The sequence below is a fragment of the Caulobacter sp. GW821-FHT10C03 genome (assembly GCF_059415485.1).
This window is the reverse complement of sequence record NZ_JBWKNI010000007.1, coordinates 150,600-207,829: the sequence shown is the minus strand read 5'-3', so window position 1 is coordinate 207,829 and position 57,230 is coordinate 150,600. Positions and strand designations below refer to the sequence as shown.

General features: G+C 69.7%; 47 protein-coding genes (1 of these 47 only partly in view). 22 read left to right on the top strand and 25 right to left on the bottom strand.

Annotation, left to right across the window (positions count from 1 at the left end):
* Positions 1–231 precede the first annotated feature (231 nt).
* Positions 232–999 (top strand): SDR family oxidoreductase, encoded by a 768-nt coding sequence (locus AC07NG_RS11935; protein WP_492857111.1) that lies wholly within the window; start codon positions 232–234, stop codon positions 997–999.
* Positions 1,000–1,083: 84 nt separating this feature from the next.
* A complete protein-coding gene (locus tag AC07NG_RS11930) occupies positions 1,084–2,607 on the top strand; it encodes an FAD-dependent oxidoreductase (protein ID WP_492857112.1) in 1,524 nt (507 codons plus the stop codon).
* Positions 2,608–2,671: 64 nt separating this feature from the next.
* Here the strand turns inward: AC07NG_RS11930 and AC07NG_RS11925 are convergent, their stop codons facing one another.
* From AC07NG_RS11925 to AC07NG_RS11895, 7 genes are all read right to left on the bottom strand, one after another.
* Complete coding sequence (locus tag AC07NG_RS11925) at positions 2,672–3,433, bottom strand: SDR family oxidoreductase (RefSeq protein ID WP_494594237.1); 762 nt, start codon at positions 3,431–3,433, stop codon at positions 2,672–2,674.
* Positions 3,434–3,438: 5 nt separating this feature from the next.
* Positions 3,439–4,224 carry an SDR family oxidoreductase gene (locus tag AC07NG_RS11920; RefSeq protein WP_492857114.1) on the bottom strand — a complete coding sequence of 262 codons (786 nt, stop codon included), beginning with the start codon at positions 4,222–4,224 and terminating at the stop codon, positions 3,439–3,441.
* 122 nt (positions 4,225–4,346) lie between these two features.
* Complete coding sequence (locus AC07NG_RS11915; RefSeq protein ID WP_492857115.1) at positions 4,347–4,937, bottom strand: glutathione S-transferase N-terminal domain-containing protein; 591 nt, start codon at positions 4,935–4,937, stop codon at positions 4,347–4,349.
* Positions 4,938–5,046: 109 nt separating this feature from the next.
* The gene (locus AC07NG_RS11910; RefSeq protein WP_492857116.1) at positions 5,047–5,442 is read right to left on the bottom strand and encodes a response regulator transcription factor; all 396 of its coding nucleotides are present in this window, start codon (positions 5,440–5,442) and stop codon (positions 5,047–5,049) included.
* Positions 5,443–5,525: 83 nt separating this feature from the next.
* Entirely contained in the window at positions 5,526–6,281 is a 756-nt protein-coding gene (locus AC07NG_RS11905; protein WP_492857117.1) for a response regulator transcription factor, read from the bottom strand.
* The gene (locus AC07NG_RS11900; protein WP_492857118.1) at positions 6,274–6,891 is read right to left on the bottom strand and encodes an RrF2 family transcriptional regulator; all 618 of its coding nucleotides are present in this window, start codon (positions 6,889–6,891) and stop codon (positions 6,274–6,276) included. Before AC07NG_RS11900 ends, AC07NG_RS11905 begins: the two co-directional genes overlap by 8 nt.
* A 121-nt stretch (positions 6,892–7,012) precedes the next feature.
* Positions 7,013–7,420: a DUF427 domain-containing protein gene (locus AC07NG_RS11895; RefSeq protein ID WP_494594236.1), complete on the bottom strand. Its 408-nt coding sequence runs from the start codon at positions 7,418–7,420 to the stop codon at positions 7,013–7,015.
* A gap of 441 nt (positions 7,421–7,861) precedes the next feature.
* Between AC07NG_RS11895 and AC07NG_RS11890 the strand changes: the two genes are divergently transcribed.
* Positions 7,862–8,875 carry an alpha/beta hydrolase gene (locus AC07NG_RS11890; protein WP_494594235.1) on the top strand — a complete coding sequence of 338 codons (1,014 nt, stop codon included), beginning with the start codon at positions 7,862–7,864 and terminating at the stop codon, positions 8,873–8,875.
* A 262-nt stretch (positions 8,876–9,137) separates the two neighbouring features.
* Positions 9,138–11,120, top strand: a complete 1,983-nt coding sequence (locus AC07NG_RS11885) for an ATP-binding protein (protein WP_492857121.1) — start codon at positions 9,138–9,140, stop codon at positions 11,118–11,120.
* Here AC07NG_RS11885 and AC07NG_RS11880 read toward each other — a convergent pair.
* Both AC07NG_RS11880 and AC07NG_RS11875 read right to left on the bottom strand, forming a co-directional pair.
* Positions 11,117–11,644: a helix-turn-helix domain-containing protein gene (locus AC07NG_RS11880; protein WP_492857122.1), complete on the bottom strand. Its 528-nt coding sequence runs from the start codon at positions 11,642–11,644 to the stop codon at positions 11,117–11,119. The two genes, AC07NG_RS11885 and AC07NG_RS11880, sit on opposite strands and share 4 nt — an antisense overlap.
* A 180-nt stretch (positions 11,645–11,824) precedes the next feature.
* A complete protein-coding gene (locus AC07NG_RS11875) occupies positions 11,825–12,727 on the bottom strand; it encodes a LysR family transcriptional regulator (RefSeq protein ID WP_492857123.1) in 903 nt (300 codons plus the stop codon).
* A gap of 108 nt (positions 12,728–12,835) precedes the next feature.
* Between AC07NG_RS11875 and AC07NG_RS11870 the strand changes: the two genes are divergently transcribed.
* The 4 genes from AC07NG_RS11870 to AC07NG_RS11855 all read left to right on the top strand — a co-directional run bounded on the left by AC07NG_RS11870 (position 12,836) and on the right by AC07NG_RS11855 (position 15,997).
* Complete coding sequence (locus AC07NG_RS11870) at positions 12,836–13,585, top strand: SDR family NAD(P)-dependent oxidoreductase (protein WP_492857124.1); 750 nt, start codon at positions 12,836–12,838, stop codon at positions 13,583–13,585.
* Between the two features lie 26 nt (positions 13,586–13,611).
* Positions 13,612–14,076: a hypothetical protein gene (locus AC07NG_RS11865; protein WP_494594234.1), complete on the top strand. Its 465-nt coding sequence runs from the start codon at positions 13,612–13,614 to the stop codon at positions 14,074–14,076.
* Between the two features lie 96 nt (positions 14,077–14,172).
* Entirely contained in the window at positions 14,173–14,961 is a 789-nt protein-coding gene (locus AC07NG_RS11860) for an alpha/beta fold hydrolase (RefSeq protein WP_492857126.1), read from the top strand.
* Between the two features lie 145 nt (positions 14,962–15,106).
* On the top strand, positions 15,107–15,997 hold the full coding sequence (locus tag AC07NG_RS11855) for a hypothetical protein (protein ID WP_494594233.1): 891 nt from the start codon (positions 15,107–15,109) through the stop codon (positions 15,995–15,997).
* Here the strand turns inward: AC07NG_RS11855 and AC07NG_RS11850 are convergent.
* Complete coding sequence (locus tag AC07NG_RS11850) at positions 15,994–16,629, bottom strand: response regulator (protein WP_492857128.1); 636 nt, start codon at positions 16,627–16,629, stop codon at positions 15,994–15,996. The genes AC07NG_RS11855 and AC07NG_RS11850 overlap by 4 nt on opposite strands.
* The gene (locus AC07NG_RS11845; RefSeq protein ID WP_494594232.1) at positions 16,622–19,663 is read right to left on the bottom strand and encodes a sensor histidine kinase; all 3,042 of its coding nucleotides are present in this window, start codon (positions 19,661–19,663) and stop codon (positions 16,622–16,624) included. The genes AC07NG_RS11850 and AC07NG_RS11845 overlap by 8 nt, the downstream gene beginning before the upstream one ends.
* 386 nt (positions 19,664–20,049) lie before the next feature.
* Between AC07NG_RS11845 and dusA the strand changes: the two genes are divergently transcribed.
* Both dusA and AC07NG_RS11835 read left to right on the top strand, forming a co-directional pair.
* Positions 20,050–21,060 (top strand): tRNA dihydrouridine(20/20a) synthase DusA, encoded by a 1,011-nt coding sequence (dusA, locus tag AC07NG_RS11840; protein ID WP_494594231.1) that lies wholly within the window; start codon positions 20,050–20,052, stop codon positions 21,058–21,060.
* 67 nt (positions 21,061–21,127) lie between these two features.
* Positions 21,128–21,805 carry a hypothetical protein gene (locus AC07NG_RS11835; RefSeq protein WP_494594230.1) on the top strand — a complete coding sequence of 226 codons (678 nt, stop codon included), beginning with the start codon at positions 21,128–21,130 and terminating at the stop codon, positions 21,803–21,805.
* On the opposite strand, the gene ybaK is transcribed toward AC07NG_RS11835, so the two are convergent.
* Positions 21,802–22,275: a Cys-tRNA(Pro) deacylase gene (gene ybaK, locus AC07NG_RS11830; RefSeq protein WP_487290505.1), complete on the bottom strand. Its 474-nt coding sequence runs from the start codon at positions 22,273–22,275 to the stop codon at positions 21,802–21,804. The two genes, AC07NG_RS11835 and ybaK, sit on opposite strands and share 4 nt — an antisense overlap.
* A gap of 91 nt (positions 22,276–22,366) precedes the next feature.
* Here ybaK and AC07NG_RS11825 point away from each other — a divergent pair, with 91 nt between their 5' ends.
* Positions 22,367–23,512 (top strand): pyridoxal phosphate-dependent aminotransferase, encoded by a 1,146-nt coding sequence (locus AC07NG_RS11825; protein ID WP_494594229.1) that lies wholly within the window; start codon positions 22,367–22,369, stop codon positions 23,510–23,512.
* 116 nt (positions 23,513–23,628) lie between these two features.
* Complete coding sequence (locus AC07NG_RS11820; protein WP_492857141.1) at positions 23,629–26,400, top strand: exo-rhamnogalacturonan lyase family protein; 2,772 nt, start codon at positions 23,629–23,631, stop codon at positions 26,398–26,400.
* A gap of 958 nt (positions 26,401–27,358) precedes the next feature.
* On the opposite strand, the gene AC07NG_RS11815 is transcribed toward AC07NG_RS11820, so the two are convergent.
* From AC07NG_RS11815 to AC07NG_RS11770, 10 genes are all read right to left on the bottom strand, one after another.
* The gene (locus tag AC07NG_RS11815) at positions 27,359–29,401 is read right to left on the bottom strand and encodes an ATP-binding protein (RefSeq protein WP_494594228.1); all 2,043 of its coding nucleotides are present in this window, start codon (positions 29,399–29,401) and stop codon (positions 27,359–27,361) included.
* A complete protein-coding gene (locus tag AC07NG_RS11810) occupies positions 29,398–30,132 on the bottom strand; it encodes a response regulator (protein ID WP_110133148.1) in 735 nt (244 codons plus the stop codon). The genes AC07NG_RS11815 and AC07NG_RS11810 overlap by 4 nt, the downstream gene beginning before the upstream one ends.
* A 122-nt stretch (positions 30,133–30,254) precedes the next feature.
* Positions 30,255–31,247 (bottom strand): P-type DNA transfer ATPase VirB11, encoded by a 993-nt coding sequence (gene virB11 / locus AC07NG_RS11805; RefSeq protein WP_494594227.1) that lies wholly within the window; start codon positions 31,245–31,247, stop codon positions 30,255–30,257.
* Positions 31,244–32,320 carry a TrbI/VirB10 family protein gene (locus tag AC07NG_RS11800; RefSeq protein WP_494594226.1) on the bottom strand — a complete coding sequence of 359 codons (1,077 nt, stop codon included), beginning with the start codon at positions 32,318–32,320 and terminating at the stop codon, positions 31,244–31,246. The genes virB11 and AC07NG_RS11800 overlap by 4 nt, the downstream gene beginning before the upstream one ends.
* A complete protein-coding gene (locus tag AC07NG_RS11795; protein WP_494594225.1) occupies positions 32,310–33,134 on the bottom strand; it encodes a TrbG/VirB9 family P-type conjugative transfer protein in 825 nt (274 codons plus the stop codon). The genes AC07NG_RS11800 and AC07NG_RS11795 overlap by 11 nt, the downstream gene beginning before the upstream one ends.
* Positions 33,131–34,306, bottom strand: coding sequence for a type IV secretion system protein (locus AC07NG_RS11790; protein WP_494594224.1), 1,176 nt, complete (start codon positions 34,304–34,306; stop codon positions 33,131–33,133). The genes AC07NG_RS11795 and AC07NG_RS11790 overlap by 4 nt, the downstream gene beginning before the upstream one ends.
* Positions 34,303–36,768, bottom strand: a complete 2,466-nt coding sequence (locus tag AC07NG_RS11785) for a VirB4 family type IV secretion/conjugal transfer ATPase (protein ID WP_494594223.1) — start codon at positions 36,766–36,768, stop codon at positions 34,303–34,305. Before AC07NG_RS11785 ends, AC07NG_RS11790 begins: the two co-directional genes overlap by 4 nt.
* A gap of 10 nt (positions 36,769–36,778) precedes the next feature.
* Complete coding sequence (locus AC07NG_RS11780) at positions 36,779–37,063, bottom strand: VirB3 family type IV secretion system protein (RefSeq protein ID WP_110119444.1); 285 nt, start codon at positions 37,061–37,063, stop codon at positions 36,779–36,781.
* Between the two features lie 6 nt (positions 37,064–37,069).
* Positions 37,070–37,360, bottom strand: coding sequence for a TrbC/VirB2 family protein (locus AC07NG_RS11775; RefSeq protein WP_492854713.1), 291 nt, complete (start codon positions 37,358–37,360; stop codon positions 37,070–37,072).
* A complete protein-coding gene (locus AC07NG_RS11770) occupies positions 37,357–37,974 on the bottom strand; it encodes a lytic transglycosylase domain-containing protein (RefSeq protein ID WP_494594222.1) in 618 nt (205 codons plus the stop codon). Before AC07NG_RS11770 ends, AC07NG_RS11775 begins: the two co-directional genes overlap by 4 nt.
* 204 nt (positions 37,975–38,178) lie before the next feature.
* Here AC07NG_RS11770 and AC07NG_RS11765 point away from each other — a divergent pair, with 204 nt between their 5' ends.
* The 8 genes from AC07NG_RS11765 (at position 38,179) to AC07NG_RS11730 (ending at position 50,280) form a co-directional block, all read left to right on the top strand.
* A complete protein-coding gene (locus AC07NG_RS11765) occupies positions 38,179–39,114 on the top strand; it encodes an intradiol ring-cleavage dioxygenase (RefSeq protein WP_492854716.1) in 936 nt (311 codons plus the stop codon).
* 3 nt (positions 39,115–39,117) lie between these two features.
* Positions 39,118–40,581, top strand: a complete 1,464-nt coding sequence (locus AC07NG_RS11760; protein ID WP_494594221.1) for a phospholipid carrier-dependent glycosyltransferase — start codon at positions 39,118–39,120, stop codon at positions 40,579–40,581.
* Positions 40,582–40,658: 77 nt separating this feature from the next.
* Positions 40,659–41,684 (top strand): LacI family DNA-binding transcriptional regulator, encoded by a 1,026-nt coding sequence (locus AC07NG_RS11755; protein WP_494594220.1) that lies wholly within the window; start codon positions 40,659–40,661, stop codon positions 41,682–41,684.
* Between the two features lie 327 nt (positions 41,685–42,011).
* Positions 42,012–44,204, top strand: coding sequence for a TonB-dependent receptor (locus AC07NG_RS11750; RefSeq protein ID WP_492854720.1), 2,193 nt, complete (start codon positions 42,012–42,014; stop codon positions 44,202–44,204).
* Positions 44,205–44,286: 82 nt separating this feature from the next.
* Positions 44,287–46,263 (top strand): glycoside hydrolase family 3 protein, encoded by a 1,977-nt coding sequence (locus AC07NG_RS11745; RefSeq protein ID WP_492854722.1) that lies wholly within the window; start codon positions 44,287–44,289, stop codon positions 46,261–46,263.
* A 12-nt stretch (positions 46,264–46,275) separates the two neighbouring features.
* Positions 46,276–48,468, top strand: a complete 2,193-nt coding sequence (locus AC07NG_RS11740; protein WP_492854723.1) for a beta-glucosidase family protein — start codon at positions 46,276–46,278, stop codon at positions 48,466–48,468.
* Between the two features lie 14 nt (positions 48,469–48,482).
* Positions 48,483–50,054, top strand: coding sequence for a carboxylesterase/lipase family protein (locus tag AC07NG_RS11735; RefSeq protein WP_492854724.1), 1,572 nt, complete (start codon positions 48,483–48,485; stop codon positions 50,052–50,054).
* A 1-nt stretch (position 50,055) separates the two neighbouring features.
* Positions 50,056–50,280 carry a hypothetical protein gene (locus AC07NG_RS11730; RefSeq protein WP_110119434.1) on the top strand — a complete coding sequence of 75 codons (225 nt, stop codon included), beginning with the start codon at positions 50,056–50,058 and terminating at the stop codon, positions 50,278–50,280.
* Here AC07NG_RS11730 and pip read toward each other — a convergent pair.
* The 3 genes from pip to AC07NG_RS11715 all read right to left on the bottom strand — a co-directional run bounded on the left by pip (position 50,277) and on the right by AC07NG_RS11715 (position 55,733).
* A complete protein-coding gene (gene pip / locus AC07NG_RS11725; RefSeq protein ID WP_492854725.1) occupies positions 50,277–51,362 on the bottom strand; it encodes a prolyl aminopeptidase in 1,086 nt (361 codons plus the stop codon). The genes AC07NG_RS11730 and pip overlap by 4 nt on opposite strands.
* 119 nt (positions 51,363–51,481) lie before the next feature.
* Entirely contained in the window at positions 51,482–54,637 is a 3,156-nt protein-coding gene (locus tag AC07NG_RS11720) for a TonB-dependent receptor (protein ID WP_494594219.1), read from the bottom strand.
* Positions 54,638–55,136: 499 nt separating this feature from the next.
* Entirely contained in the window at positions 55,137–55,733 is a 597-nt protein-coding gene (locus tag AC07NG_RS11715) for a helix-turn-helix domain-containing protein (RefSeq protein WP_494594218.1), read from the bottom strand.
* A 246-nt stretch (positions 55,734–55,979) separates the two neighbouring features.
* Here AC07NG_RS11715 and AC07NG_RS11710 point away from each other — a divergent pair, with 246 nt between their 5' ends.
* Entirely contained in the window at positions 55,980–56,507 is a 528-nt protein-coding gene (locus AC07NG_RS11710) for an RNA polymerase sigma factor (protein ID WP_492854728.1), read from the top strand.
* On the top strand, positions 56,504–57,230 hold the 5' portion of the coding sequence (locus AC07NG_RS11705) for a FecR family protein (protein WP_494594217.1). The gene runs 311 nt beyond the window's last position; only the first 727 of its 1,038 coding nucleotides appear in the window; its start codon is at positions 56,504–56,506; the stop codon falls past the right edge of the window. The genes AC07NG_RS11710 and AC07NG_RS11705 overlap by 4 nt, the downstream gene beginning before the upstream one ends.

The window sequence follows — 57,230 nt, the reverse complement described above, 5'->3', positions numbered from 1 at the left end:
GGGCGCGCTCGCCTGGCGGCCGGGCGCCGTACGCCTTTGGTTCAGGTCCGACCCGCCCAGCGTATCGATCTGGGTGGAGCAGCCTCGCCCCCAGACGAGGCGGGCCAGCCCTTGGTCCATGTGCTGGGCCAGGCCGTACGCCGTCGCGGCCCGCGTCGCATACCCTCGTACCGATGGCGGGGGCGGGCGCTTCTCCTAGGCTGTGGCGGCTGTCTTTGGAGGAGAAGCAAGATGAAGATCGTCGTCATCGGCGGAACGGGCCTGATCGGCTCGAACGTCGTCGCCAAACTGACCCGCCTGGGTCATGAGGCCGTCGCGGCCGCGCCCAACACCGGCGTCAACACTGTCACCGGCGAAGGCCTGGCCGAAGCGCTGGACGGCGCCGAGATCGTCATCGACGTGGCCAACTCGCCGGTCTTCGAGACCGGTCCGGCCCTGGAGTTCTTCCTGGCCTCGGGCGGCAACCTGCTGGCCGCGGCGGCCAAGGCGGGGGTCAAGCACCACGTCGCCCTGTCGGTGGTCGGCGCCGAACGCCTTCAGGACAGCGGCTACTTCCGCGCCAAGATCGTGCAGGAGGCCCTTATCCGCGCCTCGTCGATCCCGTTCACCGTCCTGCGGTCCACCCAGTTCTTCCCGTTCGTGGCCGGCATCGTTCAGGCCGGAACCGTGGGCGACGAGGTTCACGTCTCGCCCGCGCCGGTGCAGCCGATCTCGGCCTTCGACGTCGCCGAGGTGCTGACCGACGTCGCCCTGGCCGCGCCGGTGAACGGTCTGCTGGAGGTGGCCGGACCGGAAGCCTTCGGCCTCGACAGGTTCGTGGCCCGCTATCTCCAGGCCAAGGGTGACACCCGCAAGATCGTGAGCGACCCCAAGGCGCTCTATTTCGGCGTCGAGCTCGACGAACGCTCGCTGGTTCCGGGGGCGAACCCGATCCTGGGATCGGCCGCGTTCGAGGACTGGCTGAAAACCAGCATCCCGGCGCCAGCGCCGGCCGCCTGATCCACCCGCCTCGTCATGACGGCGCCGGACGCAGCCCTTCGCGTCCGGCGCCGTTTTGGTTTCAGCCGCCCGCAGGAGGCCGCCATGAGCCAGTCCGACATAGATGTCTCCCGTCCCGATCTTTCCCTGGGCGTGACGGCCGAGGAAGTTCCCGAGCAGGGCGTGTTCGCCGGCCGGGTCGGCGATCAGCCGGTGATCCTGGCCCGGGTCGACGGCGAGATCGTCGCCCTCGACGGCGCCTGCACCCACTACAATGGCCCGTTGCACGAGGGCCTGCGGGTGGGCCAGACCATCAACTGCCCGCTGCATCACGCCTGTTTCGACCTGCGCACCGGCGCCGCCCTGAAGGCGCCCGCCCTGGCGCCGCTCGACCGCTGGAAGGTGGAGGTCGAGGGCGAGCGGCTCTTCGTCCGCGAAAAGCTGCCCAAGGTCGCGCCGAACCTGGCGCCCGGGCGCGACGCGTCGGCCGATCCGGCGTCGATCGTCATCGTTGGCGGCGGCGCGGCGGGCTTCGCGGCGGCCCAGCGGCTTCGCGACCTCGGCTACGCCGGCGACCTGACCCTGGTCAGCGCCGACCGCGACGCGCCCTATGATCGGCCGAACGTCTCCAAGGACTACCTGTCGGGCGACGCCGATCCCTCCTGGATGCCACTGAAGGGCGAGCGCTTCTACCTTGAACGCGGGATCGCGCTGCGGCTCGACACCCGCGTTGAAGCCGTCGACGCGGCCGAGCGCCGGGTGACGCTGCAGGGCGGGGAAACCCTCGGCTACAACCGGCTGCTGCTGGCCACAGGCGCCGAGCCCAACCGACCGCCGGGGCCGGACTTCGTGCGCGACAACGTCCACCTGTTGCGCAGCCTGGCCGACGCCGACCGCCTGACCGCCGCCCTGGGCTCGGCCCGGCGGGCGGTGGTCGTCGGCTCCAGCTTCATCGGCCTCGAGGCCGCCGCCGCTTTGCGGATCCGGGGGCTTGAGGTGCGCGTCGTCGGTCCCGACGCCACGCCGCTGGAGGCCAAGCTGGGCCCCGAACTGGGCGCGATGATCAAGGCCGTGCACGACGAGCGCGGCGTGGTCTTCCACCTCGGCCGCAAGGTGCAGGGCTTCGACGGCGCGCGCCTGACCCTCGACGACGGCGCGACGATCGAGACCGACCTGGTGGTGCTGGGCATCGGGGTGCGGCCACTGCTGGAACTGGCGCAGGCGGCGGGCCTGGCCGTCGATCGCGGCGTGGTGGTCGACGAGCGCCTGCGCACCAGCGATCCGCACGTCTTCGCCGCCGGCGACATCGCCCGCTATCCGGGCCTGGGCGGGGAGCTGGTTCGTGTCGAGCACTGGGTGGCGGCCGAGCGCCAGGGCCAGATCGCGGCGGCGACCATGCTGGGCCTGCCGTCGGAGCGCGAGCCGCCTTACTTCTGGAGCGCGCACTATGACCTGACCATCCGCTATGTCGGCCATGCCGAGCGCTGGGACAGGATCGAGGTGATCGGCTCGACGGCCGACCGCGACGCCGAGGTTCGCTACTTCGACGCAGAGCGCCTGGTCGCCGTGGCGACGGTGAATCGCGACATGGCCGCGTTGCGGGCTGGGCAGATTCTGGCCGGCGGCTGATCTTCGAGAAGATTGAAGAGAACTCGCGCGCCCAGGGGATCCGGGGCGCGCGAGCCGTCCGTTCTCAGGCCGCGGCGGTGGAGGCGCGGCGCAGCCAGAGATCGAACTCGGTATGGCCGAAGCGCGGCGTGCCGCCCGACAGCAGGGTCTCGTCGCTGAGCGGCGTTCCGAAGTAGAGCGCCCGCGGATCGGCGACGACGGCGCGGTTGTCGCTGCGCGAGGCCATGTAGCGCTTGACCAGATCGTCCAGCTGGAACGGGTCGGGGCCCGCCACCTCGATGGTTCCGTTGACCGGCGAGCGCTCGACGAGGTCGGCCAGGGCGCCGGCCACGTCGTCGGCGGCGATGAACTGCACGCGCGCCGGATTGAGGCGTACGGTCTCGCCGTCCAGGCCGTCCTCGACGATCGCGTCCAGGAATTCGAAGAACTGCGTGGAGCGCAGGATCGAGAACGGCACGGCGCCGGCCTGGACCAGCTTCTCCTGCGCCAGCTTGGCGCGGAAGTAGCCGCTGCCCTGCAGCCGCTCACAGCCGACGATCGACAGCGCCAGGTGGTGGCGGACGCCCTCGGCGGCGGCCGCGGCCAGGATGTTGCGGCTGGAGGCCTCGAAGAAGGCCATGGCCGTCGCCTCGTCGAACGCCGGGGCGTTCAGCACGTCGACGACCACGTCGGCCCCGACCATGATCTCGTCCAGCCCCTGGCCGCCCGTGACGACGTCGACGCCCGAGCCGCGCGAGGCGATCCGGACATTGTGGTTGCGGCGGCGCAGGACGTCCACCAGCCGGGAGCCGACCACGCCGGTTCCCCCTGCGACTACGACTTTCATGACATTCACCCTTGCTTGCGGCGGTTCTGGTTGGCGGGGACGGGCGCCTGCAGGCTGGCGCGCAGCCAGTCGTGAAAACGGGTCTGGGCCAGGCGCGGGGTCTCGCCGGGCAACAGCGAGGCCTCGTCGAGGCGAGCGCCGAAATAGGGAACCTCGTCGTCGACGGTGACGCGGCGAGGGTCCTCGTAGGCGGTCAGCACCTCGGTCGCCAGTTCGTGCAGGCGGAAGCGCTCGGGGCCGGCGACCTCGACCGTGCCGTTCAGGGGATCGCTTAGGGCGATGTCGGCCAGGGTCTCGGCCACGTCCTCGGCGGCGATCGGCTGCACGCGGGCGGACGAGAGCGCCACCTCGCGGGCCGAGCCGTCCTGGACGACGCCGCTGATGAACTCGAAGAACTGGGTTGAGCGCAGGATGCTGAACGGCAGGCCCGAGGCCTTGAGCAGGTCTTCCTGGCGCTTCTTGGCCCGGAAGTAGCCGCTGGCCTGCAGGCGGTCGGTCCCGACGATCGACAGGGCGACGTGGTGGCGGACGCCCGCCGCCCTGCCGGCGGCCAGGATGTTGTGTCCGGCCGTCTCGAAGAAGGCCAGGGCCGCGTCGCCGTCGAGCAACGGCGACTGGGTCACATCGACCACGACGCTCGCGCCGTCGAAGGCCACGTCCAGGCCTTGGCCGGTCACCGCGTCTACGCCGAAGGACGGCGAGGCCTCGAGGACGCGATAGTCGTCCTGGCGCAGGTTGTAGACGAGCTTCTCCCCGATCCGCCCGCTGCCGCCAACCACTACGATCTTCATCTCGAAAGCCTCCGCTTGCGGCCCGAAGGCCTGGGCGGAAAAGCTAGAAGACGGGGCGGGATGGGGTCGATTGGGGGAAAGGGCGGGGGCGACCTATACGGGCGTACAGGTCGCCCCCGATCTCAGACCTGCAGGCCTTCGCTGGCCAGGGCGGCGGCGACGGCCGGGCGGGCCTTCATGCGCTCGAAATAGGCCGCCAGCGGCGCGGGCAGGACCACGCCGTTGGGTCTGGCCCAGGTCATGATCACGAACAGGTAGGGGTCGGCCACGGTCAGGTCCGGGCCCAGGAGGTAGCCGTCTCTGAGGCTGGCGGCCAGGTACTCCAGGCGCAGGCTCGCCACGGCGCGGGCCTTGTCCTTGGCCTCTTCGGTGACGTTGGGGACGAAGAAGGCGTGGAAGCTCTTGTGCACCTCGGTCGAGATGTAGGCGAGGGCCTCCAGCAGGCGGAACCAGCCCAGCGGCCCTTCGGGGCGCAGCTGCGGCGACTGTTCGGCGATCCACGACAGGATGGCGATGTTCTCGGTGATCATCTCGCCGCTGTCGAGCACCAGGGCCGGCACGTAGCCCTTGGGATTGATGGCCGCGTAGTCGGCGCCGGTCTCGGTCGTGCGGGTGTGCAGGTCCACGCGCTCGAATTCGCAGGCGATGCCGGCCTCTGCCAGGGCGATGCGGTCGGCGAGGCTGCACGCGCCGATGGCGTAGTAGAGTTTCATGGAATGGGTCTTCCGCGGAGTTGTCTGAGGGGGACGACGCTAGGACGCGGGCCCGGTTCGGGCGATCGGGCCAGGAGGCGGGGGCGACCTATCCCAAGGTATGGCGCGTTCAGGCCCTCGGCGGCTGGTCGCGCCAGCAGCGGCCCAGGGCGGCGGCCAGATGCCGTAGCAGCACCTGATCCCTGATCGGCTTGATCAGATAGGCGACCGCGCCGGAGGCCAGGCAGCGCGAGCGGATCAGCGCTTCCGGATTGGCCGAGATGATGATGACCGGCAGGCCGGGATCTATGCAGCGCATGTGCTGCTGCAGCACCAGCCCGCTCTTGCCGGGCAGGTTGAGATCGGTGACGAGGCAGATGAAACGGCCTGGTGAATAGGCCGACAGGAAGCCGTCGGCGTCGGCGAAGGTCCGGCAGTCGTAGCCGGAAACCTCGAGGAGCTCGGCCAGCGCCTGGCGCAGCGCCTCGTCGTCGTCGATGATCGCGAAAACAGGCGCGGTGGACAAACTGTGGCCCTTACTCGGCGAACGGCGATAGCGGCTCTTATCCATCGTCCCGATCCGAGGTCGGTCCTACCTATCCAAAAGGCTTATCCGGGAAGTTCGTCCCGCAGATGCTCGGGCAGGGACTGCCAGGCGCGGACGAGGTGGGTGACGAAGGGCGCGCGCATCTTCTTCATCACACTGCTGCGATGAAGCTTCACGGTCACCTCGGTGATGCCGAGGTCGTAGGCGATCTGCTTGTTGAGCGCGCCCTGGACCACGGCCCTCATGACCTGCCGCTCGCGCGGGGTGAGGGTGACGAACAGGCTGGCGTTCTCTCGGGTCGTATGGGCGTCGCCGCGCTTGGCCAGATCGGCGGCGATGGCCTTGTTGACCGCGTCTAGCAGGGTCTGGTCGCGGGCCGGCTTGGCCAGGAAGTCGACGGCGCCGGCCTTCATGGCCTGCACGGTCATCGGGATGTCGCCATGCCCGGTGAGGAAGATGATCGAGGTGAGGATACCGTTGGCGGCCAGGTGGCTCTGGAAGTCGAGCCCGCTGAGGCCGGGCATGCGCACGTCCAGGATCATGCAGCCGGGCCGGTGCAGCACCTCGGCGTCGAGCAGTTCGCGGGTCGAACCGAAGCAGATCGACTCTATGCCCACCGACTCCAGGAGTTCGCAGATCGATAGCCGTACGGCGTCGTCGTCATCGACCACGATCACCAGCGGCACGAGGTCGCCGGTCCGGGTCTCGGCGGCCGAAAGGCTGCGCGGTTCGCCGGCGACCGTCATGCGCGACGCTGGCGACCAGGCGTTGGCGATGCGCGCGCCGTGGTCGTGCGCATACGAGACGAGCTCAGTCATCTGAAGACCTCCTGCGCGTTCCGGCCCTGATGGCCGAGATCCGTGATTGTTCTCTGTCGCGCGCCCGTGCACTGAGCCAGACGTCGATCTCCGGCATGAACTCGGGCGGAGCGGGGATGTTGGCCACGACGTCGAGGAGGCTGGTGCGGGCCAGCTCGGCGCGCATGGCCTTCTCGGCCCGGAGCATGATGGCGTGGATGCCGCAGACGCGGCGAGTGGCCCAGCGCGGGGCCTCATCCTCGAACAGCGCGCAGTTACGGCGCACTTCGCGGCAGGTGATCAGCGACTTGCGACCGTCGATGGCGTCGGCGACGTCGAGCATCGAGATGGTCTCGGGCGGTCGCGCCAGGCGATAACCGCCGTTGATGCCGCCGCTGGAGGCGACGATCCCGGCCTTCTCGAGCTTCGGCATGATCTTGGCGATCATGGCGGGCGACACGCCCTGAAGTTCGGCGAGGTCGCGGCTGCTGACCGGGGCGTCGCGGGCGACCAGCCAGGTCAGGCAATGCATGCCGTACTCGACCGCCGCGCCATAGAGCGCTCCGCCGCCCTGAGGCGGGGAGGGCGGCTTTCCGGCGGGCTTTTCGGCGTGGGGCTGGGGGCTGTTCATCGTAACGCGACCTTGGTTGGTCCGCGTTATCACGCTGCTCTCCCAAGGCGTGCAACGGCTAACCGATGCACGCCCTCTTCAGGGGGGAGAGCCGCTCCCCCCGCCCGGGCGGGGGAGCGCCCTAGTCGTCATATCCGGCTTCGAGCGTCGCCTCGGTCTCGGCGGCCGAGCCGCCGTCGACCTGGAATTCCACGTGGGCGGCCAGAAACGCGATACGGCCCGACAGCGAGTCGAAGGCCGCCTTGGGCGCTTCGTAGCTCCAGGCCACGTTCTCGACGATGTGCTGGTCCCGATAGATCGTGAAGTAGCGCGCCTCGCCCTTGTGCGGGTTGTGGGTGACCTTGTCGGTCTGGCGCAGGAAGATCATGAACACGTCGCGGCGCGGGAAGTAGTAGACCGGCCGCCGCCCGGTTTCGCGCACCGTGATCACGTCGTCGCTGTCGGCGATGTCGTGGCCTTCGAACAGGGCGCGCACACGCCGCGCCTCGCGCGTCACCGTGTAGATCTGGTCTGTTTCCCCGGTGGTCATGGCGGTGGCCTTTCTTTGCTTCTGGCGAGAAGGGGCGAGCCGGACAGGTAGGGTGCTCGCCTACCGCTTCGTTGGTCGCAGGATGAAATCGGAAAAAATCCTGCGTTCACCATCCCTGTCGCGTCCGATTGACACGGCTCGCCGTCATTGGGGCGGGGATCGGGCGGCGGTTGTAGCTATCCGCTGGACGCGCCGTTCCGCGCCCTGCGCCCGGCGACCGACGGGGTATGCTCGGAGAAGGCTTAGTTCGGCCCATGCCAAGGGATAGGCGCGGCCGCTTCCGGGCGAGGTCTCCCGCGCCAGGCGGCGGTTCGAGAGGGCGTTGGCGAACGGGCCTCCAGCCTGCAAAGCCGAGCGCCGAGCGCCAAGCCCGGCGATCAAGGCGGGACTAGTCGATCTGGAACGCGAAACACCTTCGCGGACCATCCAGAGGCAGAAGCCATGTCCAAGACCACCACTGTAGCCGCCGCGGCCCTCGTCGCGACCGCGCTGTCGGGCGCCGCCGGCGCCCAGCCGATCCTCGATCCCGCCGCCCAGGCCTTCGTGGACTCCCTGGCCGGAGGCAAGCCGATCTACACGATGACCCCGACCGAGGCGCGGGGCGCGCTGTCGGGCGCCCAGGCGATCCCGGTCGCCAAGCTTCCCGCCCGCATCGAGGACAAGGTGTTCCCGGTAGGCCCGACCGGATCTGTCCGCGTTCGCATCGTTCGCCCCGAGGGCGTGAAGGGCAAGCTGCCTGTGGTGCTGCACATTCACGGCGGCGGCTGGGTCCTGGGCGGGGTCGACACCCATGATCGCCTGACCCGCGAGATCGCCGTTGGCGCCAAGGCCGCCGTGCTGTTCGTCGACTACGACCGTTCGCCCGAGGCGCGCTATCCCGTGGCCGTCGAGCAGGCCTACGCCGCGCTCCAATACTTCATCGAGCATGCCGACCAGTTCGAGGTCGATCCGTCGCGGCTGGCCATCGTCGGCGACAGCGTCGGCGGCAACATGTCGGCCGCGCTCACCCTTATGGCCAAGGCCCGCAATGGCCCGAAGTTCGACCTGCAGGTGCTGCTCTATCCGGTCACCGACGCCAATTTCGAGACCGGGTCCTACACCACCTTCGCCGAGGGGCCGTGGCTGACCCGCAAGGCCATGCAGTGGTTCTGGGACGCCTATGCCCCTGACGCGGCCAGCCGCAAGCGTTCGACTGTCGCGCCGCTGCAGGCCAGCGTCGAAGAGCTGAAGGGCCTGCCCGAGGCGGTGGTGATCGTCGACGAGAACGACGTGCTGCGCGACGAAGGCGAGGCCTATGCCCGCAAGCTGCTGCAAGCCGGCGTGCGGGTGACCTCCACGCGCTACAACGGCACGATCCATGACTTCATGATGCTGAACGCCGTCGCCGAGACCCCGGCGACGCGGGCGGCGGTGCTCCAGACCAACACGGCGCTCTACAAGGCGCTGCACAAGTAGTCGCGGATGGCGCGGCGGACGGTCTGGAGATCGTCCGCCGCGTGGATCCCGGACCGGGTCGAGCCGCCTTCCGTGGGACCGTCGGTAAGGAATGACGCGGATTGGGGGCGCGCGGCGCCCCCGTCCGTGTGAGGGCGGCGAGTGGGCGGGGGGCTACCCTGGGCTCCATGAAGAGGTCCCACGCACGCTCCATCGTCCCATCCCGCCGGCCCTTCCTGTTGGTCATGCGCCCGGGCGAGCGCGTTTTCGAGGGAGGGCGGCGATGAGCACGGTCTTCCGCAGCCTGGCCCGTAGCGAGCGGGGCGATCTCGTCGACCTCGCCTCCGAGGCGGTGGTGGTCTGCGACCCGTCGGGCGTGGTGCGGTACTGGAACCCCGCGGCCGAGGCCCTGTACGGCTGGCCGGCCATGGCGATGGTGGGGCTGGGGCTCTCGGACCTGGCGGCCGATCCGCTGCTGCACGACGAGGAATGGGCGCTGCTCCTGCTGGAAGGCGCCTGGGAGGGGGTGATGCGCAGGCGCGGCGCGGTCGGGCCGGCCGTGGCGGCCAGCGGTCGGCGCACGGTGCGTCGCAATCCGGATGGTTCCCCCCGCGACATCGTCGAATACAGCCAGCCCCTGGCCGAGCGGACGGAGGACACGCTGTTCGAGGCCCGCGCGGGCCATCAGCGGGCCTCGGCCGCCTGCTGGGAGCTGGATGTCTCGGCAGCCGCTGGGACCGAGAAGGGCGCGGCCCTGCTCGAGGCCTGCAGGATCATCGACGCCAACACCCGGGCCGTTCGCCTTTTCGGCGCGGCGATCCGGCGTGAACACATGGCGGGACGCCCCTTGGTCGATTTCTGGCCGGCCGAGAGCCGCGAGAGTCTGGCCGAACTGCTGGACGCCGCCTTGCAGCAGCCTTCCGCGTCGCCGCTGGCCCGCGCCCTTGGTCCGCACGGCCTGCTGGCCGGCGCCACGGCGACCGCCTGGCGTTCGGCTGAGCCCGCGCGCCCGGATGTGCTGTTCCTGATGGTCAACGCCGCGGTTTGCGATGATCGCACCGCCTGGGAGCTGCAGGCCAGCGAGGACCGCTATCGCAAGCTGATCCACTTCTCGCCGACGCCGCTCTGGCATGTCGACGCCAGGCGCTCGGGCGACGAGCTGCACCGCCTGCGCGCCGAAGGGATTGACGACATCATGGCCTATCTCGACGCCAATCCGGCGCTGGTCGAGCTTGCCAAGGACATCGTCGTGGTGACCGACGTCAACCAGGCCGCCGTGTCGCTGTTCGGCGCCCGAAACCCCGCTGAGCTTCTGCAGTCGGTCCGCTACCTGTTCTCGGCCACGCCGGAAATGGCCAAGCGGGTGATGAAGGCCCACTTCGAAGGGGCGCGGAACTATGTCGAGCAGGCCAAGATGGCCACCTTCGACGGCCGCATGCTCGATGTGGTGTTGAGCGTCACCTATCCGACGCCGCCCGAGTACATGGACACCACCTTCATCACCATCGAGGACATCACCGAGCGTCTGCGGACCGAGGCCGAACTGCGCCGGCTGCAGTCGAACTTCGCCCACGCCGCGCGGGTCTCGACCCTGGGAGAGTTGGCGACCTCGATCGCTCATGAGGTCAATCAGCCCCTGTCGGCCATTCTGACCAACGCGGAGACCAGCCTCCGCTGGCTGGGTCAGCCGCATCCCAATCTCGGCAAGGTGCGCACCCTGACCGAGCGCATCGCCGTCAGCGCCAGCCGGGCCAGCGAGATCATCCAGCGTATCCGCGGCATGGCGATGAAGCGCGAGCCCAAGCCTGGGTTGCTGGATCTGTCCAGGATCATCGACGAGGCGCTGACGATCGTCCGGCACGACGTGGAGACCAAGGCGATCGCGTTGATCCTGATGGTCGAGCCGGGCCTGCCGGCGGTGGATGGTGACCGGGTCCAGCTGCAACAGGTGCTGGTTAACCTCCTGGTCAACAGCATCCAGGCCATCGAGAACGCCGGCGTCAACCTGCGCGAAATCCGCCTGGGCGCGGTCCGGGAAGGACGCGGAGTGGTGATCTGGGTTCACGACAGCGGGCCGGGGATCGCCGATCAGCACCTGGCCAGTATCTTCGACGGCTTCTTCACCACCAAGGAAACGGGCATCGGCATGGGGCTGGCCATCTGCCAGTCGATCATCGCTGAACATGGCGGCGAGATCTCGGCGGCCAACCATGAGGACGGCGGGGCGATCTTCCAGATCACCCTGCCGTTCGGGCGGGACGTCTAGGCGTTCTTCTCCGCCGTTTGCCGCAGTTGGCTATGGGCTCGCCGCCAGGCGTTGGGCGGCGCGCCGTACTCGCGGTGGAACAGGCGGGTCAGGTGGGGCTGGTCGGTCAGGCCGCAGGCCAGGGCGACCTGGCTGATCGGCGCTTCGGTGTTGACCAGCAGCATGCGCGCCCGCTCCAGGCGCAGGCTCATCACATAGCGCGAGAAGCACTGCCGAAAGCTCTTCTTGAAGGCCCGGGAGAAGTGGCTGCGGCTGACCCGGACCATCGCGGCCAGGTCGTCGAGGCGCAGCTGCGTCTCGAGGTTCTGGCTGATGTGGGTCTCAATCCGCTTGCTCTGCCAGGGGGCGAAGCCGCCGCTATGGACCAGCGGCGCGGGCGCGCCGCCGACCAGCTGGATGGCCCGCGCGAGCTTGGCGCGGATCTCGGACTGCTCTGGGGCCAGTTCGTCGAGCGCGGCGACCAGCAGGCCGGCGACCAAGCGATACGAACCGCTGCTGGTGGTGAAGTTGATCGCTGGCTCCATGGCGCAATTTCCGTCTCTGCATCCGTCTCGCCGAACCCGTGGATCCCGTTGGTGGGGCGCATGGGCTGGCAGCGTCGAAAGGAAGGGTACGGACGGCGAGGGCGGCGATCGATCCGGGCGTTGGGCAGGGCTGACCTATACCGGCGGGTAGGATCGGGCGGCGAGCGGCGTGTCCGCGGCTCAGGAAGGGTTGCGCGCCATGGCCGCCAGCTGTTCGGCGACGAAGTCGGAGAACAGTCGCGCGCGCAGAGGCTGGAAGCGGCCGAAGGCGTGAAGCATCCGCAACGGCACCACCGGCAGGGGGGCGTTGGGCATGACGATTTCCAGCCGGCCCGCGCGGATATCTTCGTCGACGGTCCAGCGCAGCAGCTGAGCGACGCCGACGCCGTTCACCGCCGCCGCCCTCAGGGCGAAGCCGGAATCGCAGTCCAGCACGCCCTCCGGCGACAGCGTCGCGCCGTCGGCGAAGCGGATGGGGAAGGGGCGTCCGCCCAGGCGGTAGCCGACGTGCCGGGCGGCCGCCAGCTCGGCCAGGGTCTCGGGGCGGCCGTGGCGGTCGAGATGCTCGGGCGACGCGACCAGGGCCAGCGGCGCGGCGCCCAGCGAGCGGACGACGAGGTCGCTCTCCTCGACCTGGCCGGCGCGCAGGGCCAGATCATAGCCCTCGCGGATCAGGTCGACATGGCGGTCGCTCATGTCGAGTTCGAGCTTCACGCCCGGGTGCCTTGGCATGAACACCCGGGTCAACGGGTCCAGCAGCAGGCGGCCGAGGTCCGTGGGCATCGACACCCGCAGACGTCCGGTCGCCGCGGCGGCGGTCTGCACCACGTCCTGCGCCTCGCCCAGGGCCCGCAGCAGCGGCATGACCCGCTCGAAATAGGCCGCGCCTTCGGGCGTGAGGGTCAGGGTGCGGGTCGAGCGCGCGAACAACTGCACGCCCAGTCGGGTCTCCAGCCGCGCGACGCTCTTGGATACCGACGACGGCGTGGCTCCGGCCTTGCGGGCGGCCGCGCTGAACGAGCCGGTCTCCACCGCGTCGATGAAGGCCGACAATCCGGCTGCGTTTTCGAGAGGATTGTTCATTTTGTCCATGATGGCACAAAAGATGTTCTATTCTGCGTTCTTATAAGAATTTCGCTCACGTCTATCTAGGTCTCCGAACGCAAGCAGACGCGATCGGAGCAAAGCGAAATGGACACTCTCAAGAACAAGGTCGCCGTGATCACCGGCGGCGCCAGCGGCATCGGCCTGGCTTCGGCCAGGCTGTTCGTCGAGCAGGGCGCGAACGTGATTGTCACGGGGCGGCGACCAGACGCGGTGAAGGCGGCCGTCGCCGAAATCGGCCCGCGAGGCTTCGGCGTCGTCGGCGACGTCGCCGACCCGGCCCACCATGAGGCGGTGGCCGATGTGGTGCGCGAGCGCTTCGGCGGCCTCGACGTCTACATGGCCAACGCCGGGATCAACACGATCACGCCGTCGCCGCTGGTCTCGGAAAGCGAGTACGACGCCCAGTTCGCGGTCAACACCCGCGGCGTCTTCTTCGGCGTCCAGAAGGTCGAGCCGCTGCTGCGCGACGGCGGGGCGATCATCCTCACCGGCTCCATCGCCGCCGGCAAGGCGCTGGACGGACACGCCGCCTACGCCGGCTCGAAGGCGGCTCTGGGCGCCTTCGCGCGGGTCTGGGCCATCGAACTGCGCGAGCGCCGGATCCGCGTGAACCTGCTCAGCCCGGGCCCGACCGACACCGCCATTCTCGAAAAGCTGGGCGTGCCTCCCGAGCAGCGACCGGCCTTCGAAGCCGGCATGGCCGCCCGCATTCCGCTCGGCCGCATGGCCCGTCCCGACGAGACGGCCAAGGCCGCGCTGTTCCTGGCTTCCGACGCCAGCAGCTTCATCACCGGCATCGACCTGAAGGTCGACGGCGGCATGACCTTGCTGTGAGCGGGCGCCAATCAGGAGACAGCGTCATGACCAAGGAAATCTACGATCCCGCCATCATCGACTTCGTGCTGCGGGTGATCCGCCTGGGCAGCGCCTACGACATGGAGGGCATGGAGGCGCTCTACACCGCCGACCAGTCGCTGCTGTTCCTCGACGATGAGGGACGGGTGGTGCGCAGCAGCCGCGCCGACATGCTCGCCGAGTTCCGAGGGCGTCGCGACGACGGCGAGGCTTCGTTGTCGACCGAGCACCGCTTCCTGCACGTGGAGCAGCAGGGCGACCACGCCACGGTGCTGCTCTATCGCCGTATGAGCCCCGCGACGCGCCCGGCGCTCTACGAACTTCGGCTGCGCAAGGAGGCGGGAAACTGGATGGTGGCCGGCGAGACCGTGCTGCCCTGGCCCGACCTGGCTCATGCCGGGGATTTCCTGCCGCCCCGAGCGCTTGCGCGGGCGCCGCAGACCGCAGGGGCCGGCGACCCTAGACCTTAGCACGAGAGGGGCAGGCCCATCCGCGAGATAGGCCTGCCCCCGGCCGCCGGCTCATCCTTTTTCGCGAGGGCCCTTCCGCCCGTCACGGAGATATCGATGCGCAAGTCCATCCGAGCCCTGTCGCTGGCCGCCGCCATGGCGCTGTCCGGCGCGGCCTCCACCCATGCGGCCGAGACCGCCGGGGGTAAACCCACCATCGTCCTGGTCCATGGAGCCTTCGCCGACGCCTCGGGCTGGAACGGCGTGGTCGGCAAGCTGTCCCGCGACGGCTACACCGTGATCGCGGCGGCCAACCCTCTGCGGGGCCTGAGCTCGGACGCGGCGTCGCTGTCGGCGCTGGTCGACTCCATCCCGGGGCCGGTCGTGCTGGTCGGCCATTCCTATGGCGGCGAGGTCATCACCGAGGCGGCCGCCGGCAAGGCGCACGTCTCGGCGCTGGTCTATGTCGCGGCCTTCCTGCCGGAGGTCGGGGAGTCGGCGTTCACCCTGTCGGCGAAGTTTCCGGGCGGCACGCTGGGCGAGAGCCTGACCTCGGTGCGCCTGTCGGAAGGCGGCGAGGACTTCTACATCAAGCCGGCCAAGTTCCACGCCCAGTTCGCCGCCGACGTCCCGCCGGAGACCGCGGCGCTGATGGCCGCGACCCAGCGGCCGGTGACCAAGGCCGCCCTGGCCGAACCGGCCACCGTCGCCACCTGGAAGCAGTTGCCGTCCTACGTCGTCTACGGCACGGCCGACCGCAACATCCCGGCCCAGACCGAGCGCTTCATGGCTGAACGCGCCAAGGCCCGGAAGACCGTGGCCGTCGAGGGCGGGTCGCACGCTCTGATGGTCTCGCATCCCGACAAGGTCGCCGCCCTGATCGAGGAAGCCGCTTCGGCGCGATGAGGTCGCCCCCGTCCGTCGCCGGGCCGGCGGCGGACGGGGTCTTGTACGATGACGCCGGCCGGATGCGCGCGTCCGGATCAATCCCCAAGGGCGCGCCCGCGGCAGCATGGCCGGCCACGGGGCGCCGCATACGCTGGAGATTTCGATGAGCAGTCCTGGTCCGATCCGGATTCTCTTGCAGACGACGATTCCGACAACCGAGGACGACTGGTCGATCGCGAGGTTCAGCGCCCTGCGCGACCTCCTGTCGGGCGCGGTCGATGACGAGGGGCGGGCGCTCTACGCCGTCGAGACCCGCGACCGCGAGGCGACGGGCGCGCCCGATCCGGTGCTCTCACGGATGCAGGACAGCGATTTCGACCAACTGTGGCTGTTCGCCGTGGATGTCGGCGACGGGCTGACCGAGGAGGACTGCGTCGCCGTCTCGCGCTTCCGCGAGACCGGCGGCGGACTGATGATCGCCCGTGACCACATGGACCTCGGCTCGTCCGTCTGCACCCTGGGCGGGGTGGGCGCGGCGCACTGCTTTCACAGCAGGAACCTCGAGCCCGACACCGCGCGTCACGTTCGCGACGACGAGGAGACGCGGGCCATTTCCTGGCCCAACTATCGCTCGGGCGCGAACGGCGACTATCAAGAGATCGTGGCGATCGCGCCGGCGCATCCCATCCTGCGTGATCCGACCTCGCCGACGGGCGTGCTGCGCTATCTGCCGGCGCATCCGCACGAAGGCGCCGTCATCGCGCCGGCGGACGGCGACGCTCGGGTGATCGCCGCCGGCGCAAGTCGTACGACCGGCAGGGCCTTCAACCTCGCCGTCGCCTTCGAGCGCGGCCCGGTGGCGGGGCCCGCCGTCGCCCAGAGCACCTTCCATCACTTCGCCGACTACAACTGGGACCTGGCGGCGGGCTGTCCATCCTTCGTTTCGGAGACGCCCGGCGAGGGCATGGCCCGCGAACCCCGCGCCCTGGCCGACACCCATCGCTATATGCTGAACTTGGCGGCCTGGCTCGGAAGGCGAGGGCTGTCCTCCTAGAGTTCGATGATGCCCCGGCGGGCGGCGACGGTCACCGCATGGGTGCGGTCGGATACGTTGAGCTTGGTGAAGATGGTTTTCAGGTAGCCCTTCACCGTCTCCTCCGAGATCCCCAGTTCCCGCGCGATCTGCTTGTTGGCCTTGCCGATCGCGACCAGTTGCAGGACGGCGACCTCGCGTTCGCTGAGGCCGTCGTCGAGCACGTGGATGGCGATCTCGTCGGCGATGCTGCGATGCAGGTAGCGCCGGCCCTGCCTTACGGCGTGAATGGCGTCGAGCATTTCGGTGCGCAGGCTGCTCTTGAGGAGGTAGCCCAGGGCGCCGGCCCGCAGGGCGCGAACCGCCTGTACGTCGCCGTCATAGGTGGTCAGCACCACGATGCGGGCGTCAGGATGCTCGTCGCGGATGGCCTTTATCGCCTCGACGCCGCCCATGCCCGGCATCTGCAGGTCCATCAGGGTCACGTCCGGCTGCAGGTCGCGGAACTGGACGATGGCCTCCACCCCGTCCCGGGCTTCGCCGACTAGCACCATGTCGGTCCTGTCTTCCAGGATCGCGGCGACGCCTTCGCGCAGGATGGGGTGGTCGTCGACCACGAGGATGCGGATGGGACGCGAACTCGACTCAGCCAACCTGGCTTCTCCTGAAACGACGAAGGATATCGGACAGCCACGTCCACGGCTGGGCCTCGGCCACGTAGGCGAGACGAGCCGGTAGTCGCAGGCTGATCTCGGCGCCGCCGGACGGCTGGTTGTCGATCGACAACACGCCGCCGATCCGCTGGGTTCGCTCGCGCATGCCCATGAGGCCGAAGTGGCCCGGCTTGTGCCCTTTGGCGATGACGTCCGGGGGAAAGCCCACGCCGTCGTCACGGATCCGGACGCTCAGTTGATGGCGGGCGAAGCCGATCGTGATCGCGACCGATTTGGCGCGGGCGTGACGGGCGGTGTTGAACAGCGCCTCGCCGGCGATCCGCCCGATCTCGCCCGCGACCAGCGGGTGCGCCGGGCGAGGAACGCCTTCCGTCGACACCTTCACGAGAACGGACGGGTCGAAGCAGGCGGCGTTCGCCCGTTCTTCCAGGATCGCCGCGAGGTCGCCGGTATTCTCGGCCGAGCGCAGGTCGCGAACCCGGTTGCGGCCGTCGATGATCACGTCGTCGGCGCGCTTCAGCGCGGATTCCATGAGGTCCCGAGCGTGGTCGCCCGGCGGCATCTTGTTGGCGATCGACTGGAAGCGCAGCACCAGCCCCTGGACGCTCTGGAGCAGGGTGTCGTGCAGTTCGCGCGCGATCCGCTCGCGCTCGCCAAGCCGCGCCTCATGGCCGACGTGGATGCGTTGCGCGACCTGGGCCACGCGCAGGCGATAGAGCAGCCACAGCAGCGCCGCGCCCAGCATCAGGCAGGCGGCAAGGAACCAGCGCGATTGGAGGAAGGTGGGCGGAATCTCGAAGGTGATCGCGGCGCCCGTGCGGTTCCAGACGCCCTCGCTGCTGGCGGCGATGACGTGGAAGCGATACTTGCCGGGCTTGAGGTTGGTGTAGAACGCTTGGCGTCGCGCGCCGGGGTCGACCCATTCCCGGTCGAAGCCTTCGAGCTTGTAGCGGACGCTGGCCTGCCTCGGATCGGCGAAGCTGAGCACCGCATAGTCGATCTCGATGCTGGAGGCGCCTTCCTTCAAGCGCAGGGCGGTCGGGTCGCGAATGAGAAGCCCGCCCGCCGTCAACGACTTGATCGCTACGCCGGGCGGCTGGCCGTCACGCGCGATGCGCCGAGGGTCCATCCACAGGACGCCGGTTTCCGTCGCCACCCAGAGCCGTCCGTCGCCGCCCTGAACGAGCGAGCGTTGGGTGTGCGAGTGGGGGCGGCTCGTCAGGCCATCGCCAAAGCCCAGGGACAAGCCCGCGGGGGAAAAGGCGCGATTGGCGAAAGCCTGTTCCAGGTCCGAGCCCGAGAGCCGGACCAGGGCTCGGGGATAGGCCAGCCAGGTGTCGCCTTCGGGCGTCTGCACGAGGCCGCTGATCCGGCCGCGCAGGGCGCTCCGATCGGGATTGATGGTCTCTGTGCGGCCATCGCGAAAGCGAGCCAGGCCAAACGCGCCCGCGGCCAGGATGTCGCCGCGAGAGTCTGGATAGAGCGTCACGGCCGTGGCGTCGCGACCGAGCTCGAGCGCCTGGAACCGGGGAGGCGACTGGTCCAGCCACGCCAGCTTGCGCAGGTCCCACTGCACGACGAGGCGTCCCAGGCTGTCCCTGACCATGGTCGTCGGACGAAAGCCCTCGCCCAGGCCCGGACCGAACATCGTCTCCCATCGTCCCTGGCGATAGCGCAGCAGGCCTCCGGCCGCGGCCGAGATCCAAAAGTCGCCCTCGGCGTCGAACGCGCAGTCGTAGATGATGCTGTCGGTGTTGGGGCGAACCAGCGCCCTTTGCACCCGGCCGGCTTTCCAGACGACGATGCGATCGGCAAAGGCGATCCAGACCGAGCCGTCCGGCGCCTCGCACAGGCTCTGCGGCTCGCGGATCCCCCCGAGAACCAGTTTGGGATCTCCTCCCGGCGCGGCTCGGTAGATCGCGTCCGCCTGGCCGATGAAGACCCCGCCGTCCGAGGCGGCCAACAGCTTGTCGCCGAAGGCTGCTGGATTGGTCAGCGCGGGCTCTGATCTCAGCGTCGCCGGGCGCAGCTTGTCCAGGCCCTTTTCCGAGCCGACCCAGATGTTGCCTTCCCTGTCCTCGAAAACCTGGCTGGTCAGGTCCGAGGACAATCCATCCCGTCCGCGAAGCGACTCGACGAGGCGCGGTCCCCGGCCTGGAACGGCGGCGCCGGCCGTTCTCTGCAGGCCTTGATAGCGGGTGGCGATCCACAGGTTGCCCGTGCGATCGAAGTAAGGCGCGCCGCGGATCTGGGCGGCGTCGGTGGGCAACGGGGGTTGGAGGGGCGGCGATCCGTGCCCGCCAGGGCCCGTGAGCGGATAGCTGCCGCGGCTTTCCGAAAGCCACACCCGGCCTTGCGGGTCCTGGGACAGCATGCCGTTGGCGCGCGGCGTTCGGCGCACGACCTCGAACCGTTCGGCGCCGGGCGCCAGGCGCGCGACGGAGTTGCTGAGAGAGACCCAGACAGCGCCGTCGGCCGCCACCAGCAGGCTGAGGGCGTCGTCGCGCGGCAGGCCGTCGGCGGCGGCGAATGCGCGCCAACGCCCATCGCGCAGTCGCAGCAGCTCGGCGTCGAACTTGGCGGTGAGCGCCCAGATCGCACCGTCTCGCCCCTCGGCCATCGAGACCACCCGGTCGGGGGCGGCGGGCATGGGCAGGACCTTGAGCGCGCCGTCGCGATAGACGGCGAAGCGGCGGGATCGGGCAAGACTGGTCCAGATGTTCCCGTCACGCGTCGCCAGCAGCGCGCTTGGCAGGTCTTGCTGCTCCTCGCCGCTCTGGGCGACGATCCGCTCGAAGACTATGCCGTCGAAGCGATACAGGCCCGTGCCCGTCGCCAGCCAGAGATAGCCGTCGCGGCCTTGCGCCATGGCCAGGATCGGCGCGGGCGCCTCGCCTTCCTCGGTCCATCTCTGGTGGGTGTAGTGAGTGATGCGGCGCGCCGGTTCGGCCGCGACCGAGGTCGTCGTCTGCAGCAGCATCGCCGCGAAAAGGACGGCCTTGATCAATCGCACAGGTGAGTTCCGCCGCTTCCCAGACTCCGAGTCTGGAGCTGGCCGCATTTGCCGCCCGAAAGGACGCGGGTGGCAAGACCCGGTTGGGGGGAGAGAAGAGCACTTGGTTGGCTGCGGCGAGGGCGAACCGGATGATCCGGCTCATCGGGTTCTGCCGCCTGCGGCTGGTCTTCGGCTGGGCGGTATACGCTGGGAAGCGCGGTTCCTGCCCTGGGCCTCGGGGCGCCTCATGTGGCTGCTGGCGGAACGTTTGGGGGCGTATGCGGTGAGCGGCGATTTTCGCCATGTCATTGCACACGAGATTCCGCTAAGTCGTTGAAAAGCTTGCCAAGTCGCTCCAGTTCCCGGCTGGTGCGATTTTTGTGAAAAATACTCAGTAAAATCAAATGCCTATGACGAAATTTTCCGTTGCGCCCATGATGGACTGGAGCGACCGCCACTGCCGGTCGCTGCATCGCGTGCTGTCGTCGCAGGCGCTGCTCTATTCGGAGATGGTCACCACCGGCGCCGTGCTGCACGGCGATCGCGAGCGGCTGCTGGGCTATTCGGGCGACCAGCATCCGGTGGCGCTGCAACTGGGCGGGTCCGAGCCCGCCGACCTGGCCGCCGCCGCCCGCATCGGCGAGGACTACGGCTATGACGAGATCAATCTCAATGTCGGCTGCCCGTCCGACCGCGTGCAGAGCGGCCGGTTCGGCGCCTGCCTGATGCGCGAGCCCGACCTGGTGGCCGAGTGCATGGCGGCCATGGCCGACGCGGTGAAGGTTCCGGTGACGGTCAAGTGCCGCATCGGCGTCGACGACCAGGATCCGGAGGAGGCGCTGTTCACCCTGGTGGACAAGTGCGTCGCCGCCGGCGTCACCAGCTTCATCGTCCACGCCCGCAAGGCCTGGCTGCAGGGCCTGTCGCCGAAGGAAAACCGCGACGTCCCGCCGCTCGACTACCCGCTGGTCTATCGGCTCAAGCGCGAGCGCCCGGACCTGTTCATCGCCATCAACGGCGGCGTGCCCAGTGTCGACGCGGCGCTGGAGCACCTGCGGCACGTCGACAGCGTCATGCTGGGCCGCGCGGCCTATCACGAAGCCGGCCTGCTGGGCGAAGTCGACCGCCGCGTCTACGGCCTCGACGTTCCCGACGTCTCGCCCTTCGAGGCCGTCGAGCGCTACCGCCCCTATATCGAGCGCAGCCTGGCCGAGGGCTGGCGCCTGGCCGGGATCACGCGCCACATGCTGGGCCTGTTCCACGGCCTGCCGGGCGCGCGGGCCTGGCGGCGGATCCTCACCGTCGAGGGCGTGGCCGAGGGCGCGGGGATCGCGGTCGTCGACAAGGCCCTGGAAGCCGTCCGTCGCGCCGTCGACGAGCGCGAGGCGAGGGGACTGGAGTCGGCCGCAGGCTGAGCCTTAGGAACTCTTGTCGTCTTTCAAGGGTTTGCCGCCCGAACAAGACTTCAAGGGACGTCCTGAAATGAAGATTCGATTTTTCGTGGCGAGTGTCGGCGCGGCGCTGCTGGCGGCCGCCGGTTCTCAAGCCATGGCCCAGGACGGCGGAAACTTCGCCGTCGGCGGCAACATCGGCACGCCCGGCATCGGGCTCGAGGCCCAGTATCGCCTGAACGACAGCTTCGTGGTCCGCGGCGGCGGCGACTGGCTCGACTTCGACCACGACGAGACCTACAGCGGCGTCGCCTACACCGGCAAGGTCAAGTCCAAGACCGCCGGCCTGTTCCTCGACTGGCATCCGATGCAGGGCGGCTTCTTCGTCTCGGGCGGCAGCTATTTCGGTAAGCGCAAGATCAACCTTTCGGGCACGCCCACCGAGAACACCCAGATCGGCGGCGCGACCTTCACCCCCGCCCAGATCGGCACGATCACCGGCGATGTCGAGCTGTCCGACGCCCAGCCGTTCCTGGGCCTGGGCTGGGACAACACCTTCAGCGGCGACGGCGGCTGGGGCTTCCGGGTGCTCGGCGGCGTGTCGTTCAGCGACAGCCCCAAGGTCGACCTGACGGCCTCGGGCGGCACGCTCTCCAACGACCCCACCTTCCAGCAGCGCCTGCGCGAGGAAGAAGCCGAGGTCCGCGACGACGCCAAGGACTTCAAGTACTTCCCGGTCGCCCAGATCGGGCTGACGTACCGGTTCTAGGCCACCAGCGCCGCCCGGATCGCGCCCGCCGCGGCCATCGCGTCGGCCGGGGCCAGCAGCACCTGTAGGCCCCGCTGGCCGCCGTTGATGAACACGCGCTCCAGGACGAAGGCCTCGTCCTCGATGGCGGTGGGGACCTTCTTGCGCTGGCCGAACGGGCTGACCCCGCCCACCTTGAAGCCGGTCAGGCGCTCGGCGTCGGCCGGCTTCATCATGGCCGCCGCCTTGCCGCCGAAGGCCGCCGCCAGCTTCTTCATGCTGACCTCGCGGTCGGACGGCACGATCACGCAGACCGGCTTGCCGTCCACCTGGGCCATCAGGGTCTTGAGCACCTGGCCGGGCTCCACGCCAAGCGCCTCGGCGGCCTGCAAGCCCACGCGCTCGGCGTTGGGGTCATAGTCGTAGGTCGCCACCTCGAAGGCGACGCCGGCCTTGGAAAGCGCCAGGGTCGCGGGCGTGCTTTTGGACATCGGTCATCCCCCTTCAACTGTCGCGGTTGATGGCGCAAACCGCAAAACCCGTCTAGCAGTCGGCCTCTGTTTTCCGACGGACCGCCTGCCGATGACCCGCGCCGAGATCGAACCCTTCCACGCCATCGGCATCAGCCGCCTGGCGCACCAGCTGAAGGGGGAGGGGGCTTCTGTCATCCACATGGAGTTCGGCCAGCCCTCGACCGGCGCGCCCGCGCCCGCCATCGCCCGCGCCCACCAGGTGCTCGACAGCGACGGCATGGGCTATTGGGAGAGCCCGGCGCTCAAGGCCCGCATCGCCCGCCACTACGCCGAGACCTACGGCGTCGCCATCGAGGCCGAGCAGGTGATCCTGACCTGCGGCGCCTCGCCGGCGCTCGTTTTGGCCCTGTCGAGCGCCTTCTCGCCCGGCGACCGCGTGGCCCTGGCCCGGCCGGGCTACGTCGCCTACCGCAACAGCCTCAAGGCCCTGCACCTGACGCCGGTCGAGATCGCCTGCGGTCCGGAGAGCCGCTACCAGTTGACCGCCCAGGCCCTGGCCGCCCTGGATCCAGCCCCGGCGGGAGTCATCATCGCCAGCCCGGCCAACCCGACCGGCACCATCATCCCGCCGGAGGAGTTGGCGGCCATAGCGGACGTCTGCCGCGAGCGGGGCATCCGCATCGTCTCCGACGAGATCTATCATGGCCTGAGCTACGTCGGCCCGACCCACTCGATGCTGGAATTCGAGCCGACGGCCCTGATCGTCAACAGCTTCTCCAAGTACTTCAGCATGGTCGGCTGGCGTCTCGGCTGGCTGGTCGCGCCGGCCGATCTCGTGGTCCGCGCCCGCGCCTTCGTCGGCAACCTGTTCCTGACCGCGCCGTCGCTCAGCCAGCACGCGGGCCTGGCCGCCATGGACGCCCGCGACGAGCTGGAAGGCCACGTCGCCGTCTACCGCGCCAACCGCCAGCTGCTGCTCGACGCCCTGCCGACCCTGGGCCTGACCGCCATCGCCCCGCCGGACGGGGCCTTCTACATCTGGGCCGACATCGGCCATCTGACCAACGACAGCCTGGCCTTCTGCGAGCGCCTGCTGCGCGAGACCGGCGTGGCGACGGCCCCCGGCCTCGATTTCGACCCGGTCGAGGGACGACACTTCATCCGCTTCAGCTTCGCGGTATCGACGCCGCTGGTGAAGGAAGCGCTGGAGCGCATCACGCCCTGGTTCGCGGCTCAAACCGCATATTCCAAATAATGCATTGACTATCCATTATGTGAGAATAAACCTGCGCTCGTTCCGGTGTTGAATGGGCGGGTAGTCTTCCGTCTGCGCGGCGTCTCGACCGCCCCGGTACGGGAGGGCGCACCGCCATGGATCCTTTCAACCGCCGCGATTTCCTGCGCACGGCCGCCGTGGCCGGGGCCATGGTCCCCGTCGCCGCCCAGGCCGCTCAGGCCGCCGCTCCGGCCCCCGTCGCGCTGGACGCTGACGGCGTCCGCTGGCTCGACGGCGCGCCGCCCGCCGCCCACGAGGGCCAGACCTTCGGCCTGCCGTGGCCGCGACGCGCCCAGAAGGCCAGGACGACCTTCACCATCGCCGGCGCCGACGGCCAGCCCGTGCCCGTCCAGACCTGGCCGCTGGCCTACTGGCCCGACGGCTCGCTGAAGTGGACCGGCCACGCCATCCCCGCCGGCGCCGGCCTCGGCGCCGTCGCCCTCAAGGTTCAGCCCGGCAAGCCGGTCGCTCCCGCTGCCGCGGTTTCGGTGCGTGAAACGGCCGACGCGGTCGAGATCGTCAGCGGCGAGCAGTCCTGGCTGATCCCCCGCAAGGGTCCCAACGTCATCGCCCGCGCCACGGTGGCCGGCCGCGAGACCCTGCGCGACGTGCGCCTGGTGGCCCTGACCCAGGACAAGCCCGACCTCGACGACGGCCCCGTCACCCAGACCCGCTTCGAGGGCGAGGTCACGGCCGTCACCGTCGAGCAGAAGGGCCCGGTCCGCGCCGTCGTGAAGCTGGAAGGCAAGCACCGCCAGGGCGAGCGCGCCTGGCTGCCCTTCACCCTGCGCCTCTACGTCCATGCCGGCGCCCGCTCGCTGCGGATCATGCACAGCTTCATCTTCGACGGCGACGAGAACCGCGACTTCCTGCGCGGCCTCGGCCTCGTTGGCGCGGCCCCGCTGACCGACGCCCTCTATGACCGTCACGTCCGCTTCTCGGGCGAGGGCGACGGCGTATGGGGCGAGGGCGTGCGCCCGCTGACCGGCCTGCGCCGCGATCCCGGCAAGGCCTGGCGCGACGCCCAGGTGGCCGGCCAGAAGACCCCGGGGCTGGAGGGCATGGCCCCGACCGTCTCCAAGCGCCTCGACCTGATCCCGGCCTGGGGCGACTTCACGCTCAGCCAGCCCAATTCCGACGGCTTCTCGATCCGCAAGCGCACCAAGGCCGGCCACGGCTGGATCGACGCGGTGACCAGCGGCCGGGCCACGGGCCTGGGCTATATCGGCGGGGCCAGCGGCGGCGTCGCCTTCGCCCTGACCGACTTCTGGAAGCGCTGCCCCACGCGCCTGGACATCCGCCACGCCCATACCGACGCGGCTGAGTTCACCATCTGGCTGTGGTCGCCGGACGCGCCGGCCATGGACCTGCGCTTCTATCATGACGGCCTGGGCCAGACCGATCACGCCGCCGAGCGCGAAGGCCTGGAGATCACCTACGAGGACTACGAAAAGGGCTGGGGTCGCCCGCTGGGCATCGCCCGCACCAACGAGATCACCCTCTGGGCCCTGCCGACCACCCCGTCGCGGGATGAGTTCGCGGCCATGGCCGGCCGCCTGCGCGCCGCCCCGCGCCTGGTCGCCACGCCGGCCCGCCTGAAGGCGGCGCAGGTGTTCGGCGACTGGAGCCTGGTCGATCGCTCCACCCCGACCCGCCGCGTCATCGAAGACCAGAACGACGGCCTGCTCGACTTCTACATGAAGGACGTCGAACAGCGCCGCTGGTACGGCTTCTGGAACCACGGCGACGTCATGCACACCTATGACAGCGACCGTCACGTCTGGCGCTACGACATCGGCGGCTTCGCCTGGGCCAATTCCGAGCTGTCGCCGGACCTGTGGCTGTGGCTGTCGTTCGTGCGCTCGGGCCGCGCCGACGTCTTCCGCTTCGCCGAGGCCATGACCCGCCACACCGGCGAGGTCGACGTCTGCCATCTCGGACCCTATCGCGGCTTCGGCACGCGCCACGGCGTCCAGCACTGGGCCGACAGCTCCAAGCAGCCGCGCGTCTCCAACGCCGCCTATCGCCGCTACTACTACTACCTGACCGCCGACGAGCGGGTCGGCGACCTGATGCACGACCTGATCGGCGCCGACGAGACCCTCAGCCGCGTCGATATCAGCCGCAAGCTGCCGGGCGGTCCCGCCTCGCATCCGCCGGGCGTCGTCGACATGGGCTTCGGCACCAGCTGGAGCGCCTTCGCCGCGGCCTGGCTCACCGAGTGGGAGCGCACCGGCGACAAGCGTTGGCGCGACCGCCTGCTGGCCGGTATGGACAGCATCGCCGGCTTCAAGCAGCAGTGGTTCGCTGGCGGCGCCGACTTCGACCTTAAGACCGGCCGCTTCCTGGGCGCGGGCGACAAGGTCAGCGTCTCGCACCTCAACGCGGTGTTCGGCGCGGTCGAGGTCCACTCCGAGCTGTTCCAGCTGATCGACGACCCGGCCTACAAGAACGCCTGGCTCGACTACTGCCAGTTCTACAACGCTTCGGACGCCGAGTTCCGGGCCAAGACCGGCGCGCCGGCCAAGGGGCGAAACCTCAAGGAAGGCCATTCGCGCCTGACCGCCTACGCCGCCTTCCAGCGCAAGGACGCGGCCCTGGCCGAACGCGCCTGGCTGGAGTTCTTCAGCGGCGATGCGGGCCTGGGCATCGGCGCGGTGGCCACCGAGCGCCGCATCGAGGGCCCGGCCGTCATCGAGCCGATCGTCGAGATCCCCCGCGTCTCGACCAACGCCAGCTCGCAATGGGGCCTGGCGGCGATCCAGAACCTCGCCCTGGTCGGCGACGCCCTGGAAGCCGCCCGCGCCAAACTCCCCACCGCCCCCCGCCGCTCCAACGGCGGCGACGCCGGCAAGGACGCGTTCTGAACCTGCTCCTCCCCCGTGCAACGGGGGAGGGGGACCACGAAGTGGTGGAGGGGGCGAGACTGGGCGCTGTGCTTGATCCCCTCCCTCCGTAAAATCCCCGCGAAAGCGGGACAACGGATCCCTCTCCCCCTGCGGGAGAGGGTGGCCTGCGAAGCAGGTCGGGTGAGGGGTCTCTCAGAACCCAACACCGCATGCGGCGGTCAGGCCGGGTGATGCGTCTCAAGTTTGAGAGACCCCTCATCCGACGGCCTTCGGCCGCCACCTTCTCCCGCAAGGGGAGAAGGATCGCGGACGGGGATACAACGCCGTCTATCCCCGTCGAGCGTGGATCAAACCCCAACCAATCCAGCCACTTGCAACTTTCTCGCCGCCCTGGATCAGACGCGCTCAGAACCGCCGCATAATCACTGGGTCTCGCCGCACCGAAGGGGCGCGCGGCCAGCGACCATGCGGCGGCGGGATGCGATCGAGCGGGACTGGGGCGGATTGGGAAGATCCGTCGCGTCCGGGGACCTGGCGCTGGCCAGGCCCGCCCGCCGTCGGCTTGGGCGAGGATTACAGAGCACCCCTCTCCTCGTCGCCGTCCAAACGGGAAACCCGGCGGATGGTCCTGGTAAGGCGTTAAGAGCGCCGCCGCCCGGGAAGCCGGCAGTCCAACGACCGCGCGGAGCGTCTAGGCTTCGTCGAAACGGTATCTGTCTACACACCTCCGGGCGTCGCCCGGGCGCTCCGTTCCCCTTCGACAGCTCAGCGGTTCACCGCGTGAGGAAGAGAAGCCATGCGCTCAAGGAACCTCCCCCTGTGGGGGAGGCGGCCGAAGGCCGGTGGGGGGGCGTTTTCAGCTTTCGAGGCGGCGGATATCTCGCACCAACTCCCCCCTCCGATCGCTGCGCGATCACCTCCCCCAGAGGGGGAGGTTCCTCGCCGCCCGCCACCTTCTCCCGCAAGGGGAGAAGGATCACTCCGCGGCGATCGGCAGCGGCGGTTCGGTCTGCGAGCCGCCGCGCTGGGCGGCGAGCGGCAGGCGGACCTGGGCCATGAGGCCGCCTTCGACGTTCTCCAGCCGGATGTCGCCGCCATGCGCCCGGACGGTCGAGCGCGAGGTGGCCAGGCCAAGCCCGACGCCCTGCTTGGTCGAGGTGCGGGCCGCGACGCTGCGGTAGAAGGGGGTGAAGACGCGCTTGAGCTCGTCCTCGCTCATGCCCGGACCCTTGTCGCGGATCTCGGCCACGGCCTCGTCGCCGTCGACATAGAGGCTGACCCGGGCGCTGTCGCCGTACTTGACGGCGTTGTCCACGAGGTTGGTGAACACCCGCTGCAGGCCCAGCACGTCGATCTCGACCTGCGGCGTCTGGCCCGGCTCCAGGGCCACGTCGCCGCCGGTGACCTCGGCGTCGTCGACCACGCATTCGAGCAGCGAGCGCAGGTCCACGTGCTGGCGGGCGCCGGCCTCGGCGTTCTCGCGCATGAAGGCCAGCACCGAATTGATCATGGCCTCCATCTGGTCGATGTCCTGGCCGATCTCGCGGCGCAGGGAGGGCGAGGCCCGCTCGAGCCGGAAGCGCATGCGGGTCAGGGGCGTGCGCAGGTCGTGCGAGATCGCCCCGATCATCGCCGTGCGGTCGTTTATGAACCGGGTCAGGCGCGCCTGCATCTGGTTGAAGGCGCGGGCGGCGCGGCCGACCTCGGCCGGTCCGTCGGCGGCCAGCACCGGCGAGGACGGGTCGCGGCCCAGGGCCTCGGCGGCGTCGGCGAAGCCGGCCAGCGGCGCGGCCAGCCGGCGGGCGAAGACGTAGCCGATCGGGCCGACGATGGCGAACGAGACCAGGAACCACAGCAGCACGCGGCGCTGCCAGCTGTTGGGGAAGCCCTCGGGCTTGGGCTGCAGGGTCACCCAGCGGCCGTCGGAGACGCGCATGGCGGCCACGAAGTCGCCCTCGATATAGGGCGCGGGGGCCAGGCCGAAGAGGCCGCGGGCCACCGGCGCGGCCAGGGGGCGGCCTTGCGGCTGCGGTTTGGCGACGGGCTTGGCGGGCGCGGCCGAGGCCAGGCGCGGCGCGGCGCCGATCGTCTCGCTGGTCGGCTTGGCGCGCGCGGTCAGGGCCGGGGCGACGGCGACCGTGTGGCTGGTCACCGGCGCGTCGTCGTCGCTGGTGTCCGGCGGCGGCAGGGCCTCGATCGGATCGACCGCCTGCGGGGCGCCGATCGTGAAGCTCGACGAGCGGAACGGGGCGGTGAACAGCGGGTCGGTGGCGAAGCGCGGCTGCAGGCGCTGGCCGACGCGCGGCGGGGCGCCGCCGCCGATGATCCCGCCCGGCGGAACGCCGCCGGCGCTGGTTCCGGGGAAGCGCTGCTGGCCATAGCGCGAAGGCGTCCCGCCGGGGCGGTAGTCGGAGCGGGCGCCGCTGTTGCCGCCGGCCAGGGCCGCGCGGGCGGCGCGCCACATGGCGGGATTGTTCTGGGCGGCGCTGACGGGGAAGCCGACCGAGCCCGGGCCGACCGACGGCTGGGCCATCATGCCGCCGCCGGCGGGACCCATGGCCCGGCCGCCGGGAGCTGGCCCTTGGGCGTAGGCGCTGGAGCCGAGCACGGCGGTGAAGGGCAGGGCGGCGGCGTCGGCCCGGCGGCTGGCCGCGCCCGCGCCGGCGAAGGGCGGCGGCGCGTAGAACAGCAGGCGCACGTCGTCGGGATCGGCGTTCAGCAGGCGGGCGAGATCGGCGCTCGACTTCTCCGAGGCGACCCAGCCGGGGCTCGACAGCGACGGCGGCTCCTTCTCGACCGTGCGCACCAGCGGACGGGTCTCGCTGGCGTCGATCGGTCCGCCCTTCAGGCCGGCGGCGATGTCGGCCAGGCTGTGCTGGGCCGGCGGCTTGGGCGGCAGAAGCAAGGTGAGCGCCAGGGTCGCCAGCTGCGCCACGACCAGGCTGGCCAGCAGCAGGGCGACGATCTGCAGGGCGATCGGGGCGCTGGGCCGGCGCAAGGAGGCGACCAGTGACTTCATTCGACCACCACCTTGGCGTCCAGCACATAGCCGACGCCGCGATAGGTCTTGATCAGTTCCTGGTCGCACTGGGCCTCGATCTTGCGGCGCAGGCGGCTGATGTGCAGGTCGACGCCGCGGCCGACGGTCTCGGCGGCCTCGCCGCGGATGACGGTCAGCAGGTCCTCGCGCGACACCACCGAGCGGGCGTTGTCGAGCAGCAGCGACAGGATGGCCAGCTCGCCCCGCGTCAGCAGCAGCAGCGTCCCGCCCGGCGCGGTCAGCTGGCGAGCGGCCAGGTCCAGGCGGAAGCCGGCGAAGGCGTAGGTATTGCGCTTGGGGTTCTTGCCGGGCGGGCCGGCGGCGCTGCGGCGGCGCAGCAGGGCCTTGACCCGGGCCAGCAGTTCGCGCGGCGGGATCGGCTTGACCACGTAGTCGTCGGCGCCGAGCTCCAGGCCCAGGATCCGGTCGACCGGCTCGCCCATGGCGCTGAGCATCAGGATGGCCGGGCCGTCGCCCCGCGCCAGCTGGCGGCACAGCGACAGGCCGTCCTCGCCGGGCAGGTTGACGTCGAGCACGACCACATCGACGGCGCGGGCGTCCAGCACCTCGCGCGCCGCGCCGACCGTCGAGGCCTGGCGCACGGCGTAGCCCTGGGCGCCGAGGTAGCCGGCCATCTCGCGGCGGAGGACGTCGTCGTCTTCCACCAGGAGGACGGTCGCGGTCTCGGTGATCGAGGCGTCGGGGGTCATCGCGTCTGGACTATGACACACCAAAAGGCTCCGAGTCATAGGGGGAGGGGCTGCAAGCGGGCCTCTATGCGCGTCACGACGTCGCGCGGGGGTGGTATTTGCGACCGAGGCGGGAAACCCGATCATCGTTCCGCTCCGCAGTTGAGCGTGAGGATGTCGAGAATCCGCCGTTCGCCGCCGATTCGGCCCAGCTGCACGACGACGTCGACCATGGTCGAGACGTAGTCGATGGTCTCGCGCCGCGAGAGCGCCAGCCCCGCCTGCATCGTCATGAGGGCGATCTGCTCCAAGGCGCCGCGCGGCGTGCTGGCGTGCACCGTGCTCAGCGAGCCGGGGTGGCCGGTGTTGATCGCCCGCAGGAACGTCGCCGCCTCGCGGCCGCGCATCTCGCCCAGGATGATCCGGTCGGGACGCAGCCGCAGGGCGGCCTGCAGCAGGTCGTCGACATCGACCCGCGCCTCGCCCTCGTCGCCTTTCACGGCCACCAGGCCAAGGGCGTTGGGCTGGGAGAGGGCCAGTTCCGGCGCGTCCTCGACCAGCACGATGCGGTCCTCGATAGGCGCGGTGCGCAGCAGGGCGTTGAGGAAGGTGGTCTTGCCCGACGAGGTGCCGCCCGAGATCAGGATCGTCTTCCGCGCTGCGACGGCCTGGCGCAGGAACTCGATCGGCTCCTGGCGGGCGGCGGCGTCGAGGGCTTCGGGCGCGACCGGCGCGGCGGGCGGCGGCAGCGGACCCTTGCGGAAGGCCTCAAGGTCCAGGTCGGCCAGGCGGTGGCGGCGGATAGCCAGGGCCCAGCCGGCGCGGGTGGCGGGCGGTCCGACCATCTGCAACCGCTCGCCGCCCGGCAGGGTGGCGGCCAGCAGGGGGCTCTGGCGATTGACGCCCTGGAAGGTCCAGCGCGCCACCTGGGTCGCCAGCCGCTCCAGCAGCCGGTCGTCGATGGCGGGCACGAGCACGCGCTGCATGCTCCGTGCGCCGGCGGTCTCGATCCACACCTCGCCCGGCCGGTTGACCAGGATCTCCGAGACGTCGGCGCGCTCCAGCCACGGCGCGAACGGCGCCAGATAGGTGCGCAGATAGACGTCCTGCGGGGGAAAGGCCGCCGGGGCGTTCACCGGCCGAACTCCAGGTCGCGGGCGACGAACACCTGCACCGGCGTGCCCTGGGCGACGCGGATGGTCGGCGAGATCTTGCCGTCGGTCTGCAGGGCCTGGCTGGCGGCGCTGGAGGCGTCGCCGCTGGAGCCGATGACCACCGTGCTCGACGAGCCGTTCCCCAGCGACGAGGCCGCGCCGGAAACGACCGACAGCAGGATGGCCGCGCCGAACCGCTGGGCGAAGTGGCGGTCGACCTTGCCGCCGACCCCGGCCTGGCCGGTCTCGTCGGTGACGGGCGAGGCCAGTTGCACCGAGACGCCGTCGGGGCGGATCAGGCGGGTCCAGACCACGAAGGCCCGGCTCTGGCCGGTGGCGACGCCGCTCTTGTACTGGCCGATCAGCCGGCTGCCGCGCGGGATCAGCACTCGCGTGCCGTCGAAGCCGCGCACGTCGCGGCTGACGATGGCGCGGGCGTAGCCGGGCAGGTCGGAGTTCAGCGCCGTCTCCAGCACCGCCGGGATGATCGCGCCCTGCACGACGGTGCCGGCCGGGTCGGAAAGGCTGGAGGCGCGGGCGCTGGGCGGGGCGTCGTTTCCAGCCCGCAGCGCGAACTGCTCGTCGGCGCTGAGCTGTCCCTGCGGCGCGGCCGAGGCGGCCGGTCCGCCCGAGACGCGCGGCGCCGAAGCCTCGATCGCCGTGTTGTCGATGACCATCGGCCCGGCCCGCGACTGGTTCGGATCCACCCCGACGGGCGGCGGCGGTTCGGGCGCGACCTGGGGCGCGGCGGCGGGCGGCGGTGGAGCGGCGGCCAGGACCACCGGCGCGGGCGGCGCCGGCGTTGCGGCGAGCGTGGCGACCGGCGCGGCTTCCGGCCTTGCGGGCGGCGGCGCGGTGCGCCTGGCGTTCAGGGTCAGCAGGGTGATCCCGCCCAGGGCGACAGCCGCGACCACCCCCGCCGCCAGGCCCAGGCCGTCGGCGGCGGAAGGCGGGCGGGCGACGTCCGGCGCGGCGGTCGTCGAGGCCAGCCTCAGGTCGTCGGCCGACAGCCGGCGGCGCGGGTCATGTCCGGAGCGGTCGGCTTCAGCGAACATCGGACTTGCCCTTGCTGGAGGAGAACAGCGCCAGGCGCGAGCGCTTTGCCGGCGGCTCGGGGCGCGGCTGCGGCGAGGCGGCGTCGAGCGCGGGGGTCTGGTAGGAATCGTTGTGCAGCACGGCCACGGCGTTGCCCCGCCGCAGCACGAAGGCCGGCGCCACCTGGCTGGCCACCAGCCAGTCGCCCTGCGAGGTGAAGCTGACAAGGCTCTCGGACTTGTCGGTGGCGACCGCGTAGACGGCTGGCGTGGTCGTGCCTTCGGACCACCGGAAATAGGTCGCCTTGCCGTTGTCGAACACGCGCATCGGCACGGTGTCGGCCGCGCCGGTGAAGGTGTAGGCGAGATTGCGCTGCTCGGGCGGCGGAACCACCGGCTCGGCGGGCGCGGTCGGAACGGGCGCCGCGCCGGCCAGTTCGACGGCGGGCTCGTGCGGATAGCGGAAGCGCAGGTCGTAGACCACCTGGCCCTTGGCGCAGGCCGCCGTCGGCCTGGCGACCAGCTCGAAGCTGTAGCGCCGCCTGTCGGTCGAGACCGTCATGTTGCTGTGGCTGGTCTTGTAGGCGGGCTTCACGAACAGCATGTCGGCGCGCTTGTTGGGCGCGACCAGCCATTGGGCGGCGTCGCCCAGGCCGACGTTCTCGATCCGCTCGCCGGGGGCGAACTCGATCATCGTCTGGAAGCCGAAGCAGCCGTCGACGCGCACCACGACGGCGTCGTCGTAGTCGACCATCCGGATGCGGCCGTCATTTGCTTGAGCGGCGAAGGGGGCGAGCGCGGCCGCGAGGGCCGGCAGGAGCAGGGCGTGTCTCATGATCCAGGGTTCGCGGTCAGGGGGGAGGCGGCGGGTTGGGGGCGATGACGCTGGCCCAGGCCCTCGGCGCGGGGGCGTGCGGTGGCGCGGCGCGGGGACGGCGCGGCCGAGTACGCGGCGGTCGTTTGCGGGGCGATCTCCACGCGGCGGTCGGCGGGGGCGTCAGGTCGCGTCGTTGGCGGAGCGGAGACGGCGGCGACCACGGCGGCCGTGCGGGCGTCGAGCGCAGCGCGTCCGTCTGCGCCTACAGGCCCGGCGGCGGTTTGCATGGTCCGCGCCGGCTCGGCGGAAGCCGGCGCGGCTTCGCTCGAACCGCCGAACGGCCGCCAGCCGCGGGTGATGTTCCACGCCGCCCAGGCCAGGGCCAGCAGCAGCAGGACGTAGATGATCGAGCCCAGGAACAGGGTCAGGATCGGGCGGGTCTCGGCGACAGCGGCGGCCGGGTCGTCGCCGATGGCGGCGATCACCGGTCCCAGCGCCGCCAGCACGCCCGCGCCGCCCAGGGTCAGCAGCATCGGGGTGAAGGCCAGGGCGCTGGCGGTCTTGATCCAGCCTTCGAACAGGCCGCGCGTGCGGGGAAAGAGCGCCAGCACGACGAACACGGGGCCGACCGCCAGCAGCACCGCCAGCACGATGCGGGCGACGATCAGCAGGCCCGCCGTGCTGATCAGCAGCATCAGGGCGCTGGCCCAGGTCAGCTTGACGGCCGTCTGCACCTGCGGGTCGTTGGCTGGCCCGGCCTGGCCGAGGTCCTTGGCCAGATCCGCCACCTGCTCGAACACCACGTCCAGCCGCGCGGCGAAGGCCCGGGCCGCGCCGTGCGGCGCGCCCAGCAGGGCCGAGGCGATCTGGTCGGGCCCGCCGGTCAGCAGGCCGTAGACCACGGCCTGATAGGCCGGCCAGGCGGTGGCGAAGGTCAGGACGAGGCCCAGCACCACCATGCGCGGCGTCAGGGTCGACAGGCCAAGGCGCGTGCGGCCGGTGATCAGGCCGTAGGCGACGAAGGCGACATAGATGGTCAGCAGCCCGGTCAGGGTCGCGCCGAACACGCCGCCCATCCCGAACAGCCGGCCGTAGCCGGCGCTGACCGCCAGGTTCAGCTGGCAGTCCAGCGCCGCCATGCCGTCGGCCAGACCTCCGTCGGCGGTCAGCAGGGCGGGGCAGGCGCTCACGAGACCGCGCTCCGCAGCGGGATGACGTCCTCGCTGGCGGCGGCGATGACCGCCACCGGCGTCGGGCCGGGATAGGGCGTCCCGGTCAGTTCCTGCCACCAGAAGGCCGGGTGGTCGCCCAGCCGCCGGCGCAGTTCGTCCAGGCGGCGCACCGTGGTCTCGCGGCCCGACAGCACGGTGACGATCTCGGGCATGTCCGACAGGTCCAGCCGCGCCACCACGCTGTGGGCGCCGTGCTTGACCAAGAAGCAGCGGGCGTGGGCGGGCAGGGCGCGCACCAGGTCCAGCTCGTGCTCGGTCAGGCCGAAGCCGTCGGCGTAATCCTCGGCCTGGGCGCGCGGATTGGGCATGAAGATCTGGGTGGCGGCCTGCTCGATGATCGCCGTCGAGACCTGGCTTTCCAGGGCGTCGCGGGCGCTCTGGGTGCCGAAACCCAGGATGGCGTTGCGCTTGCGCAGGGTCTTCATCCAGTCGCGGATGCGGGCGGCGAACACCGGATCGTCCAGGGCTTTCCAGCCCTCATCGATCAGGATCATGGTCGGCTCGCCGTCCAGCCGCTCCTCGACGCGATGGAACAGGTACATCATCGCCGGGGTGCGAAGGACGGGCGAGTCCAGCAGCTGGGTCATGTCGAAGCCCAGGACCTTGGCGTCCAGATCCAGGCGGTCGGTCTCGTTGTCGAACAGCCAGGCGTGCGGGCCCTCGCCGCACCAGGGCGCCAGCCGCGCGGCCAGATCGCCCGGCGCGGGACGGCGACGGCCGCCCAGCAGTTCGCGGAAGTAGCGCAGGCGGCGGAAGGCCGGATCCTGGTCATAGTTGGCGTCCACCGCCCCGGCGACCAGCGCCGCCTCGTCCGGCGTCAGGGTCTCGCCCGGACCGCAGGCCAGGCGGGCGATCCAGTCGCGCAGGAAGGCGCGGTTGACCGGGCTGTCGGGCAGTTGCAGCGGGTTGAAGCCGGTCGGCTCGCCCGGCCGCAGCACCGAGTAGCCGCCGCCGATGGCCCGCACGAAGATCTCGGCCCCGCGGTCCTTGTCGAAGATCACGGTGCGCGGGCGGGCCTTCTGGGCCTGGGCGGCCAGGAAGTTCATCACCACTGTCTTGCCCGAGCCCGACGGGCCGATGATCGTGAAGTTGCCGAGGTCGGCGGCGTGGAAGTTGAAGAAATAGGGCGTGGCCGAGGTGGTCTCGAGCACGGTGATCGCCTGGCCCCAGTGCACGCCCTTGGCGCGGCCGGTCGGGAAGCTGTGCAGCGAGGCCAGGCTGGCGAAAGCGCCGGTCGAGATCAGGGCCCGGCGCGCGCCATAGGCCTCGTTGCCTGGGAACTGCGCCCAGAAGGCCGGCTCCAGGCCCAGGTCCTCGCGCACCGCCACGGCGCCCAGGTCGGCCAGGGTCGAGAGGCAGGCCGCCGCCGCGCCGTCCAGGCTGGCGAGGTCCGGCGCGCGGACCAGCAGGCTCATCTGGTGCTCGCCCAGCGCCGAGCGGCCGGACGACAGGTCGTCCTTGGCCTCGACCAGGCCCTGGCGCAGGCTGGCGCCGTCGTCGTCGGCCGCGCGGAAGCGGCGCAGGGCCGTGTCCACCCGCTCCAGCCCGATCTGCCGATCGACGAAGGCGAAGCTCTCCGACAGGGTCATCTCGAAAGGCAGGCGCAGCAGTGCGTCCAGCATCCCCGGCGCGGCCGAGGGCGGATAGTCCTTCAGCGACAGGATCGCCGCGTAGTCCTTGCCCTCGCCGAGGTCCGAGCGCTCCAGGGCGTCGAGGCCGAAGCTGACCCGGCGATAGGGCAGGTGCTGGCCGACGTCGCCAGCCGGCCACAGCATCGGCCGCAGTTCGCCGTTGAACAGGGCCGACAGGAACTCCAGCGGTTCGGAGCATCGGCCGGCCGGGGTCTCGTAGCTGGCCAGCGCGCGGGGACAATAGGCCTGCAGGGCGGCGCTCAGCGCCTCGCGGGCGGCGTCGAGGTCGCGTAGGTCGCGGGCCTCCTGCGCCTGGCGGGCGGTCTCGCCCATGCCTGCGTTCAGCAGGCGGGCGGCGCGGTCCACCAGCCCCGCCTTGCCGCGCGCCGGGCGGTGCAGGATGGTCAGGAACAGGTCGTTGACGAACAGGCTGCGGCCGGCCATCCGCGCCTGCCAGCGCTGGTCGATCATCCGGCAGACCGGATCGGAGAAGCTGGCCGTCAGCCCCGCCTGCACCCGACGGCGCAGGATGTGGTGGCGGACCACGAACCGCGAGCCGCCGATCGCCCGCAGCGCCGCCTCGCGCAGGGCCTGGCGGTGGTTCAGCTCCTCGGTGTCGGCGGTCTCGAAGGCGAAGCCTTCCAGGTGCAGCACCTGCATCAGCGAGCCGTCGCGCAGGCGCACGGTGCGCTCGTCGATCAGGCCGTCATAGGGCAGGCGGTCGCCGGCGCGCTGCTCGCCTTGCGTCCAGGCGGCGAAACCGGTCCAGTTGGGCTTTGCGCGGGTCATGGCCATGCTCTCAGGGGGCGTAGCTGTTGCAGCGCCAGCGGCGCCAGTTTCCGACGCGGGGGCATTTGCTCACCCGCGTCAGCCAGAGGTCGAAGATCCTCGGCTCCTTCAGGCAGGCGACGTAGCCGATCGCGTGCACCACGACCGCGACGATCAGCGCCCAGAACGAGCGGGTCACCAGGAAGGCTTCCGTCGTCACGATCCCGTTGATCACGAAGAAGCTGTAGGTGACGCCGGCGAACATCTGCGGCTGGGTCAGGGCGCGGAAGATCGGGGTGCGGACGAGGTCGGCCATGACCGGTCAGCCCGCCGCGGCGCGGATGCCCGCGACGATGGTGCCGGCCCCGAACAGGATGAAGCAGCCCAGCACCACCGTGGCGCCGAACCGCCAGTTCATGCGGCCGGTCAGCATCAGAAAGCCGACCATGGCCACGGCGATCACCGCCACGGCCGTGGCGACGTTGCCTAGCAGCGTGCCCTGCACCCAGGCCACGGCGTTGGCGATCGGCTGGGCGCCCTGCGGGCTGGCGAAGGCCGGGGCCGCGACGGCCAGGGAAGCGGCCGTGACGGCAGTGAACAGGCGGGCGGTCATGGGGCTTCTCCAGAAAAGGCAGGGGGAGCGGCGGCCTTGGCCAGCCGGTCGAGATTGGTCGCCACGTAGGCGCGGGTTTCCTTGAAGGGCGGCACGCCGCCGTACTGGACCACCCGGCCGCCGCCGGCGTTGTAGGCGGCCAGAGCCAGGTCCACGGCGCCGTCGAAGCGGTCGAGCTGGGCGCGCAGGTGGGCCGCGCCGCCCATGATGTTCTGCGTGGGATCGGTCGGATCGACGCCCAGCGCGCGGGCGGTGGCCGGCATCAGCTGCATCACGCCGATCGCGCCGGCCGGCGAAACGGCCTTGGCGTCGTAGCCCGACTCCGAGCGGGCGACGGCGTCGATCAGGGCGGGGCTGAGGTCGTAGCGCGCGGCCGCGGCCAGCACGGCGTCGCGATAGGGCGCGGGGATGTTCGTGGTTTCAGCGAGCGGCGCGGGGGCGGTTTCGATGGTCTGGGGCCAGCCGCCGCCGACCTGGCGCACCGCGCCGTCGTCTTCGATCTGCAACACCTGCGCGTGGGCCGCGCCGGTCGCGGCCAGCGCCAGGCCGCAGGCGGCCGCCAGCTTTCGCGATTGCTGCTGAAAAGTACGGAATCTTTGCGGCTCCCAACCCATGCAGCCAGTATTGGGAGGTCAAGTCGTCCGCAATTTGTCGTTATGTATTGGTTTTGTATCGCCTTTCGGGGTGCTGATACGCCCGAAATACCCATCCGGCATATTTCCAGCGAATTACACTGTTTCAAAAGCAGGACGCCGAAGCGCCGGCCCGAGCAACGCGGGCGGCAGTTCCGGACGCACGCACGGAGGAGCAGCGACATCATGCACGACGACCACCCCATCGAAGAGCACGATCTGGGCCTGCAGCATGACCTGGCGATCATGACCGCTCGCATCGTCGAGCGTCGCCGCATGCTGGCCTGGCTCGCCACGGGCGGCACGGCCGCCCTGGTCGCCGCCTGCGGCGGAGGCGGCGGCTCCAGCTCGGGCGGTTCGACCTCGTCTTCCTCGTCGAGCAGCAGCTCGAGCTCCAGCTCGTCCAGTTCCTCGAGCTCCAGTTCCAGCAGCAGCTCGTCGAGCTCGTCCTCGGTCAGCAGCTGCATCGCCGACCCGACCGAGACCAACGGCCCTTATCCCAGCGACGGCTCCAACAGCGTCAACGGCACGGTGTCGAACATCCTGGCCGTCAGCGGCGTGGTGCGCAGCGACATCCGGTCCAGCTTCGGCAGCTCGACGACCACGGCGCCGGGCGTGCAGCTGACCCTGACCATCACCCTGGTCAACACCAACAACAGCTGCGCGGCGCTGTCGGGCTACGCCATCTACATCTGGCACTGCACGCGCGACGGCACCTACTCGCTCTATTCCAGCGGCATCCAGAGCGAGAACTACCTGCGCGGCGTGCAGGTGACCGACAGCAACGGCCAGGTGACCTTCACCACCATCTTCCCGGGCTGCTATTCGGGCCGCTGGCCGCACATCCACTTCGAGGTCTATCCCAGCCTGGCGACGGCCACGGGCTACGCCAACCGCGTGCTGGTCTCGCAGTTCGCCATGCCCAGCGCGGCCTGCGACACGGTCTACGCCGGAGCCACCGGCTACAGCGCCAGCGTCACCAACAAGGCCGCGATCACCATCGCCAGCGACAACGTCTTCGGCGACAACACCAGCGCCCAGATCGCCGCCCAGACGCCCAGTCTCAGCGGCAGCGTGTCGGCGGGCTACACCGGCACGGTCGTGGTCGGCCTGGCGGTCTGACGCATGGCCGTGGGGGCGGGAGGAGCGACGGCGAAGGAGCGATGGCGGGCGACCCTGCTGGTCGCCGTGCTGTCGGCGCTCGTCATCGTCCCGCGCCTGGGTTCTCCGAGCCAACCGATCTGGGACGAGGCCTACTACCTGACCTCGACCCAGCGCTATCTGGAGCGCACCGCCCAGTTCGCCTCGCACCCGCCGCTCGGCCTGATGCTGATCGCGGCGGGCGCCCTGGTCGTCGACGACAATCAGAACCTGCCGGTCCATCGCCTGGCCGAGACCAAGTCGGTCAAGGGCGAGGACGTCCCCGTCGGCTATAGCTATTGGGGCGTCCGCGCCGCCTCGGTGCTGTTCGGCGTGCTCGGGGCGGCGCTGTTCTTCCGGCTGGCCCTGGTGCTGACCGGCGGCCTGGGCGCGGCCCTGGCCTTCGCCAATCTCTACATCTTCGACAACGCCCTGGCCGTGCAGTTCCGGGCCGGACATCTGGACGCCTTCCAGTCGGCCTTCGTGCTTGGGGCGCTGCTGGTCCTGGCCATCGCCGCGCATCGACCACGCCCCAGGCTCGTCGAGGCCCTGGCCTTCGGCGGCCTGATCGGTCTTGCGGCGATGGTGCGGCTGAATGCGCTCGTCCTGGCCCCGATCGGCCTGCTGCTGCCGGCGCTCGCTTTGTGCGGACCCCGTCCGTGGCGAACGGCGACCATTCACGCCGGCGCCTTGGCGGTCGGCGGTTTGGCGGCGATCGTGGCGACAATGGTCGTCCACCTGGCGGTCGCGCCCCTGCCGCCGATGCGCGGCGAGCCGGCCGGCGCGCGCGACGCCGCCTTCGTCTCGCCGACCTACCGAGCCTTCCTCGAAGGACAACGCTCGCTGTCGCCGGCGGTGGTCTGGGCGGCAGGCGCGGACTATCGGCGCTACATCGCCGGCGATTTCGCCGGCACGCCCAAGGCCGACCCGAACGGCTCCTCGCCCCTGGCCTGGCCGGTGATGGGCGGAGCGATCAACTACCGCTGGGACAGCGACGGCCGCACGACCAGCTACCTGCAGCTGGCCGGCAATCCGGCGGGCTGGACGATCGGGCTGCTGGGCGTGCTCGGCGCGGCGGCTCTGCTCGTTCTGCCAGGGCCACGGGACGAAGGGGTCGCCACGCGTCGGCGCCTGATGCTGGCCCTGCTGGCGGGGTGGGCGATCTTCATGGCCGCGCATCTGGTGCTGGCCCAGCAGCGGGTCCTGTACCTCTATCACTACTTCCCGGGGCTGCTGCTCAGCTGGGCCCTGGCGGTCCTGGCCTTCGATGAGGCCTGCGCCCGCTGGCCGGTCTTCGCGCGCCGGCGCGGCCTGCTGCTGGCCGGCGGGGCGGGCGCGGTGCTGCTGGGCTTCCTGTTCTACGCGCCCTTCACCTATCACCGCCCCCTGACCCACGCGGCCTGCGCCGCCCGGACCCTGCTGGATCCCCGCGTCGTCGATTGCCGTTAGGGCAGGGCTTGCGAGGTGATCGCGTCGCCCGCTACCACAGGCGTTCGCGGTGGTCCGCGAAGGGCCGAGCGGGACGCATGAGCGACATCACCATCGTCGATATCGCCAAGCAGGCGGGCGTCTCGATCAAGACCGTCTCGCGGGTGATCAACCGCGAGGAAGGCGTCGGTCCCGAGACCCGCGCCCGGGTCGAGGACCTGATCACCAAGCTGGGCTACCGCCCCAACGTCTCGGCCCGCTCGCTGTCGAGCCGTCGCAGCTATCTGATCGGCGTGGTCTTCATGCGGGTCGGCGCCTATCACTATGTCGGCGAAGTTCAGGTCGGGGCCATGCGCGCCTGCCGCCGGGCCGGCTATCACCTCGTCATCGAGCAGGTCGACGACCTGGGGCAGGGCAGGGGGCCGACCTTCGCCGAGGCGCTGAAGGCCGGACGCTTCGACGGTCTCGTCCTGACGCCGCCGATCTGCGACGACCCCGAGATTTTGGCGACCATCGAGGCCCAGGGGCTGGCCTATGTGCGCGTCGCGCCCGGTCGCGACTTCGGCCGCTCGCCCTACGTGTTCATGGACGACCAGCAGGCCGCCCACGACATGACCGCCCGCCTGTGGGATCTCGGGCATCGGCGGATCGCCTTCATCGACGGCCCCGCCGACCACGGCTCGGCCCGTCGCCGGCGCGAGGGCTACATGACCGCCATGGCCGAACGCGGCGCGCGGGTGCGGCCCGAATGGATCGCTGACGGAGACTTCATGCCGCTGTCGGGGCTAGAGGCCGGCGACCGGTTGCTGTCGGCGCCCGAGCCGCCGACGGCGATCTTCGCCGCCAACGACGCCATGGCCCTGGGCGTGATCTCGGCGGCGTCGAAGCGCGGCCTTTCCCTGCCGCAGGACCTCACCGTGGTCGGCTTCGACGACGGTCCGCTGGCGGAATCCTCCTGGCCCAGCCTCACCACTGTGCACCAGCCGATCGCCGAAATGGCCGAGGCGGCGGCGCAGATGCTGATCGAAGGATTCGGCGACCCCCGTTTCCGCAACCGCACGGCCGCCAGGCAGCTCGACTATCACCTCGTGGAGCGCGGCTCGTCAGCGGCTCCGAAGCCCTAAGCTCTCGGGTCGGTTGAGGTGTGTTGTGGTCGAGTTTTCGAGATTTTTGGGATTCTGAATCCCTTAATTTCCATGATTTAGCGATCAAAATTCCAGACAGCGGTGTCTTCTGAAAATGGCATAGACAACGTTGTCGTATCGTGATGTCAATCTACGACAACGTTGTCGTCGTCGGGACATCCCGCCAACGCAGCGTCGGCTCAAGCCCCGGGACAAGGGGCGGAGGAAACATATCCCGGACGTCCAAAACGGCGCCGGGAACCGGCTGGAACCGGCGACGCGAAAGCGTCGATCCGTCGTCCGGTCCGCGCAGGAAAGGGGACAGACATGCGCACCATGCTCTTCGCTTCGGCCGCCCTGGCGGTCGTCTGCTTCAACGCGCCCGCCGCCTTCGCCCAAGAGGGCGAAGCCGTGCAGCTCGACGAGGTCGTCATCACCGCTCAGCGGCGTAGTGAGAACTTGCAAAAGACGCCGCTGACCGTCTCGGCGGTTACCGGCGACAAGCTGGAATCCCAGGGGGTCAAGACCGTGGTCGACCTGGCCAGCCAGGTGCCCGCCCTGCAGATCACCAACAGCGGCGCCGGCACGGCCCAGGTCTTCCTGCGCGGCATCGGCAGCACCAACACCACCGAGGTCGGCGACCCGGCGGTGGCCTACCACATCGACGGCATCTACCAGGCCCGCGCCACCTCGCTGGGCGCGCTGTTCTACGACATCGACCGCGTGGAAGTGCTGCGCGGCCCGCAAGGCACGCTCTACGGCCGTAACGCCACCGCCGGCGCCATCAACGTCATCACCAAGAAGCCGCTCCTCGGCGAGTACCAGGGCGCAGGTTCGCTCGACGTCGGCAACTACAGCGCCATCACCACCTCGGGCATGATCAACGTGCCGCTCGGTGAGGATCTGGCCGTCCGCGCCTCGTTCCAGCAGAGCCGCCACGACGGCTACGTCAACGCCATCAACGCCGGCCCCGGCACCGGCGGCAACGACCGCTACGACCAAGACGACAAGTCGGCCCGCGTGCGGGTGCTGTGGAAGCCTAGCGACAGCTTCTCGCTGCTGGTCAACGCCGACTACCTGCACCAGGGCGGCGCCGGCGGCGGCGACCAGACCTATGGCACCACCAAGGTCACCGGCGATCCCTGGACCTGCTACTGCGCCACCAACATCTATCGCAACAACCGCTTCTTCAGCACCGGCGCCGAGGCCAACTGGGAGCTGGGCTTCGCGACCCTGACCTATCTGGTCGGCTACAACTTCTCCAAGCTCGACCGCAGCGGCGAGAACGCCAGCACGGGCGCGCCGAACTACTTCCTGGGCAAGGACTACACCTGGTCGCACGAACTGCGCCTGGGCGGCGACACGGGCAAGCTGAAGTGGGTGGTGGGCCTCTACCGCTTCACCGAAGACAATAACGTCGACTTCCGGGTCTTCCTGGCGACCAACTCGTACCTGTCGTTCATCCAGCCGGAGATCACCGCCGAAAGCATCGCCGTCTTCGGCCAGACCACCTACGAGGTCACCGACCGGTTCCGCGTCACCGGCGGCCTGCGCTACACCGAAGACAAGAAGGGCCGCACGGGCGGCACCTACCTGACCAATTCCAGCGGGGCGATCGTCTCGACGGTGGTGGCCAATATCGCCAACGCCAAGTGGGACGCCACCAACTGGAAGATCGGCGCCGACTTCGACCTGACCTCTACCTCGATGCTCTATGCGAACATCGCCACGGGCTACAAGGCGGGCGGCTACTACGACGGCGTCACCGACAATGTCTACGCGCCGGAGAAGATCACCTCCTACGAGGCCGGGGTGAAGAACCGCTTCCTCGACAACCGTCTGCAGGTGAACGCCACGGCGTTCCTCTATGATTATCGTGACTTCCAGGTCAGCGCCCTGGGCACCATCGGCGGCCAGGACGCCACGGTCACCCTCAACGCCGACAAGGCCAAGATCTACGGCCTGGAGTTCGAGACCAATCTGGCGATCACCGAGCACGACCGCATCGACGCCACCCTGGGCTGGCTGCACGCCGAATACACCGACTTCGTGCTGCCGCGCGGGGACTCGTTCTCCAACAACAGCGCCAATGCGTCGGTGGCGGCCTGCTACACGACCAACTACTCGGCCGCCGCGCCGCGCTCGACCGACTTCTCCGGTTGCCGCATGGCCCGCACGCCGGAGTGGAGCATCAACCTCGGCTACCAGCACATCTGGGACCTGAGCTTCGGCGGCACGCTGACGGGGCGGATCCAGAGCCACTACGAAAGCGCCAAGAACCTCGAGTACCACGGCTTCGCCCAGAACCGGGAAGGGGCCTTCACCAAGACCGACGTCAGCCTGACCTACGCCAGCGCCGACGATCGCTGGACCCTGCAGGGCTATGTCCGCAACCTCGAGGACGACACGGTCCGCACCGCCTCGTCGCCCAACTCGACGACGGGCCTGGCCACCAACGGGGCCGGTGAATACTACGCACCGCCGCGCACCTACGGCCTGCGCCTGGGCGTGACCTTCTAGCCTTCTCTACTTCCCCCTCGCGCCCGGCGGACCCTGCCCGCCGGGCGTGCTTTGTTTTCGTGTCACCAAGCGAGTTTAGCCGATGATCCTCGACCGCCGCCTTCTGCTCCTGGCCGCCTCGGCCGCGATCCTCGGCGGTGCGGCCTCCGCCGCACCCAAGCAACCCGAACTGGGCGTTCGCGACGGCAAGGTCATCACGGTCGACGGCCTGAAGTTCCGCGACCTCGACCGGGACGGCAAGCTCGAGCCCTACGAGGACTGGCGCCTGTCGCCCGAGGCTCGCGCCGCCGACCTGACCCAGCGCATGACGCTGGACGAGAAGGCCGGCCAGATGATGCACGGCACCCTGCCGGCGACCGGCCCGATGGGCGTGGCCGGCATGGGCTCGGGCTACGACATGGCCAAGGCGACGCCGCTGGTCATCGACCGCCACGTCACCACCTTCATCACCCGTCTCGCCGGCGCTCCGGCCTTCCTGGCCGAGCAGAACAACGCCATCCAGGCCGTCGCCGAGAAGGGCCGCCTGGGCGTGCCGGCGACCATCAGCACCGATCCGCGCCACCACTTCCAGTTCACGGCCGGCGCCAGTGTCGAGGCCGGCGGTTTCTCCAAGTGGCCCGAGGCCCCGGGCCTGGCCGCCATCGGCGACACCAAGCTAGTGCGGCGCTTCGGCGACGTCGCCCGCCAGGAGTACCGCGCGGTCGGCATCCACCAGGCCCTTTCGCCGATGGCCGACCTGTCGACCGAGCCGCGCTGGCCGCGCACCAATGGCACCTTCGGTGAGGACGCCGACCTCGTCGGCAAGATGACCAAGGCCTACATCCAGGGTTTCCAGGGCGGCGACACCGGTCTCGTCGCGAACGGCGTCTCGGCCGTGGTCAAGCACTGGGTCGGCTACGGCGCTTCGGCCAAGGGCTTCGACGGCCATAACAGCTATGGCCGCTACGCCGTCTTCCCCAAGGGCCAGTTCGACCTGCACGTGAAGCCGTTCGATGAGGCCTTCTCCGCCGGCGTCGTCGGCGTGATGCCGACCTACGCCATTCTCCAGGGCGTCTCCCTCGAAGGTACGGCTCTGGAGCCGGTCGCCGCCGGCTTCTCCAAGCAGCTGCTGACCGATCTGCTGCGCGGCAAGCACGGCTTCAAGGGCGTGGTGGTGTCCGACTGGGCGATCACCAATGACTGCGGAGAGACCTGCCGCAACGGCTTCCCGGCCGGCGTGCGCCCCGGCTTCGAGGGCTTCTCCACCGCCTGGGGCGTCGAGGACCTGGCCAAGGTCGACCGCTACGCCAAGGGCGTCAATGCGGGTCTGGATCAGTTCGGCGGCGTCGAGGACACGGCCGAGCTGGTGGCCGCCGTGAAGGCCGGCAAGATCACCGAAGCGCGCATCGACGAATCCGTGAAGCGCATCCTGGTGGTGAAGTTCGAGCAGGGCCTGTTCGAGAACCCCTATGTCGATCCCAAGGCCGCGACGGCCGTTGTCGGCTCCAAGACCTTCGTCGCCGAGGGCCAGGCGGCCCAGAGCGCGGCCCTGACGGTGCTGGAGAACAAGAATGGCCTCCTGCCGCTGAAGGCCGCCGGCCGCAAGGTCTGGCTGAAGGGCGTCTCACCCGAAGTCGCCAAGGCCTATGGCCTGACGCCGGTCGAGGATCTTGCCCAGGCGGATCTGGCCATCATCCGCGCCGCGACGCCGTTCGAGACCCTGCACCCGAACTACACCTTCGGCAGCTTCCAGCACGAGGGCGACCTGTCGTTCAAGGACGGTAACGCCGACTACGAGGCCATCAAGGCCGCCTCGGCCAAGGTCCCGACCATCGTCAGCGTCTATCTCGACCGTCCGGCGATCCTGACCAATGTCCGCAACAAGGCCGCCGTGCTGATCGGCGACTTCGGCGCCAGCGACGAGGCCTTCCTCGACGCCGTGACGGGCAAGGCGCACGCTCGCGGCAAGCTGCCCTTCGAGCTGCCCTCGTCGATGGCCGCCGTCGAGGCCCAGGCCGAGGACGCCCCGCACGACAGCGAAAAGCCGCTCTACCCGATCCACTACGGCCTGACCTACTGAGGACCCGCGACCATGATCCGTCTGACGACCGCCGCCAGCATCGCGGCCCTTTCGCTGGCCTCCGCCGCGTCCGCCCAAACCGCCCAGCCGTGGATGAACACCAAGCTCTCGCCCGACGAGCGCGCGGCCCTGCTGGAGAAGGAGCTGACTCTCGACGAGCGCATCGGCCTGGTTCACGGCCCGATGTCGATGCCGATCTTCGGCATCAAGAAGCCCGAGGGCGCCATCGGCTCGGCCGGCTACATCCCCGGCATCCCGCGTCTGGGCGTGCCGGCCCTGCAGGAAAGCGACGCCAGCCTCGGCGTCACCAATCCGCTGGGCGTGCGTCCCGGCGACGGCGCCACGGCCCTGGCCTCGGGCCTGTCGCTGGCCGCGACCTTCAACAGCAAGCTGGCCTATGAGGGCGGGGCGGTGGTCGGCCGCGAGGCGCGCGCCAAGGGCTTCAACGTCCAGCTGGCCGGCGGCGTGAACCTGGCCCGCGACCCGCGCAACGGCCGCAACTTCGAATATCTTGGCGAGGACCCCTGGCTGGCCGCCAACCTCGCGGCCGCCCAGATCAAGGGCATCCAGGACCAGGGCATCATCTCGACGATCAAGCACTTCTCGCTGAACGGCCAGGAGACCAGCCGCCACTTCGCCAATTCCATCATCGACGAGGCCGCGCATCGCGAGAGCGACCTGCTGGCCTTCCAGATCGCCGTCGAAAAGGGCCAGCCCGGCTCGGTGATGTGCGCCTACAACCTCGTCAACGGCGACTACAGCTGCGGCAATCCCCACCTGCTTAACGACGTCCTGAAGGGCGACTGGGGCTACAAGGGCTGGGTGATGTCGGACTGGGGCGCGGTCCACGCCACCGACTACATCCTCAAGGGTCTGGACCAGCAGTCGGGCGAGCAGCTCGACGCCAAGATCTGGTTCGGCGAGCCGCTGAAGGCCGCCGTCGAGAAGGGCGAGGTCCCGGCCGCGCGCCTGGCCGACGCCAGCCGCCGCATCCTGCGCTCGATGTTCGCCGCCGGCCTGTTCGACAAGCCGGTGACCTCGGGCGGGACCATCGACTACGACGCCAACGCCGAGACCGCTCGCGCTGCGGCGACCGAAGGCGTGGTGCTGCTGAAGAACCGCGAGGGCCTGCTGCCGCTGGCCAAGACCGCCAAGACGATCGCCGTGATTGGCGGTCACGCCGACGCCGGCGTGCTGTCGGGCGGCGGCTCCTCGCAGGTCGTGCCTCCGGGCGGCGCCAAGCGCGTCGTGCCGTTGGGCGGCGAGGGCATGATGGGGCCGTTCCGCAGCCAGTACTTCAACGGCTCCTCGCCGCTGGCCGCGATCCGCAAGAGCGCGCCTGACGCCAAGGTCACCTTCGACGACGGCCGCTACATCGCCTCGGCCGTGGCCGCCGCAAAGGCCGCCGATGTCGTGGTGGTGTTCGGCAACCAGTGGATGGGCGAGGGCGAGGACGCCTTCGACCTGTCCCTGCCCAACGGCCAGGACGAGCTGATCGCCGCCGTCACGGCCGCCAACCCCAACGCCATCGTCGTGCTGCAGACCGGCGGCCCGGTCTCCATGCCCTGGCTGAACGACGCCGGCGCGGTGGTCGAGGCCTGGTACTCGGGCGCCAAGGGCGGCGAAGCCATCGCCGACGTGCTGTTCGGCGCGGTCAATCCGTCGGGCCGCCTGCCGATGACCTTCCCGGCCTCGCAGGCCCAGTATCCGCGCGAGGCCCTGCCGGGCCGCGGCCTGCCGGAAAAGACCCAGTTCGACGTCAACTACACCGAGGGCGCCGACGTCGGTTACCGCCGCTTCGCCGTCACGGGCGACAAGCCGCTGTTCCCGTTCGGCTACGGCCTGTCCTACACCTCGTTCGCCTATTCGAACCTCAAGGTGGAAGGCGGACAAACGGTCACGGTCAGCTTCGACGTCGCCAACACCGGCAAGGTCGAGGGCAAGGACGCCCCGCAGGTCTATCTGACCGGCGCGGCCGGCAAGCCGTTGCAGCGCCTGATCGGCTTCGACAAGCTGGCCCTCAAGCCGGGCGAGACCCGTCGCGTGACCCTGACTGCCGATCCGCGCCTGCTGGCCAGCTTCGACGCCAAGGGTCATCGTTGGGTCGTCACGGGCGGCGACTATCAGGTGGCAGTCGGCGCCTCGGCGACCGATCTGGCCCTGAAGGGCGGCGCCAAGGTCAAGGCGCGGACGCTGAAGCCGTAGGGGAGGGCGTAGTGATGAAGTCTCTGGTTTCCGGCCTGGCGCTCGCGCTCACCGTCGGGCTTCCCGTTCTCGCGGGTCCCGTGGTCAAGACCACGAACGGTCCGGTCGAAGGCGTCGAGACCGGTCCGGTCGCGGCCTTCAAGGGCGTGCCCTTCGCCGCGCCGCCGGTCGGTCCGCTGCGCTGGCGCGCGCCCCAGGCCCCCAAGGCCTGGACCGCCGTCCGCTCGGCCGCCGAATATGGCCCCGACTGCGCGCAGAACCCGTTCCCGGGCGACGCCGCGCCCCTGGGCGTCAAGCCGGCCGAGGACTGCCTCTATGTGAACGTCTGGACGCCGAAGGACGCCATCAAGGCCAAGGCCAAGAAGCCGGTCATGGTCTGGATCTACGGCGGCGGCTTCGTCAACGGCGGCTCCTCGCCCGAGGTCTATGCCGGCGACCGCTTCGCCCGCGACGGCGTCGTGCTGGTCAGCTTCAACTACCGGGTCGGCCGCTTCGGCTTCTTCGCCCATCCGGCCCTGAGCGCCGAGAACGCCGACGGCGGCCTCTTGGGCAACTACGCCTTCATGGACCAGATCGCGGCCCTGAAGTGGGTCAAGGCCAACATCGCCGCCTTCGGGGGCGATCCGGACAACGTCACGATCTTCGGGGAGTCGGCCGGCGGCATGTCGGTCCACGCCCTGCTGACCACGCCCCTGGCCGAGGGCCTGTTCGACAAGGCCATCATCCAGTCGGGCGGCGGGCGGCCGCGCCTCTTGCCCTCGCTGCCGATCAAGGCCGCGCCGGGCGAGCGCTCGGCCGAGAGCGTCGGCGTCGCCTTCGCCGCCAAGGCCGGCGTGACCGGGGAGGGCGCTGAAGCCCTCGCGGCCCTGCGCGCCCTGCCGGCCGACGCCGTAGTCGACGGCCTGAACATGGCCACCTCCGGCGTTCCCACCTGGAACGGCGGGCCGATGGTCGACGGCAAGCTCGTCACCAAGCCGGTGCTCGACGCCTACGCGGCCGGGGAGTGGACCAAGACGCCCGTGCTGGTCGGCGCCACCGGCGCCGACGGCTTCTTCTTCGGCGGGACGCGCGACCAGGTCTTCGCCCCGTTCGGCGACAGGCGCGCCGAGGCCGAGACGCTCTACGACCCGACCGGCGACGGCGACATCAAGGTCTATGGCTGGAAGGCCGCCGGCGACCGGATGTTCATCGAGCCGGCCCGCGAGGTCGCCCGCACCCTGGCCGCCCAGGGCGCGCCGGTCTGGTCGTTCCGCTTCTCCTACGTGGCCGAAAGCCAGCGCGAGGGCTGGTGGAGCGCCCCGCACGCCACCGAGATTCCGTTCGTGTTCGACACCGTCGACGCCCGCTACGGCGCGGCCCTGACCCCGGCCGACGCGGCCGCCGCCAAGGCCGCCCACGCCTACTGGATCGCCTTCGCAACCAAGGGCGCGCCTGACGCCGCCGGTCAGCCGGCCTGGCCGAAGTACGACGCGGCGGGCGACGTGATCATCGACTTCACCAATGACGGCGTGAGGGTCGGTCCGGATCCGTCGAAGGCGCGCCTCGACCTCGTCAAGGCGACCACGCCGCCGTCGGCGGGGAAGTGACATGGCCGAGCGTCTGGCCGACGCGGTGATCGACCGCGAAACCTTCCTGGCCCTGCGACGGGTCCTGCCGGCGGCCACCAAGGCCTGCCTGCAGGACACCTTCGGCATCAGCGAGACCACCTGGGTCAAGCTGCGCGACGGCCGGCCGGTCAAGCGCGCGACGCTGGACCGGCTGCTGGAGCGCTATCGGCGGATGTGCGGCGAGACGAGCCGCAGGGCGGCCTAGATCCTGGGCAGCCCGTCCATGATCGCCGTCAGGGCCAGAACCGTCTGGCCCTCCATGGCGCTGTGGCCAGCGTCGGTCTTCACATAGCTGGCCGGCGGGGCGCCGACCTCGTTAAGCGCCGCGACCAGGCGCGAGGCCTGCGACAGCGGACAGACCTGATCGAAGCGGCCGTGGACGATGTGGATGTCGAGACCCTTCAGCGCGCCCGCGTTGCGCACGATGTAGTCCGGCTCCAGGAACAGGCCGTTGGCGAAGAAGTGGGCCTCGATCTGGGCGAAGCACAGGGCGAAGTCGGCCTCGCCGAACTTCCCGGCGTCGGCGTTGTCGGGGATCATGTTCGAGATCGTGCCTTCCCAGACCGACCAGGCCACGGCGGCTTCGAGCTGGCGACGACGCTCGGCCTCGCTCGCCGGGACCATGTCGAAGATCGCCTTGTAGGCGCCCATGATGTCGCCCCGGTCTTCCGGTGCGATCACCTCGACGAAGGCCTTCCACTCGTCGGGATAGGCGATGTAGGCGCCGGGCTCGGTCAGGGCGTAGGGCGTCTGGGTGAAGGCCGCCGCATTGCCCTGGTACATGTAGAGCAGGTCTTCGGTCGCGCCGAGGAAGATGCCGCGCAGGATCAGCGAGGCCACCTTGTCGGCGTGGCGGATGGCGTAGGTCAGCGCCAGGGTGCTGCCCCAGCTGCCGCCGAACACGTGCATGCGGCCGGTGATGCCCAGCGCGTCGCGCAGCTTGTTGATGTCGTCGACCAGATGATCGGTGGTGTTGTGGGTCAGGGCGACCTGCGGACCGGCCGAGGCCACGGTCGGCTGGCTTTTGCCGCAGCCGCGCTGGTCGAACAGGATGACGCGATAGCGGTCGGGATCGAAGAAGCGGGCCATCGGCGGGGCGCAGGCGCCGCCGGGGCCGCCATGCAGGAACATCACCGGCTCGCCGTCCGGATTGCCGTATTCTTCCCAGTAGAGCTTGTGGTCGGGCGCGGTGTCGACCTGCAGCAGGCCGCTCTTGCTGGCGGTCGGCTGGGCGTACTTCCACTCGGTGGTGACCTTGCTGGTCGTGCGCAGCGTCGAGAAATTCATGACCGGTCTTCCGTAAGCGACTCCGTGAGGGTGGCTTACCAGTTCGGCCGGATCGAGGCTTGCAGCAAATGGCCTCGGCCGCGCGCACTGGGGGGGCGCGCGGCCGGGGTTTCAGAGGGCTAGTACTTGTAGGTGAAGCCCATGAAGAAGCGGCGACCGAAGTAGCCTTGCTCGATCAGGCGGATGTCGCCGGCCGTCGAGACTTCTTCTTCCTTGGTCAGGTTCTTGCCTTCGACGAAGAGCTGCAGACCCTTCGGGCCCGGCTTCCAGGTGATCTTGCCGTCCAGATAGCCGGTCGGCTCCTTGAACACCGGCTGGCCCGAGGTGTCGGCCGCCGATGACAGGTACTTCGAACGATAGTTGTAGGCGAGACGGGCGTTGATCGGGCCCTTGTCGTACCAGACCGTCAGGTTGGCGCTGCTCTTCGACAGGCCGGGGAACGGCAGCGGCGAGCCGTCGAGCGTGGAATAGAGCTCGACGTCCTTGGCTTCCTGGTAGGTGTAGTTGGCGTCGACGCCGAAGCCCGACAGCGCGCCCGGCAGCCAGGTCAGGGCCGTCTTGCCGGTCAGTTCCAGGCCCGAGATCTTCGCGCCCTGGCCGTTGATGTAGGTATTGTAGTTGTAGAGCACGCCGTCGCCGTAGACGTCGACCTTGCCGATCAGCGTGCGCGAGCTGACGTAGAACGACTTGATGTCCTTGTAGAACAGGCCCAGCGACAGCTGGGTGTCGCTGTTGGGGTACCACTCGAACGACAGGTCGTACTGGTTGGCGCGATAGGGCTTCAGGTTCGGATTGCCGGCCGAGCAGCTGGGTTCGTCATATTCGCCGCTGGCGTCTGGCGAATTGTCGGTGGTGCAGCTGACCGTCGGCATCAGGTAGTCCATGCGCGGACGGGCCATCAGCTGGGCGAAACCGGCGCGGGCCGACAGCTTGTTGGGCTGCAGCCACAGGCCCACGTTGAAGCTCGGCAGCCAGACCGTGTAGTCCTTGGTCATGGTCGCGATCGAGTTGCTCAGCACATAGGTCGTCGAGGTGCCGCCGTTGGTCGCCGCATAGGTCTCGCTGCGAGTTTGAGCGCCCGTGCCAGAGGTCTTGGTATGGACCCGGCGCCAGCCGAAGTTACCCACCACGTCGTAGTCGAACAGCGGGAACTCGTAGTCGAATTTCAGGTACAGGGCGTCCGTCTGCTCGGCGATCCGGTAGGGGATCTGCTCGTAGGTCTTGCCGTCGTTGCCGGTGGTGGTCACCAGGTTGTTCAGGTTGAAGTGCGACGTGTCGAGGTACTGGGCGACCTGGTTGAAGTTCGGATAGAGCCAGGTCGAGGGCAGGGAGCCGCCGCCGTAGTAGAAGGCGTCGGGCAGCTGGGTCATCGCCTGCGAGAAGACCGCGTTGGAGAACGCCCGCGACCAGGTCTCAGTCGTCGACCAATAGCCGGTGGTGTAGGCCGCCGAGGCGGCGGTCGGGCTGGTCTGGTCAGCCGTCTGCGTGCTCAGGATCGTCGCCGTCGAATTGACCGCGTTGGTGTAGAGGACGGTGTCGTCGGCGGTGGAGTAGTCGTTCGTGCCGCCGTCGAGGATGTAGCCGCCGTAGCCGTAGCCCTTGGTCGAGAAGTCGGTGGCGCGGCCCCCGAACTCGATCTTCTTGAGGAACGGCAGGTTGGTCTCGTAGTCGAAGTCGATCTTGTACTGCTTCTCTTCCGTGGCCGAGTTCGACGGGCGGTACTGGATCTGCCACTGGCGGATCGCCGAGGCGTCCGACGGGCTGTAGCCAGTCGCGAAAGTGAACGACGGCGCGCCGGTGGTCGGGTCGAGGGTGACCGTCATGCCGGGCGTGTCGAAGCTGACGCTGACGTTGTTGGTCTGCGAGACGGTCGAGGTCTCTGCGCTGGAGGCCTGGAATTCGACCTGCAGGCGGTCGCCACGGTAGTTGGCCCCGACGTTGTAGTAGTCGCTCGACGAGTCGTAGGCGAAGTCGCGCGAGCTGATGCCGAAGCCGTTGTAGCCGCCGGCGCCCGAGGTGGTGAGGCAGTTGCCCAGGGTGTACTGGATGACGTTGTGGTTGGCGTCCACGACGACGGAACTGGCCGTGGTGTTGGTCGACGAGCAGGCGCTGGCCGAGGCCGCGTTGCGCAGGCGCGTCGCCGAGGTGAAGTCGGTGCCGTAGTTGATGTCGTTCAGGCGCTGCGACCGCTCATTGCGGTTGTAGCTAGCCCAGACGTCGATCTTGTCGCTGACCCGGTACTGAGCGGTGAACTCGGCCGAGAGGCGCTCGTCCTCGCGGGTCCAGACGCCGTAGCGGGCCACGCGCGGCGCGTAGTCGTACCACTGGCTCTGGCAGGCCGTGCGCAGGTTGGTCGTCGAGATCTGCGTCGAATCCGGCGTCGTCAGGCTGGAGCAGCCAGCATAGGTCGTCACGCCGCGGGCCAGTTCGTTGATCTGGTCGCTGTAGGCGGTCGAGTAGTAATCGACCGTCTTGTCGGCCGAGCTGTCGAAGTCGGCGAAGCGGCCCCATGACGAGTTGCGGACATAGTCGCCGCGGGTGTTGACCTTGTCGTAGGTGACGTTGGCCATCAGGCCCAGGCGCCCGTCGAACAGCTGGGTCGCGGCGAACAGGTTCGTACGCGGCTTCCAGCCCTTGACGGTGTCCAGGTTCTGCAGCGAGCCGGTGAACGAGACCGTCGGCTTCTTGAAGTCCAGCGGCTTGCGGGTGGTGACGCTGACCGTGCCGCCGACACCGCCCTCGGTCATGTCGGCCGTGAAGCCCTTGAAGACGTCGATCGACTTGACCAGCTCGGAGGCCAGTTCACGGAAGTCGTTGGCGCGGCCGCCGCCGCCGTAGACCGCCAGGTTGCCGGCGGTCGACAGGGTGCTCATGCCGTTGATCTCGACCCGGTTCAGGTCGGGCTCGACGCCGCGGATCGACACCGCGTTGCCTTCGCCGAAGTCGCGGGCCAGCTGCACGCCGGTCACCCGGCCCAGAGCCTCGCCGACGTTCTTGTCCGGGAACTGGCTGATGTCCTCGGCGACGATCGAATCCGAGATCGTCCCCGCTCGCTTCTTGCGGCCCATAGCCGACTGCAGGCTGGCGCGGGTGCCGACGACGACGATTTCCGCGACCTTGTTCTCGACCGTGGCTTCCGGCGCGGCCTTGGCCGTATCGGTGGGCTGGGCGGCTTGGGCCAGGGCGATCGACGAGCTCGAGCCCAGGATGGCCGCGGCCAGGCCCGTGGTCATCAGCAATTGGGTTTCGAAGCGTGATCTGCGGACGTTCTTCATGAGTTCCCTCCGAGAGTGCAGGCGGTGACCGCCCTTGTTCAGCGCGGCGCCCCCTCCGGTCGCCGCGGTGTGTGTTGGCCGAAATCGAGACGCGCCAAGTCGAGCCGCCGGACGCCGCCGTGATCGCGGGCGTTGCGGTTGGATCGAAGCTGGCGTGTGGAAACACCGGGGCCTTGGCGATCGGTCGCCGACGCTTCGTTGCGTCGGGAGCAGCGCTCGCTGGCAGAACACGAGCGCCGAAGTTTCGACGTCATGCCTCGATGTGTTGACGATCGTACGCGGGGGTTATCGCGGCGTCGCCTATGTGAGCGGTCTTCACGTTCGCTGCGGATCTTTGCGATCTCTGCAACGATTTTGGCAATCTTGTCGAAGTCGATGGTTTGTCAATTCGGAAGCGTGCGCTTCATGACTATATAACGGCGAATTTCGGCCAATCTGCATTCAGCGAAAACGATTGGAAATCTATTGGAAACCTATGTTTCAGAGATGAAGTGAAACCTCAGCCTTCGAGGCGCTGTTTCCCAATTTGTGAAACGTTCGGCAGGGTTGTGGGAATCAAGATCGCCGCGCCCGAAGCCTGCTCACGCCGCCAGCGGTTCGGCGAGCTGCCGACGATCGCGCGGAAGGTGCGGGACATGTGCGCCTGATCGCTGAAGCCGCAATCCATCGCGATCTGGCACAGCGGCAAGCGGGTGTGCAGCATCAGGCTCTTGGCGCGTTCCAGGCGTCTGCGGATCACATATCCGCGCGGGGCGACGCCGAAGCTGCTCTTGAAGCAGCGCGAGAAGTGGCTGGGGCTGAAGCCGACGCCTTCGGCCAGTTCGGCGACGCTGATCGGTTGACCGAGGCGCTCGTCGATATGGCGCGTGACCCTGCGCTCCTGCCAGGGCGCGAGCATCAGGTCTGAACGCCGCCTCGGCGCGAGGCGGACGTCGCGGGCCGGCGCCAGAAGGCGCGACGCCTGGCCGATGAGAATCCGGGCCTGGCGGGGATCGACCTCCACCGCCCGGTCGGCGCGATCCAGCATGTCCAGCACGGTCAGCGCCATCAGGTCGATCGGAGAAGCGAGCGCTGGGGCGAGGTCCTTCTTGTCCATAGAGGGGTCGCACATCGTCATCTCCGTCGGCGACCGTCGCTTGCGTCCGCCCGGGGAGGCATTACGCACGGGCGACGAAAACCCTCATTCGCCACCAGGGCGCGCCAGGTGATCCCGCCGGTCGATCCAGGAAATATTTTTGATGAGGACTTTCGCCGGCGCTGCGTTCTGCCCTCTCGAAAGCCCGCGCCACATGCCGTTGGACAGGGATCGGAGTCTCTGATGGGAATGGCGCGAGGGGAGCCCATGTCCGACGCCTCCGAGGCCGCTGCGCGCGCGGACGTCTTCGCCCGCCAGGCGTCGGCGATGCGCGGACCGCTGGCCGCCTATTTCCGACGCCGGGTGCGCAACCCCGTCGAGGTCGAGGATCTGGTCCAGGAGGTGTTCCTGCGCCTGACCGTGCGCGGCACGCCCTCGAACACCGATCACGCCAGCGCCTACATCTTCCAGATCGCCGCCAGCGTCCTGGCCGACCGCTACCGGCGTCGGGCGGTCCGGCACGCCGACGGGCACGTGGTGCTGGATCCCAGCCTTCGCGACGAACACGACTTCGACCCTGATCGCATCTATGCCGGCAAGCAGGCGCTGAACGCCGCCGCCGCCGCCCTGATGACCATGCCTGAGCGAACGCGGACGATCTTCCTGCTGCGCAGGATCGACGGCCTGCGCCATCAGGCCATCGCCACGCGCCTTGGCCTTTCGATCAGCACGGTGGAAAAGCACATGGTTCGCGCTATCGAGCACCTGATGGCCCACGCGGGAGACGCCCGATGACCCGCGACGCCACGACCCCCGCCCAGGCCGCGGCGCGCTGGCTGGCCCGGGACGACCTCGATCAGTCGCCTCAGCGCGAGCAGTTCGCGGCCTGGCTGGAGGAAAGCCAGGACAACCGCGACGCCTGGATCCAGGCCCATCGGGTCTGGGACGTCTTCGAGGACGCCGAGGACAGCGACCTGATCGCCGCCATGGCGCGGGCGGCGCGGCGGGCCAGCCCCGAGCCGGCCGCCAAGCCGTTCTGGCCTCGGGCGGTCGCGGCTTCGATCGCGGTCCTGGCGGTGTCGGCGACGCTGCTCACGGGCGTTCACCAAGGCTGGTTCCGCGGTTCAGGCGAGCCGGCCAAGGTGGCGGTCGAGGCGGGGCCTTCGCTCACCGCCGTCGGCCGGGCCGACTACGTCACCGGCAAGGGCCAGAAATCCATCGTCGACCTGCCGGACGGCACCCGGGTGACGCTGGACGTCGACAGTGGGATCGACGTGGCCTTTTCGGGCGGTCGGCGCGAGGTGCGCCTGCTGAGCGGCCGGGCGTTCTTCGATGTCGCCCATGACCGGGCTCATCCCTTCGCGGTTCGCGCCGACGGGCGCGTGGTCACCGCGCTGGGCACCCAGTTCGACGTGCGCCTGACGCCGGGCGCCTTGCGGGTCGTGCTGGCCGAAGGCGCCGTGTCGGTGGCCCCGGTCCAGGCGAGGGCGAGCGAGCCGCCGGTCCGGCTCGCGCCCG

Bases quoted from the DNA above. Each gene is read 5' to 3' on its own strand.
- AC07NG_RS11865 (WP_494594234.1), top strand. From the start codon at position 13,612: ATGACCAAGGAAATCTACGATCCCGCCATCATCGACTTCGTGCTGCGG.
- AC07NG_RS11780 (WP_110119444.1), bottom strand. From the start codon at position 37,063: ATGGCCGACCTCGTCCGCACCCCGATCTTCCGCGCCCTGACCCAGCCG.
- AC07NG_RS11765 (WP_492854716.1), top strand. From the start codon at position 38,179: ATGCACGACGACCACCCCATCGAAGAGCACGATCTGGGCCTGCAGCAT.
- AC07NG_RS11795 (WP_494594225.1), bottom strand. From the start codon at position 33,134: ATGAGACACGCCCTGCTCCTGCCGGCCCTCGCGGCCGCGCTCGCCCCC.
- AC07NG_RS11760 (WP_494594221.1), top strand. From the start codon at position 39,118: ATGGCCGTGGGGGCGGGAGGAGCGACGGCGAAGGAGCGATGGCGGGCG.
- AC07NG_RS11810 (WP_110133148.1), bottom strand. From the start codon at position 30,132: ATGACCCCCGACGCCTCGATCACCGAGACCGCGACCGTCCTCCTGGTG.
- AC07NG_RS11710 (WP_492854728.1), top strand. From the start codon at position 55,980: ATGTCCGACGCCTCCGAGGCCGCTGCGCGCGCGGACGTCTTCGCCCGC.
- AC07NG_RS11815 (WP_494594228.1), bottom strand. From the start codon at position 29,401: ATGAAGTCACTGGTCGCCTCCTTGCGCCGGCCCAGCGCCCCGATCGCC.
- AC07NG_RS11770 (WP_494594222.1), bottom strand. From the start codon at position 37,974: ATGGGTTGGGAGCCGCAAAGATTCCGTACTTTTCAGCAGCAATCGCGA.
- AC07NG_RS11750 (WP_492854720.1), top strand. From the start codon at position 42,012: ATGCGCACCATGCTCTTCGCTTCGGCCGCCCTGGCGGTCGTCTGCTTC.
- AC07NG_RS11800 (WP_494594226.1), bottom strand. From the start codon at position 32,320: ATGTTCGCTGAAGCCGACCGCTCCGGACATGACCCGCGCCGCCGGCTG.
- pip (WP_492854725.1), bottom strand. From the start codon at position 51,362: ATGAATTTCTCGACGCTGCGCACGACCAGCAAGGTCACCACCGAGTGG.
- AC07NG_RS11915 (WP_492857115.1), bottom strand. From the start codon at position 4,937: ATGAAACTCTACTACGCCATCGGCGCGTGCAGCCTCGCCGACCGCATC.
- AC07NG_RS11925 (WP_494594237.1), bottom strand. From the start codon at position 3,433: ATGAAAGTCGTAGTCGCAGGGGGAACCGGCGTGGTCGGCTCCCGGCTG.
- AC07NG_RS11855 (WP_494594233.1), top strand. From the start codon at position 15,107: ATGAGCAGTCCTGGTCCGATCCGGATTCTCTTGCAGACGACGATTCCG.
- AC07NG_RS11715 (WP_494594218.1), bottom strand. From the start codon at position 55,733: ATGGACAAGAAGGACCTCGCCCCAGCGCTCGCTTCTCCGATCGACCTG.
- AC07NG_RS11730 (WP_110119434.1), top strand. From the start codon at position 50,056: ATGGCCGAGCGTCTGGCCGACGCGGTGATCGACCGCGAAACCTTCCTG.
- AC07NG_RS11930 (WP_492857112.1), top strand. From the start codon at position 1,084: ATGAGCCAGTCCGACATAGATGTCTCCCGTCCCGATCTTTCCCTGGGC.
- AC07NG_RS11775 (WP_492854713.1), bottom strand. From the start codon at position 37,360: ATGACCGCCCGCCTGTTCACTGCCGTCACGGCCGCTTCCCTGGCCGTC.
- AC07NG_RS11740 (WP_492854723.1), top strand. From the start codon at position 46,276: ATGATCCGTCTGACGACCGCCGCCAGCATCGCGGCCCTTTCGCTGGCC.
- AC07NG_RS11900 (WP_492857118.1), bottom strand. From the start codon at position 6,891: ATGAACAGCCCCCAGCCCCACGCCGAAAAGCCCGCCGGAAAGCCGCCC.
- AC07NG_RS11820 (WP_492857141.1), top strand. From the start codon at position 23,629: ATGGATCCTTTCAACCGCCGCGATTTCCTGCGCACGGCCGCCGTGGCC.
- AC07NG_RS11895 (WP_494594236.1), bottom strand. From the start codon at position 7,420: ATGACCACCGGGGAAACAGACCAGATCTACACGGTGACGCGCGAGGCG.
- AC07NG_RS11835 (WP_494594230.1), top strand. From the start codon at position 21,128: ATGAAGATTCGATTTTTCGTGGCGAGTGTCGGCGCGGCGCTGCTGGCG.
- AC07NG_RS11860 (WP_492857126.1), top strand. From the start codon at position 14,173: ATGCGCAAGTCCATCCGAGCCCTGTCGCTGGCCGCCGCCATGGCGCTG.
- dusA (WP_494594231.1), top strand. From the start codon at position 20,050: ATGCCTATGACGAAATTTTCCGTTGCGCCCATGATGGACTGGAGCGAC.
- AC07NG_RS11745 (WP_492854722.1), top strand. From the start codon at position 44,287: ATGATCCTCGACCGCCGCCTTCTGCTCCTGGCCGCCTCGGCCGCGATC.
- AC07NG_RS11880 (WP_492857122.1), bottom strand. From the start codon at position 11,644: ATGGAGCCAGCGATCAACTTCACCACCAGCAGCGGTTCGTATCGCTTG.
- AC07NG_RS11890 (WP_494594235.1), top strand. From the start codon at position 7,862: ATGTCCAAGACCACCACTGTAGCCGCCGCGGCCCTCGTCGCGACCGCG.
- AC07NG_RS11920 (WP_492857114.1), bottom strand. From the start codon at position 4,224: ATGAAGATCGTAGTGGTTGGCGGCAGCGGGCGGATCGGGGAGAAGCTC.
- AC07NG_RS11755 (WP_494594220.1), top strand. From the start codon at position 40,659: ATGAGCGACATCACCATCGTCGATATCGCCAAGCAGGCGGGCGTCTCG.
- AC07NG_RS11785 (WP_494594223.1), bottom strand. From the start codon at position 36,768: ATGACCCGCGCAAAGCCCAACTGGACCGGTTTCGCCGCCTGGACGCAA.
- AC07NG_RS11885 (WP_492857121.1), top strand. From the start codon at position 9,138: ATGAGCACGGTCTTCCGCAGCCTGGCCCGTAGCGAGCGGGGCGATCTC.
- AC07NG_RS11875 (WP_492857123.1), bottom strand. From the start codon at position 12,727: ATGAACAATCCTCTCGAAAACGCAGCCGGATTGTCGGCCTTCATCGAC.
- AC07NG_RS11825 (WP_494594229.1), top strand. From the start codon at position 22,367: ATGACCCGCGCCGAGATCGAACCCTTCCACGCCATCGGCATCAGCCGC.
- AC07NG_RS11935 (WP_492857111.1), top strand. From the start codon at position 232: ATGAAGATCGTCGTCATCGGCGGAACGGGCCTGATCGGCTCGAACGTC.
- AC07NG_RS11870 (WP_492857124.1), top strand. From the start codon at position 12,836: ATGGACACTCTCAAGAACAAGGTCGCCGTGATCACCGGCGGCGCCAGC.
- AC07NG_RS11735 (WP_492854724.1), top strand. From the start codon at position 48,483: ATGAAGTCTCTGGTTTCCGGCCTGGCGCTCGCGCTCACCGTCGGGCTT.
- AC07NG_RS11905 (WP_492857117.1), bottom strand. From the start codon at position 6,281: ATGACTGAGCTCGTCTCGTATGCGCACGACCACGGCGCGCGCATCGCC.
- AC07NG_RS11720 (WP_494594219.1), bottom strand. From the start codon at position 54,637: ATGAAGAACGTCCGCAGATCACGCTTCGAAACCCAATTGCTGATGACC.
- ybaK (WP_487290505.1), bottom strand. From the start codon at position 22,275: ATGTCCAAAAGCACGCCCGCGACCCTGGCGCTTTCCAAGGCCGGCGTC.